This window comes from uncultured Polaribacter sp. (genome assembly GCF_947497695.1).
In the GTDB taxonomy this organism is placed as follows: domain Bacteria; phylum Bacteroidota; class Bacteroidia; order Flavobacteriales; family Flavobacteriaceae; genus Polaribacter.
Genome location: NZ_CANMHM010000015.1, coordinates 1 through 57,671, shown reverse-complemented (window position 1 = coordinate 57,671; position 57,671 = coordinate 1). Strand labels below are relative to the sequence as shown.

Annotated in this window: 48 protein-coding genes, 1 tRNA gene and 1 pseudogene (1 of these 50 running past the window's edge); 35 read left to right on the top strand and 15 right to left on the bottom strand. The window is 29.5% G+C overall.

Features of this window, described 5'->3' with window-relative positions; translation table 11 throughout:
- Together Q0731_RS11885 and Q0731_RS11880 are read right to left on the bottom strand one after the other, a co-directional pair.
- Nucleotides 1-595: the 5' portion of a 2-isopropylmalate synthase gene (locus tag Q0731_RS11885; protein ID WP_299064375.1), read on the bottom strand. 581 nt of this gene lie to the left of the window's left edge; 595 of the gene's 1,176 nt are visible here — the first part of the coding sequence; its start codon is at nucleotides 593-595; the stop codon falls past the left edge of the window.
- A 255-nt stretch (nucleotides 596-850) separates the two neighbouring features.
- Entirely contained in the window at nucleotides 851-2,077 is a 1,227-nt protein-coding gene (locus Q0731_RS11880; protein ID WP_299064373.1) for a hypothetical protein, read from the bottom strand.
- A gap of 153 nt (nucleotides 2,078-2,230) precedes the next feature.
- On the opposite strand from Q0731_RS11880, the gene Q0731_RS11875 reads away from it, so the two are divergent.
- The 5 genes from Q0731_RS11875 to Q0731_RS11855 all read left to right on the top strand — a co-directional run bounded on the left by Q0731_RS11875 (nucleotide 2,231) and on the right by Q0731_RS11855 (nucleotide 10,061).
- Entirely contained in the window at nucleotides 2,231-3,775 is a 1,545-nt protein-coding gene (locus tag Q0731_RS11875) for a hypothetical protein (RefSeq protein WP_299064371.1), read from the top strand.
- A gap of 319 nt (nucleotides 3,776-4,094) precedes the next feature.
- A complete protein-coding gene (gene thrA / locus Q0731_RS11870) occupies nucleotides 4,095-6,536 on the top strand; it encodes a bifunctional aspartate kinase/homoserine dehydrogenase I (RefSeq protein ID WP_299064369.1) in 2,442 nt (813 codons plus the stop codon).
- 143 nt (nucleotides 6,537-6,679) lie between these two features.
- Nucleotides 6,680-7,609, top strand: coding sequence for a homoserine kinase (locus tag Q0731_RS11865; RefSeq protein ID WP_299064346.1), 930 nt, complete (start codon nucleotides 6,680-6,682; stop codon nucleotides 7,607-7,609).
- Between the two features lie 83 nt (nucleotides 7,610-7,692).
- Complete coding sequence (gene thrC / locus Q0731_RS11860) at nucleotides 7,693-8,976, top strand: threonine synthase (protein ID WP_299064344.1); 1,284 nt, start codon at nucleotides 7,693-7,695, stop codon at nucleotides 8,974-8,976.
- A gap of 5 nt (nucleotides 8,977-8,981) precedes the next feature.
- Nucleotides 8,982-10,061, top strand: coding sequence for an SGNH/GDSL hydrolase family protein (locus Q0731_RS11855; RefSeq protein WP_299064342.1), 1,080 nt, complete (start codon nucleotides 8,982-8,984; stop codon nucleotides 10,059-10,061).
- A gap of 3 nt (nucleotides 10,062-10,064) precedes the next feature.
- Here the strand turns inward: Q0731_RS11855 and pdeM are convergent, their stop codons facing one another.
- The 10 genes from pdeM to Q0731_RS11805 all read right to left on the bottom strand — a co-directional run bounded on the left by pdeM (nucleotide 10,065) and on the right by Q0731_RS11805 (nucleotide 22,666).
- The gene (pdeM, locus tag Q0731_RS11850) at nucleotides 10,065-10,727 is read right to left on the bottom strand and encodes a ligase-associated DNA damage response endonuclease PdeM (protein WP_299064340.1); all 663 of its coding nucleotides are present in this window, start codon (nucleotides 10,725-10,727) and stop codon (nucleotides 10,065-10,067) included.
- A 6-nt stretch (nucleotides 10,728-10,733) separates the two neighbouring features.
- The gene (locus Q0731_RS11845) at nucleotides 10,734-13,187 is read right to left on the bottom strand and encodes a ligase-associated DNA damage response DEXH box helicase (protein WP_299064338.1); all 2,454 of its coding nucleotides are present in this window, start codon (nucleotides 13,185-13,187) and stop codon (nucleotides 10,734-10,736) included.
- Nucleotides 13,188-13,343: 156 nt separating this feature from the next.
- A complete protein-coding gene (locus Q0731_RS11840) occupies nucleotides 13,344-14,930 on the bottom strand; it encodes an ATP-dependent DNA ligase (RefSeq protein WP_299064336.1) in 1,587 nt (528 codons plus the stop codon).
- Between the two features lie 2 nt (nucleotides 14,931-14,932).
- Nucleotides 14,933-15,952, bottom strand: coding sequence for a ligase-associated DNA damage response exonuclease (locus Q0731_RS11835; protein ID WP_299064334.1), 1,020 nt, complete (start codon nucleotides 15,950-15,952; stop codon nucleotides 14,933-14,935).
- A gap of 384 nt (nucleotides 15,953-16,336) precedes the next feature.
- Nucleotides 16,337-17,641, bottom strand: coding sequence for a TRAP transporter large permease subunit (locus tag Q0731_RS11830; protein ID WP_299064332.1), 1,305 nt, complete (start codon nucleotides 17,639-17,641; stop codon nucleotides 16,337-16,339).
- Between the two features lie 2 nt (nucleotides 17,642-17,643).
- A complete protein-coding gene (locus Q0731_RS11825; protein WP_299064330.1) occupies nucleotides 17,644-18,135 on the bottom strand; it encodes a TRAP transporter small permease in 492 nt (163 codons plus the stop codon).
- Between the two features lie 2 nt (nucleotides 18,136-18,137).
- The gene (locus Q0731_RS11820; protein ID WP_299064328.1) at nucleotides 18,138-19,112 is read right to left on the bottom strand and encodes a TRAP transporter substrate-binding protein; all 975 of its coding nucleotides are present in this window, start codon (nucleotides 19,110-19,112) and stop codon (nucleotides 18,138-18,140) included.
- 11 nt (nucleotides 19,113-19,123) lie between these two features.
- A complete protein-coding gene (uxaC, locus tag Q0731_RS11815) occupies nucleotides 19,124-20,530 on the bottom strand; it encodes a glucuronate isomerase (protein WP_299064325.1) in 1,407 nt (468 codons plus the stop codon).
- A gap of 24 nt (nucleotides 20,531-20,554) precedes the next feature.
- Nucleotides 20,555-21,742, bottom strand: coding sequence for a mannonate dehydratase (gene uxuA / locus Q0731_RS11810; RefSeq protein ID WP_299064323.1), 1,188 nt, complete (start codon nucleotides 21,740-21,742; stop codon nucleotides 20,555-20,557).
- A 96-nt stretch (nucleotides 21,743-21,838) separates the two neighbouring features.
- A complete protein-coding gene (locus Q0731_RS11805; RefSeq protein WP_299064321.1) occupies nucleotides 21,839-22,666 on the bottom strand; it encodes an SDR family oxidoreductase in 828 nt (275 codons plus the stop codon).
- A 401-nt stretch (nucleotides 22,667-23,067) separates the two neighbouring features.
- Between Q0731_RS11805 and Q0731_RS11800 the strand changes: the two genes are divergently transcribed.
- From Q0731_RS11800 to Q0731_RS11790, 3 genes and pseudogenes are all read left to right on the top strand, one after another.
- A complete protein-coding gene (locus Q0731_RS11800; RefSeq protein ID WP_299064319.1) occupies nucleotides 23,068-24,246 on the top strand; it encodes a glycoside hydrolase family 88 protein in 1,179 nt (392 codons plus the stop codon).
- A gap of 156 nt (nucleotides 24,247-24,402) precedes the next feature.
- Nucleotides 24,403-26,775, top strand: a complete 2,373-nt coding sequence (locus Q0731_RS11795; RefSeq protein ID WP_299064317.1) for a glycoside hydrolase family 2 TIM barrel-domain containing protein — start codon at nucleotides 24,403-24,405, stop codon at nucleotides 26,773-26,775.
- A 204-nt stretch (nucleotides 26,776-26,979) separates the two neighbouring features.
- A pseudogene (locus Q0731_RS11790) lies at nucleotides 26,980-28,047 on the top strand (alginate lyase family protein).
- Nucleotides 28,048-28,223: 176 nt separating this feature from the next.
- Here the strand turns inward: Q0731_RS11790 and Q0731_RS11785 are convergent.
- Nucleotides 28,224-28,295: transfer RNA gene (locus Q0731_RS11785), tRNA-Gln, on the bottom strand.
- A gap of 169 nt (nucleotides 28,296-28,464) precedes the next feature.
- Between Q0731_RS11785 and Q0731_RS11780 the strand changes: the two genes are divergently transcribed.
- Both Q0731_RS11780 and Q0731_RS11775 read left to right on the top strand, forming a co-directional pair.
- Complete coding sequence (locus tag Q0731_RS11780) at nucleotides 28,465-31,545, top strand: DUF2723 domain-containing protein (protein WP_299064315.1); 3,081 nt, start codon at nucleotides 28,465-28,467, stop codon at nucleotides 31,543-31,545.
- A 43-nt stretch (nucleotides 31,546-31,588) separates the two neighbouring features.
- Nucleotides 31,589-32,194, top strand: a complete 606-nt coding sequence (locus Q0731_RS11775) for a polysaccharide deacetylase family protein (protein ID WP_299064313.1) — start codon at nucleotides 31,589-31,591, stop codon at nucleotides 32,192-32,194.
- 257 nt (nucleotides 32,195-32,451) lie between these two features.
- Here the strand turns inward: Q0731_RS11775 and Q0731_RS11770 are convergent, their stop codons facing one another.
- Complete coding sequence (locus Q0731_RS11770; protein WP_299064311.1) at nucleotides 32,452-32,745, bottom strand: thioredoxin family protein; 294 nt, start codon at nucleotides 32,743-32,745, stop codon at nucleotides 32,452-32,454.
- A 90-nt stretch (nucleotides 32,746-32,835) separates the two neighbouring features.
- A complete protein-coding gene (locus tag Q0731_RS11765; RefSeq protein WP_299064309.1) occupies nucleotides 32,836-34,059 on the bottom strand; it encodes a metallophosphoesterase in 1,224 nt (407 codons plus the stop codon).
- 266 nt (nucleotides 34,060-34,325) lie between these two features.
- Here Q0731_RS11765 and polA point away from each other — a divergent pair, with 266 nt between their 5' ends.
- The 25 genes from polA (at nucleotide 34,326) to Q0731_RS11640 (ending at nucleotide 57,460) form a co-directional block, all read left to right on the top strand.
- Nucleotides 34,326-37,178: a DNA polymerase I gene (gene polA, locus Q0731_RS11760; RefSeq protein ID WP_299064307.1), complete on the top strand. Its 2,853-nt coding sequence runs from the start codon at nucleotides 34,326-34,328 to the stop codon at nucleotides 37,176-37,178.
- Between the two features lie 60 nt (nucleotides 37,179-37,238).
- Nucleotides 37,239-37,625 (top strand): hypothetical protein, encoded by a 387-nt coding sequence (locus Q0731_RS11755; RefSeq protein ID WP_299064306.1) that lies wholly within the window; start codon nucleotides 37,239-37,241, stop codon nucleotides 37,623-37,625.
- A gap of 101 nt (nucleotides 37,626-37,726) precedes the next feature.
- Nucleotides 37,727-38,884 carry a site-specific integrase gene (locus Q0731_RS11750; protein WP_299064305.1) on the top strand — a complete coding sequence of 386 codons (1,158 nt, stop codon included), beginning with the start codon at nucleotides 37,727-37,729 and terminating at the stop codon, nucleotides 38,882-38,884.
- A gap of 73 nt (nucleotides 38,885-38,957) precedes the next feature.
- A complete protein-coding gene (locus Q0731_RS11745) occupies nucleotides 38,958-40,046 on the top strand; it encodes a hypothetical protein (protein WP_299064304.1) in 1,089 nt (362 codons plus the stop codon).
- A 169-nt stretch (nucleotides 40,047-40,215) separates the two neighbouring features.
- Nucleotides 40,216-40,419 (top strand): hypothetical protein, encoded by a 204-nt coding sequence (locus Q0731_RS11740; protein ID WP_299064303.1) that lies wholly within the window; start codon nucleotides 40,216-40,218, stop codon nucleotides 40,417-40,419.
- Nucleotides 40,420-40,432: 13 nt separating this feature from the next.
- On the top strand, nucleotides 40,433-40,765 hold the full coding sequence (locus Q0731_RS11735; protein WP_299064302.1) for a hypothetical protein: 333 nt from the start codon (nucleotides 40,433-40,435) through the stop codon (nucleotides 40,763-40,765).
- A 221-nt stretch (nucleotides 40,766-40,986) separates the two neighbouring features.
- Nucleotides 40,987-41,358: an SHOCT domain-containing protein gene (locus Q0731_RS11730; protein WP_299064301.1), complete on the top strand. Its 372-nt coding sequence runs from the start codon at nucleotides 40,987-40,989 to the stop codon at nucleotides 41,356-41,358.
- Nucleotides 41,355-41,924 (top strand): hypothetical protein, encoded by a 570-nt coding sequence (locus Q0731_RS11725; RefSeq protein ID WP_299064299.1) that lies wholly within the window; start codon nucleotides 41,355-41,357, stop codon nucleotides 41,922-41,924. Before Q0731_RS11730 ends, Q0731_RS11725 begins: the two co-directional genes overlap by 4 nt.
- A 190-nt stretch (nucleotides 41,925-42,114) precedes the next feature.
- The gene (locus Q0731_RS11720; protein ID WP_299064297.1) at nucleotides 42,115-42,918 is read left to right on the top strand and encodes a cell division protein; all 804 of its coding nucleotides are present in this window, start codon (nucleotides 42,115-42,117) and stop codon (nucleotides 42,916-42,918) included.
- Between the two features lie 312 nt (nucleotides 42,919-43,230).
- Complete coding sequence (locus Q0731_RS11715; protein ID WP_299064295.1) at nucleotides 43,231-43,677, top strand: hypothetical protein; 447 nt, start codon at nucleotides 43,231-43,233, stop codon at nucleotides 43,675-43,677.
- Nucleotides 43,678-44,169: 492 nt separating this feature from the next.
- On the top strand, nucleotides 44,170-44,847 hold the full coding sequence (locus tag Q0731_RS11710; RefSeq protein ID WP_299064293.1) for a hypothetical protein: 678 nt from the start codon (nucleotides 44,170-44,172) through the stop codon (nucleotides 44,845-44,847).
- A 200-nt stretch (nucleotides 44,848-45,047) separates the two neighbouring features.
- Entirely contained in the window at nucleotides 45,048-45,503 is a 456-nt protein-coding gene (locus Q0731_RS11705; RefSeq protein WP_299064292.1) for a GyrI-like domain-containing protein, read from the top strand.
- 5 nt (nucleotides 45,504-45,508) lie between these two features.
- The gene (locus Q0731_RS11700) at nucleotides 45,509-46,003 is read left to right on the top strand and encodes a MepB family protein (protein ID WP_299064290.1); all 495 of its coding nucleotides are present in this window, start codon (nucleotides 45,509-45,511) and stop codon (nucleotides 46,001-46,003) included.
- A 169-nt stretch (nucleotides 46,004-46,172) separates the two neighbouring features.
- A complete protein-coding gene (locus Q0731_RS11695; protein ID WP_299064288.1) occupies nucleotides 46,173-46,805 on the top strand; it encodes a hypothetical protein in 633 nt (210 codons plus the stop codon).
- A gap of 10 nt (nucleotides 46,806-46,815) precedes the next feature.
- Complete coding sequence (locus Q0731_RS11690; RefSeq protein ID WP_299064286.1) at nucleotides 46,816-47,598, top strand: hypothetical protein; 783 nt, start codon at nucleotides 46,816-46,818, stop codon at nucleotides 47,596-47,598.
- A 96-nt stretch (nucleotides 47,599-47,694) separates the two neighbouring features.
- Nucleotides 47,695-49,017, top strand: a complete 1,323-nt coding sequence (locus tag Q0731_RS11685; protein ID WP_299064284.1) for a T9SS type A sorting domain-containing protein — start codon at nucleotides 47,695-47,697, stop codon at nucleotides 49,015-49,017.
- 239 nt (nucleotides 49,018-49,256) lie between these two features.
- Nucleotides 49,257-49,694: a hypothetical protein gene (locus tag Q0731_RS11680; protein ID WP_299064282.1), complete on the top strand. Its 438-nt coding sequence runs from the start codon at nucleotides 49,257-49,259 to the stop codon at nucleotides 49,692-49,694.
- Between the two features lie 153 nt (nucleotides 49,695-49,847).
- Entirely contained in the window at nucleotides 49,848-50,429 is a 582-nt protein-coding gene (locus tag Q0731_RS11675) for a Crp/Fnr family transcriptional regulator (RefSeq protein WP_299051774.1), read from the top strand.
- A gap of 73 nt (nucleotides 50,430-50,502) precedes the next feature.
- Nucleotides 50,503-51,210, top strand: coding sequence for a CPBP family intramembrane glutamic endopeptidase (locus Q0731_RS11670; RefSeq protein ID WP_299051775.1), 708 nt, complete (start codon nucleotides 50,503-50,505; stop codon nucleotides 51,208-51,210).
- Nucleotides 51,211-51,386: 176 nt separating this feature from the next.
- Nucleotides 51,387-51,980 (top strand): hypothetical protein, encoded by a 594-nt coding sequence (locus tag Q0731_RS11665; RefSeq protein ID WP_299064280.1) that lies wholly within the window; start codon nucleotides 51,387-51,389, stop codon nucleotides 51,978-51,980.
- 149 nt (nucleotides 51,981-52,129) lie between these two features.
- Nucleotides 52,130-52,765: a hypothetical protein gene (locus Q0731_RS11660; protein ID WP_299064277.1), complete on the top strand. Its 636-nt coding sequence runs from the start codon at nucleotides 52,130-52,132 to the stop codon at nucleotides 52,763-52,765.
- 168 nt (nucleotides 52,766-52,933) lie between these two features.
- Complete coding sequence (locus Q0731_RS11655) at nucleotides 52,934-53,365, top strand: hypothetical protein (protein ID WP_299064276.1); 432 nt, start codon at nucleotides 52,934-52,936, stop codon at nucleotides 53,363-53,365.
- A 379-nt stretch (nucleotides 53,366-53,744) separates the two neighbouring features.
- Nucleotides 53,745-55,256 carry a UvrD-helicase domain-containing protein gene (locus Q0731_RS11650; protein WP_299064274.1) on the top strand — a complete coding sequence of 504 codons (1,512 nt, stop codon included), beginning with the start codon at nucleotides 53,745-53,747 and terminating at the stop codon, nucleotides 55,254-55,256.
- Nucleotides 55,257-55,265: 9 nt separating this feature from the next.
- On the top strand, nucleotides 55,266-55,928 hold the full coding sequence (locus Q0731_RS11645) for a DarT ssDNA thymidine ADP-ribosyltransferase family protein (protein ID WP_299064272.1): 663 nt from the start codon (nucleotides 55,266-55,268) through the stop codon (nucleotides 55,926-55,928).
- A complete protein-coding gene (locus Q0731_RS11640) occupies nucleotides 55,925-57,460 on the top strand; it encodes an ADP-ribosylglycohydrolase family protein (protein WP_299064270.1) in 1,536 nt (511 codons plus the stop codon). Before Q0731_RS11645 ends, Q0731_RS11640 begins: the two co-directional genes overlap by 4 nt.
- Nucleotides 57,461-57,671 lie beyond the last annotated feature (211 nt).

The window sequence follows — 57,671 nt, the reverse complement described above, 5'->3', positions numbered from 1 at the left end:
TTGCTTTTTCTATTCCTTTTACGTTTTCTCTTAGGTATTTTATTTTTGCTCCATATTCTTCTGGTAAACAATACCCAGTTGTATCAGGTATATTTAACACTGTTGCACCTGCTTTTATAACTGCTTCACAAACTCTTGCCAAATATTCATTATCTGTTCTACCTGCATCTTCTGCATAAAACTCTACATCTTCTACAAAAGATTTTGCATAAGCAACTGCTTTTACAGCACGCTCTATTACTTTTTCTCTAGTTGAATTAAACTTGAATTGTATATGAGAATCACTGGTACCAATACCAGTATGAATTCTAGGATGTTTTGCAAACTTTAATGCTTCTGCTGCAACTTTTATATCATTTTCTACAGCTCTTGTTAAACCACAAACTGAAGCATTTTTTACAATTTTAGATATTTGAGTAACTGAATTAAAATCTCCTGGACTTGAAACAGGAAAACCTGCTTCAATTACATTTACACCCAACAAATCTAACCTTTCTGCAATGATTAATTTCTGAGTTGTATCTAACTTACACCCAGGAACTTGTTCTCCATCTCTTAATGTTGTATCAAAAATTTGAACCTTATTATCTTGCATAATTTCTATAAAGATTATCTTGTTATATATCAAATGTAGATATCTTTAAAAACTGAAATAAAAATTTAAGCCCTACTAATACGATACCTAATTATTTTACAATGAATCTAAATAACTAAATAACAGTTGTTTACAATAAATATTAATACATTGGTCAATTAAAAAAGTAAGTGTGTTTTATTTATTTTTAATAAAAAAACGATCTATAAATAGTACTTTATAAATCGTTTTAAATTTTATTGATGTCCAAAAAGATTATTCTACTTTTTCTGGATAAGCAAATGTGTAATTAATTTCTGTATACTTTAACTCTTTAAATAACTTTTCGAAAAATCTTTTATTTTTATCTTTTAATAAGTATTTTTTTAGATTTTTTGAATCATTGGTTTCATTCGTTTTTACAAATATCGCTTCAATTTCTGTATCTTTCTTTAAAAATTTTAACTCAATAAAAAAATCTTCATCATAATTTGAAAAAATTCCGAAAGATCGTTTTACTCGGTTTACAAAATTTTTGTTAATAATTTCTTTTAATAAGGTGTTCTTTTTAACAGTATATGAACTAAAATCGGGTGTTTCTTCAACCTTTATCAATGCCTCAAAATAACCAGCATTTAAATCATTATGCCAATTGAACTTGTAGGCTTCGTTTACATATTTTTGAATTTCTGGTTCACTTTTAGAATTCCCATTTTCTAATGGTAATGCACCTTCATAAATTAAATATTTTACAACATCTAAATCATTTGTGCCCATTGCCCAAGTTAAAGGGTAATGAGTATTACTAAAATTTTTTGGTTGCTCACCATAAACTGTTTTATTCCAAGGTAATGAGTATGTTGTATTTAATACATCTTTTGATGCTTTTTTATATATTTTTTCTATAAACTTTGTGTCTTTTGTTTTAATTGCATAAAATAGTTCTACATGAGTCATTTCTAGAACACTCATAAAAGTACTTAAAGCTAAGGTAACAGAATCTTTATTACCTAATTTTAGATTTGAAATAAAACGTGCTTTTTTAATTTCAAACTTTCTTCTAGGGATGATTGAGTCGTCTATTTCAAAACCTTTCTCTATCAAATAATTTAGATATTTAGTTGAGAAAGCATTTTGATTGTCTACACTTACAGTATTAATTTTTATATTTTTTGCAAGTAAATAATCAATAACATTTTTAGTTTTATTTTGTACTATTTTTTGATATGTAATAGCATTATCAAGTACTAAACCCGATTTAAAAAGGATGCCTAAAACTTCTATAATTTTATCTTCATCATTAGAGCTATCTACAACATAATCAACTATAGGCTGTTTTTCTATAATTGTTGTATTAGGGTCTATCCCTAAATCAACTGCTTCTTGAAGTCTAAAAATATTTCCTTCTTCGTAGTATTTTTTAAAGTAACCTTCTAAATCTTGCGAAAATGTAGTCTGAATCAATGTTAAGAAAGAAAATATTGTAAGTAAAAAAACCTTCATTTTTAGTAATTAGGGGTTCAAAATTGAAACAAATATATAAGTTTCAAATAAAAAACTACCTTATACTAACAATAAATATGCTGAAAAATTAAAAAGGTTTCCTACTTTTGTATTTGTACGCTTTTAATAAGATTGCTAAAATAACTTAACCATATGTCTGCTAGTCAACAAAATGACTCCCTTTTTACACTTATTAAGTCCTTAACTAAATCAGAAAAGAGACAATTTAATTTATATGTTGGAAGATTGGGTGGTAATATTGATGCTAAATTTTTTTCGCTATTTAAATTTTTAGAGAAGTTGAAAGCCTATGATGAAAAAGTAATTATTGGAAGTGGAATTGTTTCTAAACAACAACTATCTAACTTAAAAGCACATTTATACAAACAAATTTTAATTAGTTTACGATTAAATCCTGCACATAAAAATGTACGAATTCAAATTAGAGAACAACTAGATTTTGCAACGGTTTTATATCAAAAAGGACTGTACAAACAAAGTCTAAAACTCTTAGAAAAAGCCAAAAATATGGCTTTAGATAATGAGGAAAAAAATATTGCTTATGAAATTGTAGAACTAGAAAAAGTAATTGAAACCCAATACATTACCAGAAGTTTAAGCACAAGAGCCAATGAACTTTCTGTACAAGCAAAAGAACTTAGTCAGCACAATGTTACTGCTAGTAAATTATCTAATTTATCATTGCAATTATACAGCCATTTAATACAAAATGGTTATGTAAAAAATGAAAAAGAACTAAAATTTGTAGATAAATATTTTAGTGATCGAATGCCAAAATACGACTTTCAGAAATTAGGTTTTCGTGAAAAACTATGGTTATATAAAGCTCATTTATGGTATAGTTTTTTAGTGCAAGATTTTTTGCAGAGTTATAAATACGCACGTAAATGTGTCGATTTATTTAACAGTCAAAAATTAATAAATACACACCCTGTTTTCTATTTAAAATCTAAAAACTACTTATTAGAAGCTTCCTTTTTAGTTAAAAAAACATCTACTTTTAAAAAGGAATTGACTTTTTTTGAATCTGAAATAGATCAAAAAGAAATACCTTTAAATACCAATACAGAATTACTCATTTTCTTGTATTTGTATTCCAATAAATTACACCTTCACTTTTTAGAAGGTTCTTTTGAAAAAGGAGAATATTTGGTGGATGTAATTAATAATAAAATTGATAAATACAAGAATAGATTAGACAATCATTATATTATTTTACTGTACTACAAAATTGCTTGTTTGTATTTTGGCATGGGCAAAAACAAGTTATGCATTGCCTATTTGCAAAAAATTATTCGTTCTAAAAACGTAAGTGCTGCAGAAGATTTACAGTGTTTTGCACGTATTTTAAACCTAATTGCACATTATGAATGTGGCTTAGATTACGACTTAGAAAGACAATTTGTAGATACTTATAAGTTCTTATTAAAAATGGAAAACTTACAAGAAGTGCAAAAAGTTTTCTTAACTTCTATTAGAGATTTGAGTGATGTTTTTCCACATGAAATTAGAAATGAATTCAAAAAAATTCATGCAAAATTAAAGGTGTTTGAGAATCATCCTTATGAAAAAAGAGCTTTCTTGTATTTAGATATTTTGTCTTGGTTAGAGAGCAAAATTCAAAACAAACCCATTGCTATTATTATTCAAGAAAAGACAAAACTTCTTGCTAAATAGTAATATTAAAACTTTAAAATACCTTTATTTTTAATAATACTGTATTAATTTACAATATTTACAAAATAACTTGTTCTTAAAGTTGAAAAATAAAAATAATACAACTATTTTTGCCTTGTGAATTTAACAAATACAAATATTAACTCTTCAATAACTACAAATGTAGTTTGTATTTCTATGCACACAACTATCTGCACAACTGCAACAATTACCCTTTAGGGGTTTTAGCTATATTCATATCACTTAAGGTTAACTATTGTTTCGAACAACATCGAAACTACTCAATAAAATATTAAATTACTTAAACTATTCATTGAAAATGAAAGTATTAAAATTTGGCGGTTCATCTGTCGCAAGTTCAGAAAACATACAAAAAGTCTTAGCAATTGTTAAGAAAGCTTCTAAAAACGAAAAAATTGCGGTAGTAGTTTCTGCTTTTGGTAAAACTACAAACGCTTTAATTGAAGGTGCAAACTTGGCAGCCAATAAAAACGAAAATTATAAAGAGGTTTTAAATAAAATTGAAGAACATCATTTAGCTGTTATTAATGATTTAATTTCATCAGCAAACCAAAAAGAAGTTATTACCTACGTTCAGCAACTTTTAAACTCTTTAAATACAATATACGATGGTGTTTTTTTATTGCAGGAATTATCAGACAAAACACTAGCAAAAGTTTCTAGTTTTGGAGAGCGATTGTCTTCTTACATTATTGCAAATGCTGCAAAAGAATTATTTGATGCTACTCACAAAGAAAGTAGAGAGCTAGTAATTACAAACAATGAGTTTTTAAATGCTCAGGTTAATTTTAAAACTACCAATGAAAATATTGTTTCCTTTTTTAAAGAAAACAACCATCAAGTTACTGTTTTAGGTGGTTTTATTTCTTCAAATATTTTTGAAGAAACAACTACTTTAGGTAGAGGAGGCTCAGATTTTACTGCTTCTATTTATGCTGCTGCTTTAAATGCAAATGAATTACAAATCTGGACAGATGTTGCTGGTATGTATACTGCAAATCCTAGAGTGGTAAAAGAAGCCTATCCTATTTCAGAAATTTCTTATGAAGAAGCCATGGAATTATCGCATTTTGGAGCCAAAGTATTGTATCCACCAACAATTCAGCCTTCTTTAAGAAAACAAATACCTATTAGAATTAAAAATACTTTTGAACCAGAAAGTGCTGGTACTTTAATTTGTAATAATCCACAAAATGGTAATGAAGTTAAAGGAATATCTCACATAGAAGATATTAGTTTAATTACTTTAGAAGGTGGAGGGATGATCGGAATTCCTGGTTTTTCTAAACGTTTGTTTGAAACGCTTTCTATTGCTAAAATTAATGTTGTTTTTATTACTCAAGCTTCCTCAGAACACTCTATTTGTGTAGGTGTTTATGAAGATGATGCAACTAAAGCAAAAGAACTTTTAAACGAAACTTTTAACATTGAAATTGGTAAGAAAAAAATAAAACCTGTTATTGTTGAAAGCGATCTGGCAATTATTGCTGTGGTTGGTGAAAGCATGAAAAACTACCAAGGTTTAAGCGGACAAATGTTTAGTGCTTTGGGCAGAAACAATGTAAATGTAAGAGCAATTGCTCAAGGTTCATCAGAAAAAAATATCTCTGCAGTAATTAATAAAAGTGATGCTACAAAGGCTTTAAATACATTACATCAGCAGTTTTTTGAAGAAAAGACAAAACAGTTAAACTTATTTGTAACAGGTGTAGGTAATGTTGGTGAACGCTTTTTGGCACAAATACATCAACAAAAGAAATTTTTAAAAGAAAACTTAAAACTAAACATTAACGTTATTGGTGTTGCCAATTCTAGAAAAATGGCTTTTAATAATGAAGGTCTAGACTTAGAAAACTGGAAAGAAGCTTTAGAAAACGGAGAACCAACAACTTTAGATAGTTTTCATAAAAAAGTAAAAGAAGCTAATTTAATAAATAGTGTTTTTATAGACAATACTGCAAATCAGCAAGTATCTGAAGTTTATGAAAGCTATTTAAGAGAGAGTATTTCTGTGGTTACTTGTAACAAAATTGCTTGTGCTTCTAGCTTTGAGAATTACAAAACACTAAAACAAGTGTCTAGAAAATACAACGCTTCTTTCTTATTTGAAACAAACGTTGGTGCAGGTTTACCAATTATAGATACACTTAAAAACTTAATCAATTCTGGTGATAGAATACATAAAATTCAAGCTGTTTTATCTGGTAGTTTAAATTTTGTATTCAATAATTTTAATGCAAATGCTACGTTTCATGATGTTGTAGAAGCAGCTCAAAAAGAAGGGTACACAGAACCAGACCCAAAAATTGATTTAAGTGGAGTTGATGTGGCTCGTAAAATTTTAATTTTAGCTAGAGAAAGTGGTTTTCAATTAGAATTAGAAGACATTACCAACAATGCCTTTTTACCTGAAGACAGTTTAAAAACAACTAATAATGATGCTTTTTATAATTCATTAACAAAAAACGAAGCACATTTTCAAAATATATTTAAAGAGGCAAATGACAAAGATTGTCGTTTAAAATATGTTGCCGAATTTGTAGATGGAAAAGCAAATGTTGGTTTGCAACACATTGCGTCAAATCATCCTTTTTATAATTTAGAAGGAAGTGACAATATTGTATTATTCTTTACTGACAGATATCCAGAAAATCCTTTAATTATAAAAGGTGCTGGAGCTGGAGCAGATGTTACTGCTTCTGGTATTTTTGCAGATGTAATTAGAATCTCAAATAAGTAGGCAGTTTTTAGTAGGCAGTAAGCAGTCAAAAATCTGGCTGTAATCTGCTTCTGAAAATAAAAATAATTAAATAGTATTCAATAAGTAGTTTTAGATATCAAACTGACTGCAAACTGAAGACTGCAAACTGAAGACTTAAAAAAATGGATTATTTAAAAATTTTTGCTCCTGCTACTGTTGCTAATGTTTCTTGTGGATTTGATTCTCTAGGTTTTGCTGTGGATGCAATTGGAGATGAAATGACCTTTACAAAAACAACTGAAAAAGGGGTTAAAATAACCAATATTACAGGTGCAGACTTAACCTATAATGTTGATGAAAATGCTGCAAGTGCAGTGGTTAAAAAAGTTTTAAATGATGCAAATGCAGAATTCGGAATTGAACTAACCATTCACAAAGGGTTTTCTCCTGGAAGTGGTTTAGGAAGTTCTGCTGCTAGTGCTGCAGGTGCTGCTTTTGGTGCAAATCAACTTTTAGGCAATATTTATTCTGATTTAGAATTGACAAAATTTGCCATGTTTGGCGAAGAAGTTGCTTGTGGAACTCCAATTGCAGACAATGTTTCTGCTGCAGTTTATGGAGGTTTTGTTTTAGTTAGAAGCTATCATCCTTTAGAAATTATAAAATTACCAGTACCCAGTGAACTAAGAGTTGTGGCAATTCATCCACAAGTAGAAGTAAAAACAAAAGATGCAAGAGAAGTTTTACCTACACAAATTGCATTAAAAAATGCAGTTACTCAATGGGCAAATGTTGGTGGTTTAATTAGTGGTTTATATTCAAATAATTACGAGTTAATCAGCAATTCTTTAGTAGATATTATTGTAGAACCTCATCGTAAAAAATTAATTCCTCATTTTGATGATGTTAAAAATGCAGCCATAAAAGCAGGTGCTTTAGGAGCAGGAATTAGTGGTTCTGGCCCAACAATTTTTGCACTTTGTAAGGGCGATGAAGTTGCTGAAAAAGTTTACAAAAACATCGAAGAAAGTTATAAAAATACAGGTATTGAGTTTACAATGTTTATTTCTAAAGTGAATCACGAAGGAATGAAAATAATAAAATCGCTTTAAGCCCTAGGCTATAAGCTTTATGTAAAAAATAAAATAACACATCCGCTTAAAGCATGCAGCTTAAAGCGTAAAGCAAAAAAAAAATGAACTACTACAGTTTACACCATAAATCGCCAAAATCAACCTTTAAAAACGCGGTTGTACAAGGTTTGGCAAAAGACAGAGGAATTTATTTTCCAGATAATATTCAGCCATTATCAAAAGATTTTATTGAAAATATTTCTGAGTATACAAACCACGAAATTGCGTATGAAGTTATTAAGCAGTTTGTAGGTGATGAAATTCCTACTGAAAAATTAAAAGAAATTGTTGCAAAAACAGTCTCTTTCGATTTTCCTTTGGTAAAAGTAGACGATAATATTGCTTCTTTAGAGTTGTTTCATGGACCAACCATGGCTTTTAAAGATGTTGGTGCTAAATTTATGGCACAATGTTTAGAATATTTCAATAAAGATAATGATGATGAAGTAACTGTTTTAGTAGCTACATCAGGAGATACAGGAGGTGCAGTTGCCAATGGGTTTTTAGGTGCAAAAGGCATCAATGTTGTTATTTTATATCCTTCAGGAAAAGTAAGCGATATTCAAGAAAAACAATTAACAACTCTGGGTCAGAATATTACTGCTCTAGAAGTTGATGGTGTTTTTGATGATTGCCAAGAAATGGTAAAAACTGCTTTTTTAGACGAAGAAATTAGCAAAACATTAACCTCTGCAAATTCAATTAACGTTGCACGTTGGTTGCCACAAATGTTCTATTTTTTCTTTGCTTACAAAGAATTACACAAAAAACATAAAGACATTATTTTTTCTGTACCAAGTGGAAATTTTGGGAATATTTGTGCTGGTGTGATGGCACAAAAACTAGGTTTACCAATTAAACATTTTGTAGCTTCTACCAATATTAATGATACTGTACCCAATTACTTACTAGAAGGTATTTACAAACCAAAACCATCTAAAGCAACAATTTCTAATGCAATGGATGTTGGTAACCCAAGTAATTTTATCAGAATACAAGAGTTGTTTAACAATGATTTTGAAACTTTAAAAAATGCTTTTTCATCTTATAGTTTTACGGATGATGAAACACGTGAAACCATGAAAAAAATCTACGGGAATTCTGGTTATGTTGCAGATCCTCATGGAGCAGTAGGTTATTTAGGATTGAAAAAATACGGATTAAAAGAAAACGAATTTGGTGTATTTTTAGAAACTGCACATCCTGTTAAATTTTTAGATGTTGTAGAAGAAACATTGCCTGTTCAAGTAGAAATTCCTGCACAAATACAGAAAGTAATCAATAATAAAAAAGTAGCTATTAAAGCAAGTTCTTATGAAGATTTGAAGGCTTTTTTGATGGAATAAAACTTATGTTTAAACATCTTATTTTAATTATTTGTTTACCTCTTTTTATTAATTGTAATAATAAAACTACCATTGTTTTACACAATAACAATCAACTTGAATATCAAGGAAGGGTAGCTGTAAATAAAAGCAAAAAAGCAACTGAACTATTTTGGTCTGGTACTGCAGTAAAAATTAATTTTAAGGGCACAAGTGCAAAAATTACCTTAGAAGATGAGAAAGGAGAAAATTATTTTAATGTTTTTATTGATGGAATATTTATTAAATATTTCCGAATTGAAAAAGGTTTAAAATCATACAATTTAGCTGAAAAATTAGACGATAAAAAACATACTATAGAAATTACAAAGCGTAATGAATTTAGTGCTGGGAAAACACTTTTTTATAATTTTATAATACAAGGAAAAGTATTACAAAAAGACCCTAATAAAGAATTATTTATAGAATTTTATGGAGATTCTATTACAACAGGACATGGAAATGAAGATACATCTGGCAAAGACAAATCTAATGGAATTGTAACCAATAATTACAATAGTTATGCTGCTATGACTGCCAGAAACTTAAATGCAGATTATACTTGCATTGCAAAAGAAGGTATTGGCATTATGCTAAGTTGGCACGATTTAGTTATGCAAGAAATATACTACAGAAAAAATCCTGCAGATGAAAAAAGTAAATGGAATTTTTCTAAAAAACAACCCGATATTGTTGTTATAAACTTACTACAAAATGATTCTTGGCTAGTAAATAAACCAAATCACAAAGAATATAAAAGACGATTAGGAAATAAAAAACCAAATCCAGAAACAATAGAAAATGCATACGCTGAATTTGTAAAAGTTATTCGAGAAAAATACAAATTAGCAACTATAATATGCATGTTAGGAAATATGGATATCACTAAAGAAAATTCTCCTTGGAAAAATTATGTAAGCAATGCCGTAAAAAGTATAAACGACAGAAAAATTTACACTTGTTTTGTTCCTTTTAAAAATACAACCGGACATCCTAAAGTTACAGAACATAAAATTATTGCAGACCAACTTACAACCTTTATCCAAAATAACATCTTGAATAATTAGTTTTTACATTTCAAAAATACCATCCTCAGTAAAACAATAGTTTTTACAATTTTTAGGCGGATTTTGGGTATTTAAACCTGTAAATAAGCTAAATGCTGGTAATATCAACTGATTTTCGGTTACTTGAAAACAAGGCAATTTAATACGTTGTTTGCCTTTTCCTATGATAAAAACTCCTGGATGAATATGTCCTGAAATGGTAAAAACATCATTACCTGGAGTTACAGCATCGTGTACAAATTTTAAAGAATTGATTTGTAACTCCGTTTTAAAAACTTCTATATGAAATTGCGCGTAAATTTGGTTAGATAATTTATCGTGGTTTCCTTTTATCAATTGCAAACTTAATTTTTTAAATTGCAAAAGCCAGTCTTTAAATTCATCTAGATCTTTGTTGTAAGCTGCGTGAAACAAATCGCCTACAATTATTAAATTTTCTGCTTTAAAATGGATGATTAACTGTTTTAAACGTTCTAAATCTGTAGTTAAAACATCTTTAGGAATTGGAATACCACTTTTTTGAAAATGGGCAGATTTGCCAATATGTACATCGCTTAAAATTAAACTTTTTTGGGTTTCCCAAAACAAAACACGCTGATTTGTAATTGCTAAAACCTCTCCTTTTAATTCGATTTTTTTAGAAACAATAACCAAAGGTTTTATCATTTTATTTTAAGCTTTTAAGGCTTGTTTTTGAATGCGTTCTATACGTTTACTCAAATCTTCGTTAGACATGGTTCCTCTTAAACTATCTACTTTTAAAGGAAAACTCAAAGGTGTAAAATTATTGGCTTTTTTCAAAATTATTTTACTGTTAGCAATTCTCTCAAATGCTTTTTGTAGACGTACTTTCTCTAATTCATAATCAAAAACTTCATTATAGGCCTGTTTTAATAATAAATTATTGGGTTCATAATCGCTTAAAACCCTAAAAATTAAACCAGAAGAAGATTGTAAACTTTTGTTTGTTTTTCTGTTTCCTGGTTGTGTTTGTATTACCAAACCTGCAACCACTGCAATGTCTCTAAATTTTCTAGAAGCCATTTCACTAGCATTTATACTTGCTGTTACATCTTTTATTAAGTTCTCTTTAGAGAATATTGCTACAATATTTTCTTCATTTAAAGGAATTTCTTGATCGCTTAACAACTCGAAACCATAATCGTTCATTGCAATTGTAAAAGTTAACTTTTTGATCTGACTAATTCTATAAGCTATTAAAGATGCCATAATTTCGTGCACCAATCTGCCTTCAAAAGGATATGCAAATAGATGGAAACCTTCTTTAGTTTCTATCATTTCTACCAGAAATTCGTCATGTTTTGGAATGTGCGAATTTTTTGCTTGTCTTTTTAATAATGGATGTAAAAATTTGAGTTCTTTTTCTCTATTATTTGGGGTTAAAGCATCACTTAATTTCAACCTTAAAAAATGCGTTAAATAAGACGTTAAAGGCAATCTACCACCCAACCAACTTGGAGTTATTGCTTTTTTCTTTTTGCTTCGTTTAACCAAAACAGTCATGTCTTTTATTTGTTTTACTTCTAAAACTCTACCACCTAAAATAAATGCGTCTCCTTTTTTTAATTTCGATATAAAAAACTCTTCAATCATGCCAATATATCCACCAGAAAAGAATTTTACATACAACATGACTTCACTTACAATTACGCCAATATTCATTCTGTGATTCATGGCAATTCGTCTACTTTTTACCTTGTAAAGTCCATCTTCTTCATCTAAAATTACCTTATGAAATTCTTCATAGGCTTTTAACGTGTTTCCACCTTTGGTGATAAAATGAATACACCAATCAAATTCTTCTTTGGTAAGATAATGAAAAGCGTGAATTTCTTTGACCAACTCAAAAGTTTCATCTGCTTTAAAACCTTCTCCAACAGCTAATGTTACTAAAAATTGCACCAAAACATCATAGGTTAAAACCATGGGATATCTTGCTTCAATTTCGTTTTGTTTTACGGCTTCTTTTACAGCTGCAACTTCTATTAATTGCAAAGAATGCGTGGGAACTGCATACATTTTAGAGGTTTCAAAAGGCGAATGCCCACTTCTACCTGCTCTTTGCATAAAACGTGCAATTCCTTTTGCAGATCCAATTTGTATGACACAATCTACAGGTTTAAAATCTACACCTAAATCTAAAGAAGAAGTACAAACTACCGCTTTTAACAACCCATTTGAAATGGCATCTTCTATAAAATTACGTTGTACTTTGTCTATAGAGCCATGATGTATGGCAATTTGCCCAATTAAATCTGGTGCTGACTCAATGAGAATTTGATACCATAATTCGCTCTGATTTCTAGTGTTTGTAAAAATTAAAGTCGTTGTATTTTCATAAATAATCGGAATTATTTTAGAGCTCATTTGTTTTCCTAAATGACCTGCCCAAGACAATTCTTCTACTTCATCTGGCAATAAAGAAGTAATGGTTATTTTCTTTTTTTCTTTGGCGCGAATCATAGTGGTTTTTAAATCCTGATAAGGAATTAAAACATTTTTAGCTTCTTCTAAATTACCAATCGTTGCAGAAATGCCCCAAATACTGGTTTTTTGTGATAAATTTCTAATTCTTGCAATTGCCAATTCTGTGAGTACACCTCTTTTAGAACCTAGCAATTCGTGCCATTCATCTACAGCAATACAGTTTACATTTTTAAACCAACGCGAATTTCTTTTTTGAGAAAACAACAAATGCAATGTTTCTGGTGTGGTTAACAAAACATCTGGCATTGAGCGTTCTTGTTTTCTGCGAATATTAGTGGGTGTATCTCCATTTCTAACAGCAATTTCCCAATCTAAACCAATTTCTTCTGCAGCAATTTCCATTGCTTTTGCTAAATCTTTTGCCAACGAACGTAAAGGAGAAATCCAAATAATTTTTAAGCCTTTTTTGTATTTTTCTGGCTGATTTAAATAATCGATAACCACTGCTAAAAAAACAGAAAATGTTTTACCAAAACCTGTTGGAGCCACTACCATTCCACTAAAATTATTGTGGTAACGTTCCCAAGTTTGCGCTTGAAAACTAAAAGGGGTATGCCCTTTTTCTTGCATCCAATTTTGGATGATTTTGTACCCTTGGGTTTGTTTAAAGTTGCTCAAAAAATCGTTATTAGTTGTTGGTTTTTAGGTGTTAGTTTCGATTTCGAATGTCATTTCGACTTTAGGAGAAATCTCATAATTTTGGATTATTCTTGTGAGATTTCTCAATCGCCTAAAAAGGCTCATTTCGAAATGACAAAACTACACGTTAAAATTTTAATTCGCTTCAATAAGCGCTTTAACGGAATCAATAGTATCAATATCTTTTACGGTTTTGTCTTTTCGCCAACGTTTTATTCTTGGAAAACGCAAGGCAACTCCGCTTTTGTGTCTTTTACTGTAGGCAATTCCTTCAAAAGCAATTTCAAAAACGAGTTCTGCTTTTACAGTCCTTACAGGTCCAAATTTTTCGATGGCGTTTTTGTTTACCCATTTAGAAATTTCTGTAATTTCCATGTCTGTTAAGCCAGAATATGCTTTAGCAACGGTTACTAATTTGTCTTCATTTTTTACAGCAAACGTGTAATCTGTATATTTAGAACTTCTTCTTCCACTTCCTTTTTGGGCGTAAATCATAACTGCATCAATAGTTAATGGATCTACTTTCCATTTCCACCAATCTCCTTTTTTTCTTCCAACGTGATAATTAGATGTTTTTTTCTTCAACATTAAACCTTCAGAATTAAAACTTCTAGCAGCATTTCTTAACGTGTCTAACTCGTTCCAATTTTTGAAGTCGATAACTTCTGATAAATATAAAATATCACTTGTATTTTTATTGAATAATTGTTCTAATCTCATTCGTCTTTCTTCCATAGAAAAAGTACGTAAATCTACAGCATCTAACTCTAAAAGATCATAAACATACAAACCAACAGGCACTTCTTCTAATAGTTTTTTAGTTACATTTTTACGATTTAATCTTTTTTGTAAATCATTAAAAAGTAAGACTGCACTGTCTTTTATGGCTAAAATTTCGCCATCAATTACAAAACTACCTTCTAATTGAGAAACTGCTGCTACCAATTCTGGAAACTGCTGTGTAACCAATTCTTCTCCTCTAGACCAAATAAAAACTTCTTCTTTTCTTTTGATGATTTGTCCACGAATTCCATCCCATTTATACTCTAGTTGCCAATCTTTTTCGTCTCCTAAATCTTGCAATTCTTTTTCTAAAGAATAAGCCAAACAAAAGGGATAGGGTTTGGAATTATCATAATTAATATGTTCGCCATTCAATAAATCATCAAAAGAAATAGAATCTGGACTCCAATTTCCAATAATACTGTGCATTAATTGGTTGGCATCTATTCCAGATAATTTAGCCAACGCATTTACCAAGGTTTTTTTAGAAACCCCAATTCTGAAACTACCACCAATTAATTTATTAAAAATTAAACGTTCTTGGGCTTGCAAACCATTCCAAGCTTTTAAAACATAAGCTTTCTTTTCTTCATCTGTTTTTGGTTTTAGGTTGATGAGTTCTTCGATCCAAATATGCAATGGTTTTTCGATTTCATCTTCAGGATTTGGCAATAAAAGTGCAATGGTTTCTCCTAAATCTCCTACTGAAGCATAACTTTCTAAAAACAACCATTCTGGAAGTTTCGTAATTTCTAAAACCCAACTTTTCATTAAGTTAGTTTTTACAGGTCTGCTTGGTCTTTTACCTGTAAATAAAGCAATTAACCAAAGTTTATCTTTGTCTGGTACAACTTTAAAATAATTTACCAAAGCATCAATTTTTGCATTGGTTTTATTAGTGATTTCAATCGCGCTAATTAAGTTAGAAAAATCTTTCATATTTAGGCGTTCTCTGTTTTAGTTTCTTCGTCTTTTGCAAATTCATCTTCGCCAAACTCCGTTTTTAATTCGTGTGCTTCTATGCCTATTTCATTTAAATATTTAGAGAAAACTGCTTGCGATCCATGGGTAACGTGTACTTTTTCTGCTTCTGTAGCTTTTACAGCTGCTAACAAACCATCCCAATCTGCATGGTCGCTAATGGAAAAACCTGCATCTACTCCTTTCCATCTTCTGTTTCCACGAATGTGCATCCATCCAGAACAAATTGCGGTTGCTGCATTGGGTATTTTCTTTAACATTCTAGAACCTAACAAAGCTGGAGGTAAAATGACTATTTTATTTTGAATAGCTGCTTTCTTAAAATCGTAGTTTAATAAAGTTGTTTTTGGTAGTTCAATTCCAGCTCCAGAAATTGCATTGTTTAAATTGTTAATTGCTGAATGCACATAAATATCATCTACACCTTCAATTAATTTCATAATACGTTGTGCTTTTCCTAAACTATATCCTAAAAAAACACTAGTTCTGTTATTTTGCTGATTTTGTAGCACCCAATTGGTCAATTCAGCTTGTAATTCTTCTTCTTTTTTCCATTTGTAAATTGGCAAACCAAAGGTGCTTTCTGTAATAAATTCGTGGCATTTTACAGGTTCATAAGGTGTAGAAATAAAATCTGGTTGCGTTTTATAATCTCCAGAAAAAACAACTACATACCCTTTATATTCTAAACGAATTTGAGCAGAACCAATTACATGACCTGCAGGAAAAAAGGAAACTTGCACTCGATTAATGTTTTTAGGTTGATTATACCCCAAACTTTCAATAGAAATATCTTTGCCTAATCTGTGTTTTATAATCGCTTTAGAATCGTTCTGACATAAATAATGTTTGTTGCCATATCTAGAATGATCTGCATGTCCATGAGAAATTACAGCATAATCTACAGGATACCATGGGTCTAAATAGAATTTCCCAGGAATGCAGTAAATGCCTTTTTTTGTAAATTTTACGAGTTTCAAAATAAATGCAACGCTTTTAAACAAGTTTCTATAAAAATAACGGATTCCATTTTAATGCAGTCTATTATTTTTAACTTTAGTATTTATTTATGAATTAAACTTCTGCATTTATCATTGAATAAAACTCTTAATTTAGTACTATTTTACCACCAATACACGAATTAAAATTACAGGGCAAACTCATACTTTTACATTGCCACGAATTCACAAATTTTTAATCCTCAATGATATTGAATATTTATTTTCATCTTTAATTTTAGAGTTTATCTCTTTTTAAAAATTGGGAGTTTAACCAGTATTTAACATCCAATTTATTGGAAAAAATAAAAAGCCTTAACAAATAATTTGTCAAGGCTTTTTACTATATATTTTTAAAACTAAATCTTATAAACCAAATAAACCTGGCAAAAACATTGAGATTGCAGGTACATAAGTAATTAGTAGTAATACTATAACCATAATTAGTAAAAAGGGCAACAAAGGTTTTACAACTTGCGAAACAGATACATTGGCAACACCACTACCTACAAAGAGTATGGTTCCAACAGGTGGTGTACATAAACCGATACAAAGGTTTAAAACCAATACGATTCCAAAATGAACAGGATGCATCCCTAACTCAGTAACTACTGGTAAAAAAATAGGTGTAAAAATTAGAACAGCAGGTGTCATGTCCATAAAAGTTCCAATAATTAACAATACTAAGTTTATTAATAAAAAGATGATAATTTTATTGCTAAATTGTTCTAATAAAAAACTACTTATCAACTCAGGAATTCCTTCAAAAGAAAACAACCAAGACATTGCCATAGAAGTACAAATTAAAAACATAACTACAGCAGTTGTTTTTGAACTTGCTAATAAAATAGCAGGAAAATCTTTTACACTTACATCGCCATAAATTAATGCAAGAACTCCAGCATATAAAACAGCTATTGCAGAGGCTTCTGTGGCAGTAAATATACCTGCAACAATACCTCCCACAACAATAACAAGTAATAATAAACTAAAAAATGCTTTTCTAAAGTATTTAAAAATTAATGGAAGTGGTACACGTTCTCCTTTGGTAAAATTTCTAGTTATTGCAATAAATGCAACATACCCCATAATAGCAAGACCTAACAAAATTCCAGGTAAATAACCTGCAATAAATAAAGCTGCTACAGATGCTGTACCTCCACTTGCCAAAGCATATACAATTAAAATATTACTAGGTGGAATTAACAGACCCGTTGTTGCTGAAGTTATATTTACTGAAGCACTAAGTTCTCTTGGATATCCTTCTTCTTCCATTCTATCTGTCATGATACTTCCAATAGCAGAAGTTGCTGCAATTGCAGACCCAGAAATTGCTCCAAAAAGCATAGATGCTAATACATTTACATAGGCTAAACCACCAGGTAAACTTGCTACTAAAGACTTTGCAAAATTGATCAATCTGTTTGCAATTCCTCCACGTTTCATAATTTCACCAGCCAATACAAAAAAGGGAATTGCCAATAAAGCAAAACTATCAATTCCTGTGGTCATTCTTTGTGCAATAGTTGTTATTCCTGGTAATTTGTCAATATTTAGCAACAAACTAATGGTTGTAGAAATACCTATACTATAAGCTACAGGTACTTTTAACATTAATAAAATGAAAAAACTTAAAAATAGGACGATAATACTTATTATTTCAATACTCATAATTAATCGGTTATTTTATTAGTACTTATTTTAACCACATGATATATTGAAAAACACATCACAAACAAACCACTTACAGGTAAAATTGCATAAATATATCCTAGAGGAATTCTTAAAGTACCTGATAGTTGCCCTAAGTGTAATGTTGTATACACTAAATTAAAACCACCTATTACCATTACTACTAAAGCGAATAAAAAGATGCATATTTCTATAAAATAGAGTACTTTTTTTCGAAATTTTTCTGGAAACTTCTGATATAAAAAATCCATTGATAAATGCTCTCTTTTTGCATTTAAATACGCTGCACCAAGAATTGATAACCATATCAAAGAAAAACGTGCTAATTCTTCTGTAAATGTAAAAGATGTGTTTAAAATATAGCGAGAAAAAACTTGCAATAACACATCAACTACTAACAATCCAAAAATAGAAACCAAAATAATTTCTAAAATTTTGCAAACTTTATTAAAAAGTATATCTGCTGATTTCATAGTTATTGATTTTTTATTTTATTAATAATAGAACTCATTTCAGGATGCTCTTTTTCAAAGGATTCTAAAACCGATTTTGATTTTTCTTGAAACAATGCTTTTTCTGGAATGATGATTTCTACTCCTGCTTTTTTGACTATTTCCATAGATTCGTTTACAGATTCATTCCAAAAAACTTTTTGTGCTTTTGATGATTCATCTGCTGCTTCTTGCACCCAAACTTTTTCTTGATCAGATAAAGTATCCCAATATTTTGTTCCAATTAATAATACATCTGGTACAGAAGAGTGCTGGTCTAACGTATAATATTTACTAATTTCATAGTGATTAGAAGAAACAAATGAAGGAGGATTGTTTTCTGCACCATCAACAACACCTTGTTGAATGGCTGTATACAATTCTCCAAAAGACATTGGTGTTGCAGAACCTCCTAAACTATTTACCATATTAATAGCCATTTGGTTGTTCATAACACGTATTTTAAGTCCTTTTAAATCTTCTGGAGTTCTAATGGCTTTGTTTGAAGTATAAAAGCTTCTACTACCAGCATCATAATAACACAAGCCTCGCAACCAAAATTTAGAACCTTTTTCTAGAATAGACTTACCTACCTCACCTTCTAAAACATCAAATTGATGTTGTTTGCTTTTAAATAAATAAGGAATTCCTAATAGATGATATTCAGGCACAAAATTAGACAACGTTGCAGCACTTACTTTGGTAACAGCAACACTACCAATTTGTAATAATTCTAGCGTTTCTCTTTCAGATCCTAACTGTCCATCAGGAAATATTTTAACATCTATTTTACCACCAGATTTTAGTTTTACTGCTTTTTTAAATTCTAAAATACCTTTATGTACTGGATGTGTTTGAGGTAAAGTATGTGCCAAATACATCATCTTTACACCATCTTCTTTTTGGCAACCTTGTAAAAATAGTAAAAGAAACAAGGCACAAAACACTTTATGTATCATAATAAATTAGTTTAGTTTTTAAAATTGAAATAATTAACAGCATTGTTATAACAAATATCTTGAATCATTTTTCCTAAAAATTCAATATCATTTGGTACCAATCCTTGTTTTACATCTTCTGCAATTAGGTTGCACAATATACGTCTAAAATATTCGTGTCTAGGAAAAGACAAAAAACTTCGACTATCTGTTAACATTCCTACAAATCTGCTTAATAAACCCATATTAGACAATGTATTTAGTTGTTTTTCCATGCCATCTTTTTGGTCTAAAAACCACCAACCAGAACCCCATTGCATTTTACCAGGAACATCACCATTCTGAAAATTACCCATCATTGTTGCAAATACTTCATTTTGCGAAGGATTTAAATTATAGGTAATTGTTTTTGCCAAAGCATTTGCTGCTTCTAAATTATTAAATAATTTAGACATTGGTTGTGCTTGGGTAAAATCGCCAATAGAATCTACACCAGCATCTAAACCTATTTGATCTAATAATCTACTATTATTATTTCTTAATGCTCCTAAATGAAACTGCTGTGCCCAACCTTTGGCATGGTACATTTTACATAATTTAAACAAAATACAAGACGCAAACATTTTTGCTTCTTCCTTAGTTACTAATGCATTAGACAAACGTTTTTGTAAAACTACATCAGCTTCTTTATCTGTAAAATCTGAAGCATAAATTTGCTCTAAACCATAATCTGAAAGTTTACAGCCTAAATCATTAAAAAATTCGATCCTGTTTTCAATAGCAGCTAATAACTCCGTTAAATTCGAAATTTTAAATCCAACTTTAGTTGCTAATTCTTTAATATACGTTTGATAATTGTTTCCTTCAATTAAAAGTAAATTATCAGGTCTAAAGGTGGGTAAAACCTTTGTGAAAATATTCATTTGAGCAATTGCTTGATGATGCTCTAAACTATCTGTAGGATCATCTGTAGTACAAATAACCTCAACATTCATATGTTTTAGTAAATCTGCTGGAGTTTTATTTTCTAAAATTGCATTTGCTTTTTCATAAATGGCTTCTGCAGTTGATGGTTGTAAAATTTCATCAATATTAAAATAACGCTTCAACTCTAAATGTGTCCAATGAAATAAAGGGTTTCTTAGAGTATAGGGTACTGTTTCTGCCCACTTTAAAAACTTTTCTTTCTGATTAGTTGTATCACTAGTAATAAAAGCCTCATCAACACCATTAGCTCTCATGCCTCGCCATTTATAATGATCGCCATTTAACCAAGCATCTGTTATATTATTAATGGGTAAATTTTCTGCTATTTGCTTTGGCGATAAGTGATTGTGATAATCTATAATTGGTAAATCTTTAGCATACTGACGGTATAATGTTTCAGCTACATCAGTTTGTAACAAAAAATTATCTGTAATAAAAGTACTATTGTTCATTGATAGGTTTTCTTCTTTACTGTTCTATAATGAACGTCTAATTCCTAATTCTAAACCACGTAATTCTGCCAAGCCACGTAAGCGTCCAATTCCTGAATATCCAGGGTTGGTTTTTTTCTTTAAATCATCTAACATTTTATGTCCATGATCTGGTCTAAAAGGCATTCTTACGTCTTGTCTGCCTGCTGCAATACGTTTTTGTTGTTCTAAAACCAATGCTTTCATTACTGCATACATATCAACATCGCCTTCTAAATGATCTGCCTCGTGGAAATTACCTTCTGCATCTCTTTTAGTTGCGCGTAAGTGTATGAAATGAATTCTATCTCCAAGTCTTTCAACCATTCCTGCTAAATCATTGTCTGCTCTTACACCAAATGAACCAGTACAAAATGTTAATCCGTTGTTTTGAGAAGGAACAGCTTCATATAAATCTACAATATCTTGTTCTGTTGATACAACTCTTGGCAAACCTAAAATAGGAAAAGGTGGATCATCTGGATGAATACACATTAAAACACCTGCTTGTTCTGCAGCAGGAATAATTTCTGCTAAAAACGAAAATAAATTCGCTTTTAATTCTGCTGGACCTACATCTTTGTAAGTAGCCAAAATTGCATTGAATTCTTCTAAAGAATAGCCTTCTTCTGCACCTGGCAAACCTGCAATAATATTTCTGATTAATCTTTTTTGATCTTCTTCTGTGGCATTTTTAAGAAAGTCTGCTGCTTGTTGTTTTTGAGCATCAGAATATTCATTTTCTGCTCCTGGTCTTTTTAACAAATACAATTCAAAAGCGGCAAAAGCTGCTGCTTCAAAACGCAATGCTGTAGATTGATCTGAAACTTCATAATCTAAGTTTGTACGTGTCCAATCTAAAACTGGCATAAAATTGTAACACACAATATCAATTCCACATTTGCCTAAATTTAAAAGCGTTTGCTTATAATTTTCTATGTACGTTTTGTAATCGCCAGATTTTGTTTTAATGTTTTCATGAATTGGTACAGATTCTACAACCGACCAAGTTAAACCAACACTTTCAATACTATCTTTTCTTTTTTGAATCTCTTCAACAGTCCAAGTTACACCATTTTTAATATGATGTAATGCAGATACAACACCTGTTGCACCACTTTGTTTTATATCTGATAATGATACTGGATCATTAGGACCATACCAACGCCAAGTTTGCTCTAAATTTTGTTTCATTTTATTTTTTTCTATTCAAGTATTAGCAATAAATTCACTAATAAAAGATTAACTATTTGTATTATTTTTTCTTTTTAAGAAGATTAAAAAAGGCTTTTAGACTCCACTATAAGCTGCAAAACCTCCATCAATAGGAATTACAATTCCTGTAACAAAAGAAGAAGCATCATCACATAAATATAACGTTGTACTAATTAAATCTTCTGGTTTACCATAACGCTCCATCGGCGTTTGATCTATAATTTGCTGACCTCTTTTTGTTAAACTTCCATCTGTTTCAGTTAACAAACTTCTGTTTTGATCTGTTAAGAAAAACCCAGGTGCCAAAGCATTTACACGAATCCCTACTTTAGAAAAATGCACAGCTAACCATTGAGTAAAGTTAGAAACTGCAGCTTTTGCGCCACTATAAGCTGGTATTTTTGTTAAAGGCGTAAAGGCGTTCATAGAAGAAATATTTAATACAGAACATCCTTTTCTACCTACCATATCTTCTGCAAAAACTTGTGTAGGAATTAAAGTTCCTAAAAAGTTTAAATTGAATGTAAATTCGATTCCTTTTGGATCTAAATCAAAAAAAGTTTTAAAACCTTCTGTTGTATTCTTTAAATCTTCCATCGCAAAAAACGGGTTAGAAGTGGTTCCTAAAGGATGATTTCCTCCTGCTCCATTCACTAAAATATCAACTTTGCCAAATTTAGCATTTACTACTTTTTTTGCTTCAATTAAAGAATCTTTTTCTAAAACATTTGCTGCAACTCCTATTGCTTTTCCTCCTTCTGCATTAATTTCTGCGGCTACTTTATCTGCTGCTTCTTTTCTTAAGTCTAATACTGCAATGTTATTTCCTTGTTTTGCAAGTGCCATAGCTAATGTGCTACAAAGAACTCCTCCTGCTCCTGTTAATACAACTGTTTTGCTCATCTGTAATAAAATATTGTTTGTGTTATTTTTTAATTAATTGAAACGTAAAAATACACATTAATTTAATTACGAATACCCTGCACTATCCTGAACTGTTCTGCTCCGTTATTTAATTCTTTATATTTTAACTTATTATTGATTTGTTAAATAACCTGTTATGCATTTTAAATAATGTTAATTATAAAATTAAGATTAAGTCTAAATTTGTTTATACATTGAATCATTGTTAATGTTGTTCATTTTATGTTTTTCTTAAAACATCCAATATTCTTTTGTAATTTGGCTTCAAGTTTCTTACCAGAAACGCCTTATAATTAAATTAATTAACTCATTACTAAATAGTTAAGAATATCTTTATTTTTAAATCAAAATTTATAACGAATTTTATATAATTATGTACCATGAAAAAAATTAAAAACACCCTCTTAATTGTCATTTCTTTTTCACTGATAACATCTTGTAATTCTAACATAAGTAAAGAAGAAACTTCTAAAGAATCAATACAAAATAGATTTGTAAAATTCTTGGAATATAAACCAGATTCTTTAGCATTTCCAAGAAGTTATTCTATAGTTAAAAACGAAATTAAAAAAGTACCTTCTAAAGATTGGACGAGTGGTTTTTATGCAGGAAATTTATGGCAAATTCATGAACTTACTGGTGAATCTGAATACAAAGATTTAGCAAAAAAATGGACTGCTTTTATAGAAAAAGAAAAGTATAATGATAGAACTCACGACATGGGTTTTAAAGTTTTTTGCAGTTTTGGACAAGGTTTAAAACACATAGAAAGCGACCATTACAAATCTGTTATTGTAAAAAGTTCTCAAACTTTAAGAACTCGATTTAATAACACAGTTGGCAGTATCAGATCTTGGGATTTCAATAAAAAAACGTGGAATTTTCCTGTGATTATTGACAATATGATGAATTTAGAAATGCTTTTCGAAGCAACAAAAATCAGTAACGATTCTTCTTTTCATAAATTGGCTGTTATCCATGCAAATACTACTTTAAAAAATCATTTTAGACCAGATAATAGTAGTTATCATGTAGTAGATTACAACCCAGAAAATGGAAACATTAGAATGAAAGTAACTCACCAAGGTTTTAATGATGCATCTGTTTGGGCAAGAGGACAAGGTTGGGCAATTTATGGTTATACAATGGCATATAGATATACAAAAGATAAAAAATATTTAGACCAAGCAGAAGCTACTACAAATTTTTATTTGAGTCATAAAAACTTACCAAAAGATGGCATTCCTTATTGGGATTTTAAAGATCCATCAATTCCAAATGCTCCAAGAGATGTTTCTGCAGCTACTGTTATTTCTTCTGCTTTGGTAGAATTGTATCAATATACAAACAAGCCAAAATATTTAGACTATAGTAAAAAAGTGATAAAAAGTTTAAAAACAGAAGAATATCTTTTAAAACCAACAATTAATGCTCCTTTTATTTTAAAACACAGTACAGGTAATTGGCCTAAAAAAGACGAAATAGACGAACCTATTGTGTATGCAGATTATTACTTTTTAGAAACTTTATTACGTTTAAAGGAAATGGATAAACAATAGATTTACCAAACAAAAAAAATTATACTACAAAGATTCAAGACTTCTTGCAAGGTTTTTGAAACCTTACAAGAGTTTATAAATAAACTAATAATACACATGAAAGTAAACCTGTCAATTCAAACAAAATCATCAAACTTTCTACTTTTTTTTAGTTTGATGTTTCTCTCTTTTTCTTGTAGTTCAGATGGAAATACAAATGGAATATCAGAAAGAACAAAAACCAACATTAACCAAAATTGGCAGTATTTAGAAAAAGATATAGAAACTATTTCTGATGCTTTGGCTATGAAAAACTGGCAAGCTATAAATCTACCTCATTCTTGGAATAGTTTAGATGCCACAGATTTAAAACCTGGTTATAGAAGAACAGGTAGCTGGTATAAAAAAGAAATTGATATTTCTAAAAACTCAAAAGTTATTTATGAGCTGTATTTTGAAGGTGTAAACATTACATCAGAAATTTTTGTGAACGGAGATAAAGTTGGAAGTCATATTGGTGGTTATATTGGTTTTACAATTGATGTTTCATCAGCATTAAAAAACGGAACAAATGAAATTGTTGTAAGAGCAGATAATAGCTATGATCCAGAGATTATTCCTTCTCAAAAATCTGACTTCTTTATTTTTGGCGGAATTACAAGAGATGTTTTTTTACAAACAAAACCAAAAACGCATTTGGCAAATTTAAAATATACAACACCTAAAGTTTCTAATGAAAAGGCTACTTTAACAGGAACAGTTGCTGTAGTAAATGCTAATAAATCATCAAAAGTAAAAGCAGTTTTAATAGATAATGAGGGGAAAAAAGTGGTAGAAAAAGAGTTTTCTGTGGATGATCATCTGGCTAAAATAAATTTTGACAATATCAATAATCCTAAACTTTGGGATACTGACAATCCTAATTTATATACCATTGAAGTTTCCCTTTTATCCGAAGAAAAAACAATTGATCAAATTTCTGACAAAGTTGGTTTTAGATGGTTTGAGTTTAAAGAATATGGAGCTTTCTTTTTAAATGGCAAACGTTTGTTATTAAGAGGAACGCACAGACATGAAGAACATGCAGGTGTTGGTGCTGCAATGAGCAATGAGCAACACAGAGCAGATATAGAACTCATTAAAGAAATGGGAACCAATTTTGTACGTTTGGCACATTACCCTCAAGATCCAGAAGTTTACAAAGCTTGTGACGAATTAGGACTTTTAGTTTGGGACGAATTACCTTGGTGTAGAGGTGGTGTTGGTAATGATAATTGGAAAGAAAATACCAAGAATATGCTAACTGAAATTATTGAACAAAATTACAATCATCCAAGTATTGTAATTTGGTCTTTAGGAAACGAAATGTATTGGTTGCCAGATTTTGAAAATGGAGGAAAAGAAGAAAACATGAAGCCATTTTTATCAGAAATTAACGATTTAGCACACAAATTAGATCCAACAAGAAAAACTGCAATCCGTAAATATTATGAAGGTGCAGCTATTGTTGATGTTTTTTCTCCTTCAATTTGGTCTGGTTGGTATTCTGGCTCTTATAAAAGTTATCAAAAAGCCATCGATCAATATAAAAAACAATACAAATCTTTTTTACATGCAGAATATGGAGGCTCAAGTCACGTTGGTCGTCATACAGAAAACCCAATTACTGGCGAAGGTAAAATACAAGTAGATGGTTGGGAAGAAGCCATTGTACAAACCGATGTTGCAAATATTGCACAAATTGGCGATTGGTCTGAAAACTATATTGTAGATTTATTTGATTGGCATTTAAGAATCTCTGAAAATGATGATACTTTTGTAGGAAATATTCAATGGGCATTTAAAGATTTTGGTACTCCTTTAAGACCAGAAAATGCGATTCCTTATATGAACCAGAAAGGTTTGGTAGACAGAGCTGGTCATAAAAAAGATGCATTTTACGTTTTTAAAAGTTACTGGAGCAAAGACCCTTTTACTTATATAGAGTCTCATACTTGGACAGATAGACAAGGTCCAAAAGGTTTGGCAAGAGATATTAGTGTCTATTCTAACTGCCAAGAAGTAGAATTATTTTTAAACGGAAAAAGCGTAGGCACAAAAACAAGAAACATCAAAGAATTTCCTGCTGCAGGTTTAAATTGGAACTTGCAATTTAAAGAAGGAGAAAACACCTTAGTTTCTAAAGGAAAAACTGCCAATGGTAAAACGGTTTCTGATGAATTAAAAATCAATTATAGATTTACCAAAAACGGAAAAGCCAAAGGTTTAAAACTAACTTATGAAAAATTAGAAAACGGAAACTATTTAATAACTGCAATTGCAAAAGATGCTAATGGTTTACGTTGTTTAGATTATGAAGATAGGGTGTATTTTCAATGTATGTCTGGTGGAGAAACTTTTAAACGTTTAGGAACACCAACAGGAAGTGAGTCTATTGAAATGGCAAATGGTAAAGCTTCTATTGAAGTGAAAAGAAACTCAATAGATACCCCTTTAGTAATGATGGTTTTAAACCAAAGTTTTAAAGGTACTTATTTAACGATTGAGTAAGAGAACAACAGATATATAAGAGTGCCAATTTTTTTAAGGATAAATTAAAAATCATACAACACAAACCCTATACAGTTTTGTCATTCTGAAAGAATCTTTTGCGGGTTGCCTAATCTGATGTGAGACCCTTTCAGGGTGACAAACTGAGTGGGAAATGAGTTTAAATTTGAAAATAATAACGTTTCCTTCAAAAAAATCATCAAAATGAAAAAACAAATCCTATTTATTAGTTTTATGCTGATAATTTTCAGTTGCAACCAAACTCCAGAATTCAATTTAATAGAATTAGAAAGCGAAAAAGTTCTTAAAAATGCCAATCGTTTTATTACTGAAAAACCCATTACAGTAACTGCAAATATTGCTAAAAGAAGTACTGGGAATAAGCACGATTTTTATTCTGAAGGCGATTATTGGTGGCAAAACCCAAACGATTTAGAAGGCCCATATATCAGAAAAGACGGTTTGTCAAATCCTGATAATTTTATAGCTCATAGAAAATCAATGATTCGACTTTGTAATATTGCAGGCAGTTTAGCTTCTGCTTATAAAATTACTAAAGATGAAACATATGTAGCAGCATTAATTCCGCATTTAAAAGCTTGGTTTGTAAATGAGGATACCAAAATGAATCCTAATTTATTATATGCTTAAGCCATAAAAGGCAAAGTTACAGGACGTGGAATTGGAATTATTGACACCCTTCATTTCATAGAAGTTGTTTTGGCAATTAAAACAATAGAAAATTCTTCATCTATAAATACTGATGATTTATTAGCTATTAAAAACTGGTTTTCTAACTATTTAAATTGGTTGACAACTCATAAATTCGGAGAAAAAGAACGCGATAATGGCAATAATCATAGTACTTGTTGGGCGTTACAAGTTGCTGCATTTGCTCTTTTGGTTGATGATAAAACCCAACTTGAATATTGTAGAAACTTCTACAAAAATACTTTGTTACCAAATCAAATGGCTTTAGATGGTAGTTTTCCAAAAGAAATAGCAAGAACAAAACCTTATGGATATTCGTTATTTAACTTAGACGCTATGGTTAGTTTGGTACAACTTTTATCAACCAAAAAAGAAAACCTCTACTACTACAAAACAAAAGACGGAAAAAGCATACAATTAGGAATGGAATTTTTATATCCATTCATCAAATATAAAGAAAATTGGCCTTTTCAAAAAGATGTAATGTATTGGAATCATTGGCCTATAAAACAGGTTTCTCTACTATTTGTTGGTTTAAATACTAAAAAAAAAAGTATTTAAAATTATGGACAGCCTTAAAAATGGATGAAAACACCCCAGAAATTGTTAGAAATACAATTGTTAAACATCCTATTTTATGGGATATTTATAAATTTTAAATAGCAGTATTTTGAATTATACAGTAAAAAATAAAAAACCCTTTAAACAATTGTTTAAAGGGTTTTTTTAAATAGTAGTTGGCCTACAAGGACTCGAACCTTGAATGTCGGTACCAAAAACCGGTGTGTTACCAATTACACCATAGGCCAATACTTTAATTCGGGTGCAAATTTAACCCAAAGTTTTAATTTGACAAACATTTTTCAATAATTTTTACTGTTATAAAATATTTAAGAGGATTTTAGCAGTTTTAAAAGCAAATACCAAGGAATTTTATTGATATTTATTAGTAAATTCGCCACACATTATTACAAAACTATGACAGCAACAAACTTTAAAAAATGGAACATCATCTTAGGATGGGCTACATTTGCTATTGCTTTAATTACTTATGCTCTAACGCTAGAGCCAACTGTGAGTGCTTGGGATTGTGGAGAATACATTGCTACATCCGTTAAATTAGAAGTTGGTCATCCTCCAGGAGCTCCTTTATTTCAAATGTTAGGTGCATTTTTTGCCATGTTTACGTCTAGTTTAGATCAAATTGCAAAAATGGTCAACTTTATGTCTGCTTTAGCAAGTGCATTCACCATTTTATTTATGTTTTGGACCATTACCAATTTGGCAAAAAAATTAGCATTAAAAACAGATGCAATTTCCGACGGAAAATACATTGCAATTTTAGGAAGTTCTCTTGTAGGTTCATTAGCTTATACGTTTTCAGATAGTTTTTGGTTTAGTGCTGTAGAAGGAGAAGTATATGCTATGTCATCATTTTTAATGGCATTATTATTTTGGCTGGCGTTAAAATGGGAAAGTGAAATACATACTGCAAGAGGTAACAAATGGTTAATCTTAATAAGTTTTGTAGTAGGTTTATCATTTGGTGTACACATCCTTTCATTATTGGTAATTCCTGCCATTGTAATGTTGTACTTCTTTAAAACCTACCAAAACATCAACCTTAAAACTACGGCAATTGCTACCATAGTTTCTGTAGTTGTATTAATGTTTGTTTTTAAATTTTTATTTCCTTTTACATTAAAATTCTTTAGTGCATCAGAATTATTTTTTATCAACTCTATTGGGTTGCCCTATAATTCTGGTTCTATCATTGCAGCTATAATTTTAATTGGTTTATTTTACTTTGGATTAAATTTTACACGTAAAAAAAACAAAGTACAAGCAAACACATTAATACTTGCCATACTATTCATTATGATTGGTTTTTCTTCTTGGATGATGTTACCAATTAGAGCCAATGCCAACACCACAATTAATGAAAACAACCCTTCTAGTGCTCGTGAATTATTAGCTTATTATGAGCGTGAACAATATGGCGATGCCAATGTTTTTTATGACACCTACTACTCTAACTCATATCAAAGAACACAAGATACCAAGAATCCTTATAAAGATGACAAACCTAAGTATGAGAAAAGAAATGGCAAGTACGAAATTGTAAATAATTATAAAGATGTAGTGCCAAATTGGTCTGATAAGCACAAGGGTTTTATACCAAGAATGGTAAATCCTGCTTCAGAAAAAATGTACAAACAAATTGCTGGCATTCCACAAAACAGCAAACGCAGACCTACATTTGCAGAGAACATAAAATTTATGATGAGCTACCAATTTGGTTACATGTATGGACGATATTTTATGTGGAATTTTGTTGGTAGACAAAATGACATTCAAGGAAACTTAGATATTTTTAACGGTAATTGGATTAGTGGAATTACTTTTTTAGATGAAATAAGATTAGGCTCTCAAAAAGATTTACCTAGTCAAGTATTAGAAAACAAAGGAAGAAACAAATACTACTTTTTACCCTTAATTTTAGGAATTATTGGTTTGTTATATCAAATAAAATGGGACAAAGAAAACTTTTTTACCCTATTTTTATTCTTTGCTTTTACCGGTTTTGCTATTATATTTTACACAAACCCAAAACCTTTTGAACCCAGAGAACGTGATTATGCAATTGTAGGTAGTTTTTACATTTTTGCCATTTGGATTGGTTTTGGTGTACTTGCTTTGTATGAGTATTTAAAAAATTATGCCAATAAAAAAACAGTAGCCATTGCTGTTTCTATAGTTTCACTTTTGGCTGTACCTACTTTAATGGCTTCTCAAAATTGGGATGATCATGACAGATCTAACAGATACACAACCCATTTAAATGCACAAGCTTATTTAGAAAGTTGCGACCCAAATGCAATTATGTTTACCATTGGAGATAATGACACGTTCCCACTTTGGTACATGCAAGAAGTAGAAGGCATTAGAACCGATGTAAAATTAGTAAATACATCGCTTTTTGCAACAGATTGGTACATCGATCAAATGAAACGTGCAACTTATGATGCTCCTCCTATTCCATCGCAATTAAAACACGATCAATATAAATATGGCACCTTAGATGTTGCCTATTCTATGGATCATCCTCGTTATAAAGACTCTGTAATAGATATCAAAGACTTTATGCGTTGGATTGCTTCTGATAATGATGGAACTTATGTGGAAACAGAAAACGGACAAAAAGAAAAATTTTATCCTACCAATAGAATTAGAATTCCGGTAAACAAAGAAAAAGTTTTAGCAAACGGTATTGTGGCTCAAAAAGATGCCGACAAAATTGTGCCTTATATTGATATTACTATTGATAATAGAGCCTTATTTAAAAACCGAATTTTAATGCTAGATATTTTAGCAAATAACGATTGGGAAAGACCTATCTATTTTACTGGTGGTGCAAATGCAGATGAAGAATATATTTGGTTAAAAGATTATTTACAGTTAGATGGTTTGGCATACAAATTAGTACCAATTAAAACACCAATTGCTAAAAAGAGTTTGTTTGATATGGGTAGAATTGACCCTGAAAAAATGTATGCTAATATTCAGAAATGGAATTGGAGAAACATTAATGATGGTAAAATTTATTTAGACGAACAAACCAAAAGAAACTCTATTTCTATGCGTAATGGTTTGTTACGCTTATCTGAAGCTTTTGCTAAAGAAGGAGATACTGTTAAAGCATTAGAAATTTTAGATATATCTTTAGATAAAATGCCAATTAAAGACTTTGACCATTATAGTTTATCTATGGGCTATCCAGAAATGTATTACAAACTAAAAGATTCTAAAAAAGCAAGAGAAACTTCTAGAACACTTATCAACTTATTTAAAGAAAAATTAGTTTGGTTAGCTACATTTCCTAAAAATGAATCAGAATTAATTTTTGATGATATTGATACCACTTTATATATGTATAGAAATATTATCAATCAAGCTGAACAAGGTGAGGTTGATAAAGACTACATAGATGCTTTACAAGATGAGTTTATAGATATTGTAAAACTATTTGAACACCTTGTTCCTGATGAAGAATCATAAACTCTAAATGAAAGCTTATTTACCTAAAACGCCACGTATAATTATGAGAATTTTCTCTAAATATACGTGGCGTTTTTCTACGGATAAAAAAGAAATTTTCTTAACTTTTGATGATGGACCTACTCCAGAAATCACACAATTTGTTTTATCTGAATTAAAAAAATACAACGCAAAAGCTACTTTTTTTTGTATCGGGAAAAACATACAAAATCATCCTGAAATTTTTAATACTATTATTATTGATGGCCATACAATTGGCAATCACACCCAAAACCATTTAAAAGGGTGGAAAACTGATAATAGTAGATATCTTGATGATTTTTTAGCGTGTGAAAAAACAATTACACAATTCAACAAATCAACAATTACTCAGAAAATTTTTAGACCTCCTTATGGAAAAATAAAAAAAAAACAAGCTAAAGAAATCTTTAAAAAAGGCTATAAAATAATTATGTGGAATGTTTTATCTGCAGATTTTGACACTACAATTTCTAAAGAAAAATGTTTAGAAAATGTTTTAAAAAATACCGAAAAAGGAAGCATTATTGTTTTTCATGATAGTATTAAAGCTGCTGAAAGAATGCAATATGCATTGCCAAAAGTTTTGAAACATTTTTCTGAAAAAGGCTTTGTTTTTAGGGCGATTTAAGAAATCTGTCATTCCTGCGAAAGCAGGAATCTAAACTTAAATAGCTTAAAAAAAAGAATATTTTCCCATAAACAAATAGCCAACTTTAAATATATCGAGTCTCAATTCACTTTTTATGGATTCCTGCCTACGCAAAAATGACAAGTAGTTTTTTATTCTCACAGGTTTTTAAAAAACTATAAGATCTATCAACTTATTTTAAATACAAAAGTTCATAAAAAAGCAGTAGTAAAAGCAGCAAATAGCTTCTAAAAAACTTAAAGATATTCTTGTACCAAACCAATTAAAGTATTTGCGTCTTGAAAACCTGTCTGACGCCATTGCATTTCGCCATTATTATAAATCATAAAAGTGGGGTTTCCTTTAACACGTAAAACGTCTGCAAGTGCTTCGTTTTTTTTGACATCTATCTTAATTACCTTAGCTCTGTCTCCTAATGCCGCAGCAACATCTCTTAAAATATTTAGAGTTTGTTCAGAATCATTCAAATCTGAGTAAAAATCGATTAAGACAGGCTTTTTAATATTAATTAATTCACCAAATTTTGCCATACTATAAAATATTAAAAAAGGGGGAAAACGTGTAAAATAATTACTATTTAGTAAACAAATATAAAAAAAAGTTTTTAAATAGTCTGATTATCAGGCTTTTTTCAATTCTATAACCGTTATTTCTGGCCAAATACCAACTCTACCAGGAAATGCATGATACCCAAAACCTCTGTTTACGTTAATATATCTACCAGCTTCCTCATACAAACCTGCCCATTGTTTGTATACAAATTGCGATGGACTAAATTTAAACCAACCAGGTATTTCAATCCCCATTTGCAAACCATGTGTATGACCACTTAAAGTTAAGTGATAATTAAAATCGTCTTTTTTTACTTTCTCTTGCCAATGACTTGGGTCGTGTGTCATTAATATTTTAAAGTCTTCTTTTTTTATGCTTGCTGATGCTTTTTCTAGATCGCCAGCTTGATTAAATCCTTTTCCCCAGTTCTCTACTCCTAAAAGAGCAATTTTTTGTCCGTTTTTTTCTAAATATCTGTGTTCATCTAACAGTAAATCAAAACCAATTTTTTGATGAATCTCTTTTACTTTTTGAAAATTATCTATTTTATCTTGCGGATTTTTCCAATCCATATAATCACCATAATCATGATTTCCTAAAATTGAATATTTACCTTCTTTGGCTTGTAATTTATCAAAAACATCAATCCAATTATCCATTTCATCTGCTTTATTATTTACAATATCTCCTGTAAATAACATGATATCAGATTTTTGCTGGTTAATTAAATCAACTCCATATTGTATTTTTTCTTTATTGGTAAAACTCCCAGAATGAATGTCAGAAATTTGAGTGATGGTAAATCCGTCAAAAGCATCAGGTAAATCTTTAAAAGATAATTGATATTTTAAAACTTTGTAATTGTATTTGCCTTGTATAATTCCGTAAATAAAAGACGCAAAAGGTATTGCTGCCAACCCTAAAGCCATTTGAGAAATAAACTTTCTTCTACCTGCTAAAGACTTGGTTTCTCCGTCTGAAATTGCAGAAATTAATTTTAAAATCCACCTATAAACATCTTCTCCAAAAAGGATAAAAATAACGACTAATTTTGGGATGGAAACTGTTAACAACAAACCCATTGCCATTTGAAATTGTGGTGTTTGTCCGTTGCTTCTATCATACGTAATTAGTGTGATAAAAAAATTAATATACGCTGCAAAACTTATCAATAAAAAAGAATAGCGAACAAATTTATTTTTAGAAACTGTTTTAAATGCTTGAAACGTATAGATTTCTACAAGTACAATTACAATTGTTAAAATAATTAGAGGAAAAAACCAACGTGGCATAAAAAATATTTAAAATTTTAGTAAAGATAACTGTTATAATGCCAATGAAATTTTAATAGGATGTTAAAGTTTTGTAGTTTTACTGCAATACGAATTCGTTAAAAAAATGGAATTAAAATCTAAGTAAGAATATAGAATTGTATTGCAAAGTTTAGAAGAAATTTCTGATGCTAAAATAAATTTTAAAGAATTAGATGATGCAGAAATTTTATCTGAAGCAATAGAAAATTACGAAAATATACACTACCCCATTTAAAAAATACAAAATGTCAGATCAAAAAAGAGTTTTTTTAGTAGATGCTTATGCATTGATATTTAGAGGCTATTATGCTTTTATAAAAAACCCAAGAATTAATAGTAAAGGTTTAGACACCTCTGCAATAATGGGGTTTATGAACTCACTTTTAGATGTTATTAAACGTGAAAGACCCGATAAATTAGCTGTTTGTTTTGATAAAGGTGGTAGTGTAGATCGAGTAGAAATGTTTGAAGCCTACAAAGCCAATAGAGATGAAACGCCAGAAGCTATAAAATTAGCGGTTCCTTACATTTATCAGATTTTAGAAGCAATGCACATTCCTATTATGGTAAAAGCAGGTTTTGAGGCTGATGATGTTATTGGCACCCTTTCTAAACAAGCAGAAAAAGAAGGGTACAAAACGTATATGGTAACTCCTGATAAAGATTTTGCTCAGTTGGTTTCTGATAATATTTTTATGTACAAACCTCGTTTTGGTGGTGGTTATGATATTTGGGGAGTACCAGAAGTTAAAGAGAAATTTGGCGTAGAAACCCCAGAACAAGTGATTGATTTTTTAGGAATGATGGGGGATTCTGCAGATAATATCCCAGGTTTACCTGGTGTTGGAGAAAAAACCGCTAAAAAGTTTTTAGCTGCTTATGGTTCTATGGAAAATTTATTAGCAAATACGCATGAGCTAAAAGGAAAAATGAAGGAAAAAATAGAAGCAAATGGCAAATTAGGTTTGCTTTCTAAACAATTAGCAACCATTATGCTAGATGTGCCTGTTACTTTTAACGCACAAGATTTTGAGCTAGACCAACCAGACACAGAAAAAGTGACTGAACTTTTTAACGAATTAGAATTTAGAAATTTATTGACTAATTTCTTAAAAACATTTGCTGTAGAAAATGCAGCAAGAGTAAATTCTGTAGAAGGCTCATCAGACACAACAACAAGTGACTTAAAAAATGGGAAGAAAAAAGCAACGCCAGAAGGACAATTCGATTTATTTGCTGCTCCAGGTTCTGGGTCTGTATCTGAAGCTGATATTGCATCAGGATTTAAAACCATTAAAAATACCGATCATTTTTATCAACATATAGACTCCCCGCTTTCTAGAAAATTATTTATTAAAAAGTTAATGCAACAAACATCGGTTTGTTTTGATACTGAAACTACAGGCTTAAAAGCTTTAGAAGTTGAGTTGATAGGAATTGCTTTTTCTTTTGAAGCAGGGAAAGGATATTATGTGTCTTTTCCAGAAAATCAAGAAGAAACAACAGCTATTTTAGAAGAATTTAGACCCTTTTTTACATCCGAAGAAATAGAAAAAATTGGGCATAATTTAAAGTATGATATTAAAGTATTATCAAACTATAATATGTCTGTAAAAGGGAAATTGTTTGATACCATGATTGCCCATTATTTGATCAACCCAGATATGCGTCATAATATGGATATCTTGGCAGAAACGTATTTGAATTATCAACCTGTTTCTATTACAGAATTAATTGGTAAAAAAGGAAAAAACCAACTTTCTATGCGTGTTGTTCCTATTGCAGATCAAACAGAATATGCAGTTGAAGATGCAGATATTACCTTTCAGTTAAAACAACTTTTTACAAGCGAATTAGAGGCTGGTAATGTAACAGCTTTATTTAATGATATTGAATTGCCTTTGGTATCTGTTTTAACTTCAATGGAAATTGAGGGAATAAATATCAATACTGATTTCTTAAAAGATTTGTCTGTTGCCTTAACGGATGATATTAACCGTCTAGAAAAAAGTATTTACGAGCAAGCAGGAGAAGAATTTAATATTGCATCGCCTAAACAATTAGGGATTGTTTTGTTTGAGAAAATGGAATTGGTTGCAAAACCTAAAAAAACAAAAACGGGTCAGTATAAAACTGGCGAAGATATTTTATCGTTTTTAGCAAAAGATCATCAAATTATTAGAGATATTCAAGAATATCGTCAGTATAAAAAATTACAAAGTACGTATGTTGATGCTTTGCCAAATGAAATCAACCCAAAAACAGGAAGAATTCATACACAATACATGCAAGCTGTTGCTGCTACTGGAAGATTGAGCTCTAACAACCCTAATTTGCAAAATATACCTATTAGAACAGAACGTGGTAGAGAGGTTCGTAAATCTTTTATTCCTAGAGATGAAAATCACATTTTATTAGCAGCAGATTATAGTCAAATAGAATTGCGAATTATTGCTGCTTTAAGCGAAGAAGAAAATATGATTGAAGCGTTTAAAAATGGCGAAGATATTCATGCTTCTACCGCTGCAAAAGTTTTTAATGTTTCTTTGGATGAAGTTACTAGAGAACAAAGAAGCAACGCAAAAACAGTTAATTTTGGAATTGTATATGGAGTTTCTGCCTTTGGATTAAGTAACCAGACAGATTTATCTAGAGGAGAAGCAAAAGAATTAATTGATACGTATTATGAAACATATCCAAAATTAAAAGCATACATGTCTGCCCAAGTAGATTTTGCTAGAGAACATGGATATGTAGAAACTATTTTAAAGAGACGTAGATATTTAAAAGATATCAATTCTAGAAATGGAATGGTAAGATCTGGTGCAGAAAGAAATGCAGTAAATGCTCCAATACAGGGTTCTGCTGCAGATATTATAAAAATAGCTATGATAAATATTCATAAACGATTACAGAACGAAGGTTTCAAATCGAAAATGCTATTACAAGTACATGATGAATTGGTTTTTGATGTTTTAAAAGATGAATTAGAGGCTATTAAACCAATTATAAAACACGAAATGGAAAATGCATTTAAAATGACTGTTCCGTTAAATATTGAAATGGATATTGGAGAAAACTGGTTAGAAGCTCATTAATCGTAAACAAATTTAGGCTGTTAATTGACTAAAAAGATACTGAAAAAAGTTCAGCATAGAATGGAATTAGATTATATAGAAAATTATAACGGACTTGAAGAGAATATTGTGCGTTTGTATAATTTTAACAAAGCAGAAGCTATTTTATTTAGAGATTTGTTAGTTGATACGATCATCATCAAAAAGCAAAAATTAGATTTAGCAGCAGTAGATTTTATTATCCCTAGAAATTGCAATTTAATTTTTGGTTTGTTTAGATCTGATGAAGGAATATTAACAAAAGATAACGAAACTTTTTTTTGTATTTTAACTTTAGAGGGGTTTAAAAAGATGGCAAAACTCTTAGAACCTTTTTGCAAAAAGGAAACTAGAGGTTATCAATATTTATATGAAATAGATAATCCTACAGATTTATTATTTTCTCCCTCTGCTGGTTTGGTTGATTGAAATAGTTGATTGTATTTTACTAAAATTATAACTAACTTAAAACAAACTAGTTAAATTCAATTTTTTTCACTACATTTATTGTGCTATAAAATTGAAAAGAATTGGATAAATTACCTACTATTTATTTAGAACAAAAGAAACATCGGAATGATGAGCAACTTTTGGTTCGTTTTACTTACAACAGTAAATTGGTTGCTCTTTTAAAAACTGTAAAGGGTACTTATTGGAGTAAAAGTTTAACTTCTTGGTATTTAAAAAACACTCCTGAAAATTTAAAAGCAATTACAACACTTTTTAATGGAGTAACTGATGTAGATTCGTCAAAAATAACTAAAAACCAACTTTTTAAAAGAGATTTAACGGAACCTCAAAAAACACTTTTAAATAATTTTTATTTATTTTTAAAAGGAAAAAGATATAGTAAAAGTACCATACAAACGTATACTTTTTTTGTTGCAGATTTTGTCAATTTTCATACTAAAACTCCTTTAGAAGAATTAACCAATAGAGATGTTGAACTTTTTATAGAAACCGTCTTTATAGAAAGAGATTATTCTATTAGTTCGCAAAGGCAATTTATTAGTGCTTTAAAAGTTTTTATTATTTTTTGCCCTCATACAAAAATTAATGATTTGGTTTTAGAAAGACCCAAAAAGTCTAGAAAACTGCCCAGTGTTTTATCTCAGGAAGAAGTTTTAAAAATTATTAGATGTACACAAAACTTAAAACATAGAGCAATTTTAGCATTAATTTACTCATGTGGATTAAGAATAAGTGAACTAATTAATTTAGAATTATCAAATTTTCATATTGAAAGAAAACAATTAATTGTAAAAAACGGAAAAGGTAGAAAAGACAGATATGTAAGTTTAGCTGAAAGTTTTTTACCTCTTTTATCTAATTATTATTACTCTTACAATCCCAAGGTTTATTTTGTAGAAGGACAAAATGGTGGTAAATATAGTACAGAAAGTATTAGACAATTTCTAAAGAGAAGTTGTTTAAGAGCTGGGATAAGAAGAACGGTTACACCTCATACTTTAAGGCATAGTTATGCTACTCATTTATTAGAAAACGGAGTAGATATAAGGTATATACAATCGTTACTAGGACATACAAGACCAGAAACGACTATGATATATACACATGTAAGAAGAAAGGATTTGATGGAGATTCAAAACCCGTTAGACATTGCTTTACAAAAATTAAATAATGTAGATAAAAACAAGGAAAATGTTTTATTATCCCGTAATATTTAACCAAAAAGCAATACATTTGATTTGATATAACCAGTTACCTGCAATCTGAAAAAACCAATCGAAATTTAAAAGAATGAATGTAGAAAGATTACACAGAATATTAATTGACCTTGACGAAGACATTGAATTAAGTAAAATAGCAACATTACTTACACAAGTTCAAACGCATTTACAAAATCAAATAAGTCAACCTAACCAACCAGCTCATCAAACGAATTTGGTAGCTTCTCTTGAGAAACTTTATAAAGCTTTAGAACAATCTAAATACAATAATTATTCGCCAAGTTGGAAAGAAGTTATTTCGGAAATTAGTGGCGATAATATTATTGGTATTGATTTAAAAAACAAAATAACTGAAATTTTAGCTTCTAATTCAATAACACCTGCAAAAGCATTAGAAGATATAAAAAAAATCACAACTGATTTTAAGGAATTTCAAACTGCAATTCAAAATACTTTAACAGGTCTTGGTGCTTTAGGAGTTGAACAGGAAATATTAGAACCTGGAGAATGTGAATTAGGTTATACAATTCCGAGAGATTTTGTAGAAAACAAATTATCGGAGCTGAAAAATGAAATTGCCGAATTAAATTTTATTCTTAATAATATTTCGGAAGCAGTAACTGGAGAAAAACAAGAATTTGAAGTTAAAACAATCTCTTCAAGTGAATTTTTACTTTATGTTGTCATTGGGCTTCAAGTTGCAAATGTTTTATCAAAAGCTACTGAAAGAATATTAAACCATTACAAGCAAATTTTAGAAATAAAGAATTTAAGAAATCAATTAAAAGCTACAGGAGTTCCAGATTCAAAAACTAAAGGAATTGAAACTCACGCAAATGGATTAATGGAGTCCGAAGTTAAAAAGATTGCTAAAGAAGTTATTAAAGAACATTACGAAGGAGATAATGGAAGAAAAAATGAATTAGAAAACGGATTAGTAATTTCACTTAATAAGTTAGCAAATCGAATAGACAAAGGTTTTAACGTAGAAATCAGAATTGAACCTTTACCTGAACCTGAAGAAGACGAGGAATTAAGTGAGAAAGAACAACAGAAAGCTGATTTAATACAATCAATAAGTGAAAGTGCACAAAATATTGAATATATCGAAACTCAAGGAAAATCAATTTTAGAACTTCCAGAGAAACAGGAGGAATAAAGCCTGCAGGTAACACCGTATATAATTTATTGCTGGCTTATTGCTTACTTACGAAAGTCCTCGCGGACTTTCTTGGTCGGTAATTATTAACTAAATTAGTTGCTTGAAACACGCAACAAACCATATACAAAAACGTTGGCAAACATTGAAAAAAAAATTCCGCTAAAAAATGAAATACAAATATTTAATTATTATAATTATTCTGAATTTTACACAAGCATCTTGTTCTAATGAAGAAAACGATTGCTTGACAGAAAAAAATGAAATTATTGAGAGATTTAATAAATTAATTGAATTAGCTGAAGGAGATGTATCAAAAACGAAAGCATTGATAAAACAAAGAGATGACAAAATAAAAATATTAGGTTGCTAAAAAGTTGAAAATTATGACAAAGCTGAAAGTTAGTTCTTGGAATGACGGAAAACATAACCAAAATGGAAATGGTTATGGAATTAGAGTTGGTAAAAAAGGGAGAGAATTTTTTAATAAAAATATATCTGAAATTAAACTATCAATCGAAAAAACTGAATTTATTAAAGTTAGATTAAGTTCAGGATTTTGGAGGAATTGCCCTGAATTTAGAGATAAACGAATTGGAGAATGGCTAATTTCTAATAATTTTGCACCTTGGAAAAAAGGGAAAACACCGAAATTTAATCTTACAATTTTAGATAATAATGAATTCCATTTAGAAAGAATAAATCCAAATAACTTTTAAGAAAAATTCTTAATTAATAAAAAAGTTAAGTTGAAAATTAAATTGTGAATAAAAACAACGATTTGCCAACACCATATATAATTTATTGCTGGCTTCTTGCTTACTTGCGAAAATCCTCGCGGATTTTCTTTGTCAGTAATTATTTACTAAATTAGTTGCTTAATTCACGCAACAAACCATATATAAACACGTTGTAATAAATTATTAAAAAATTGCTTCAAATGAAATTAGTATTTTCTTTAAATATATTTTCTGACATAATCCTCGCAATTATATCAATTTTAGTTTTCCTAATTATACTTGGAGGAATCCCATTACTTATTTCCAAAATATTTAATATAAATGTTATCAACAGGTCAGGAGAGATTATAGCAAAACCTCATTATCTAAAAGATATATCATCTAATTTAGCGGAAAAATATAGTTTAATTTTAAAAAAAATCAAATTAAATAGTAAGAAAGACTTTAGTTTAATTTTTAATTCAATGTCCAATAAATTAGTAAAACTTGAAAAATTAAATGAATTAAAAGAAAAAAAAGTCATAACCCAGAATGAATTTGAAATTCTTAAAAAAGAGATTTTAAAGAAATGAAAGAATTTTTATCAAAAATAATTTTATTAATAATTGGAATTTTATTCTTCATTATTTTCGATTGCAGTGGTGAAAGAAAAAGAGAGAATAAATTAACAGAATTTTGGGGTCAAAAAACATCAGAATTTTTTAAAAACATTGACTGTAATAAATTAACCTATAATCCGAAAAAAATTGAATTTGATAAAATTTTTATTTTAGGTAATAGCTGTAAACTAATCCAAGAAAGTTATTATAACTTGAATGTTAAACAGTTTTCAGTTACAGAAGGAATAGGCAATTCTATTACGAAAAACATCGAAGAAGCTGAAGTTATTATTTGGATAAAACGACTAGAAAATGGAAAGAAATACGGAAATTATACAAATGGAGCTTCTGCAATTAGATTAAATTATGAAGTTAATTTAATTAATAAAAAAACAAAAAATATTTTTAAAAAATCAACTTTTGAAGGTTTAGGAACACCTCCAAAAGAAATCAAGAGGAAATTAGGAAATAATAGTCCTCAATATTTTGGTAGCATACCTTATCAACAAATTACTGATTTCATATTCTTTGATTTTTAATAATTATAAACCATAACTTATTACAACACCGTGTATAATTAATTGCTTGGTTTTAGACAATTTACGAAAGTCCTCGCGGACTTTCTATCTGTGATTTAATTACTAACTTTAGTGCTTAAAACACGCAACTAATCATACACAACAACGTTAGCAACAAGCAGGAACTAGTATAAATAACAAAAGTCTAATTATGAATAATGAATCTAAAAATAGTCGAAATATACCATTAGCTATTCAGCGTGAAGTTAGACAAAGATGTGGTTTCGGTTGTGTTATTTGTGGGTTACCATTATATGAATATGAACATATGGAAGGTTGGGCTAAAGTAAAAAGACATAATGCTAATGAAATTACATTATTATGTGACCAACACCATAGAGAAAAAACTGGAGGTCTATTACCTATAGAAAAAGTGAAAAATGCTAATAATAATCCTTTTAATTTAAAAAATAATCAATCAAAACCATATACTCTTCATTACAGTGGTAAAAAACCAAAAGCTAAACTTGGAACTTTAACAATAGAAACAAATGATAATGGTTACGGAACTCAGTTTATTCCTTTATTGATAGATTTAATTCCTATTATAGGTTTCGTCTTAACAGATGGACATTTCTTACTTAATCTTAAAATATTCAATGAATATAATCACCTTGTATTAAATGTCGTAAATAACCAATTAGTTTATAAAGCCGACCTTTATGACATACAACTTGTTGGGCGAAAATTAACAATAAGAAAAGGATTTAGACAAATTTTACTAGAAATTATTTTTAATACCCCTGACATTATAGAAATAGTTAAAGCAGACCTATATGTTAATGGACTTCATTTAACTATAGTAGGAGAAAAAATCACTATAAATAATGTAAATGCTGAAATTAATTTCAAAAATTCAACTATGACTGCTCCAGTGGGTATTTCAATAGGAGAATATAGAGGTCAAAGTGCTGCTTATGGAATTGAAAAAATTAATAGATATAAAATTGAATAAAGCCAGTTGCTAACACCGTGTAAAAAAAATTGCTTGTTTCTGTAATTATCATTTGTTCTGTTTTTCTTTATTTACTATCTTTAAATTCGGAAAGTTTAAGCGTTTTTAAACGCAACTTTCCTTACACATAAACGTTAGCAAATATAGTTCTCAATAATAATCTTGAAAAAATCACGAATGAAAAATACTTTACTAATTTTGACCATATTTTTATCTACATTATCATTTTCACAAGTTTCAATAAATGAAGGGATTTATTTCGCAAGAGAATATAGTAAAGATGTTTCACTATACCGAGCAAAAAGCTTTGTCATGTCAAAAATTATTGGAACCGAAGAAAAAGTAACTAAATTTGAAATAGACCCTTTAGTTGCTGCGAAATCTGGTGAATTAACTACTTTAGTTTATAAATGTGAAGAAAAGAAATTAAGTGGTTTAGTTTTAGCTTTTTACGGAGATAGATGGAATGAATCTGGAATTTCTTATCAGGCATACGCTTTTAAAAACTTACCAATAAATAACGCCTTGGAAGTTTTATCAAAACTTGAAAAAATTATTGAAGATGAATCAAAATTTCTATCTCAAGATTACGACAATAACAATATGTTTTTTAAATATGATGATTTAACTTTTTTGATTTATAAAATTGGTGGTGGAGGTGGTTCGAAAATTAGAGTATTTTGGAATGGTTTTAATTCAGATTGGGAAACAACTGCCCTTAAGAGAACAAAAAGGAGGTTTGAAGAAAATATAAAATAGCAATTCTATACTTTTTTATTGAAAAAAGAAATTATAAAACGTTTGAAACTGACTCGCTCGTGAAATTTTATTTAAGAATCTCGGAAAATGAAGAAATCTAAATTGCGGAAATTTACTCAAAAATAGGAAACCAAAATTGCGGAATTTCGAATCAAACGTGAAATTGAGCAAAACTGCGGAATTAAGCACGAAACGTAAAACCAAAATTGCGGAATTTAAAACTGAACATAAAATTGCGAAATTAAGAAAAGAATGAAAAACCAAAATTTCGGAATTGCCAATCAGACGCTGAATTTGGAAATTAATAACAAACAGTCGAAAAATAAAAAAAACTACATTAGCTAACACTATGTATAATTTATTGCTTTTTTTGTTTTTCGGGCGAAAAACCTCGCAAACTTGAATTTCTGGTATTTTTGCTTACTTTTTTGCTATATTTACGCAACAAATCATACATAAATACGTTGGCAATAATTAAAAAAAAACACGAATATGAAAGAAAAATTTATTGTAATTATAATATTAGGAATTATTTTCCAAAGTTGCATAACTAACAAATATTTGAGTTCAGCAACGCCTACAAATGAAATTACGAATATAGAATACTTTGAACCCTATTCTTATATTCAATTAATAAAAAAAGGGAATAAATCTGAATTGAATGATAGTTTATCTTTGGAATCTAAAAGAATAATTGACTCTGTAATTTATTCTAATAAAAATTTGTATAAAATCAAAAACAAAATTATCATTGAGAATAGTTCCATTAATGAAAAAGTTGAAAACGAATTATCTTTCTTAATTCAATCAGCTATGCAAAAAAGGAAATTAGAAGGAATTAAAATAACTCCTGTAATTGATTCAATCCTTGATTCTAGAAACCAAAGATTTGCTCTTGGAATCGTTGGTGTCGGATTTGGAAGAAAAAAAGGAAATTATGGCGGACAAGTAGCTAAAGGTGTTGCTGTAGGAGTTTTAACATTGGGACTTTTTGCTCCAGTTCCAATAAAATCAAATCTTTCACTATATTCTGTAATTATTGATTCTCAAAAAAATGAAATTGCTTTTTATAAAAAGACATTACCAATTGAAAAATCTCCAACTGACCCGATTATAATAAAAAGGCAATTAGATAAAATTTATGAAAATTATTTATTTAAAAAGAAATAACTATTGCCAACACCGTGTATAAAAAATTGCTATTTTAGTACTTAACCAAAGGCAGTTGCGTTTTTATGCACTTTGATTTACCGTTGGAAAATCCTCGCACACAAAACCGCAACTTTTCATACACATAACCGTTGTGTGTAATGCGAAAAAAATCCTGAATCGAATTGAAATATAGTAATCTGAAATTAGTAAAGTCATAAATGGAACAAATAGAAGAATTTAAAATAATCGGAATAGAAACGAGAACATCCAATGAAAATGGAAAAGCATCAGAGGATTTAGGCAAACTTTGGGAACAATTTTTTACTACAAATGTTCCAAACAAAATTGTAAATAAAGAAAGTGATGAAATCTTTGCTATTTACACAGATTACGAATCAGACTATAAAGGAGAATATACTTGTGTTCTTGGAATGAAAGTTAATTCCCTTGAGCAAATACCCAATAACTTAATAGGACGTGAATTTCAAAATGGAAAATACCAAAAATTCATTGCTAAAGGAGAAATGCCAAATGCAGTTGTAAAAACTTGGAAAGAAATTTGGTCAAAAGACAAGGAATTAAATAGAAAATACACAGCAGATTTAGAAGTTTATGGGAAAAACTCACAAAACGGAGAAAATTCGGAAGTAGATATTTATATCGCAATGCAATAATCGGAATGAACAGTAATCTAAATAAAATTAAAACGGAAATTTATAACAATTGTTCGCTTGAAATTTCTGACTTCATAAAGGAACTTGAAGGAAAAGAATATGACGCTTGTCAATTCGAATTAAACGGAATGAAAATTATTTGCAGAAGTTCTAAAATCACACCTAAAAAAATCGGCCAATTTGTAACATTCTGGAGACGTAATAAAGAAGGAATAACAGAACCTTTTAACGAAAATGATAAAATTGATTTTTATGTTATAAATGTAAGTTCAGAAAATAATTTTGGCCAATTTGTATTCCCAAAATCTGAATTAATTAATAAAGGAATAATATCAACAAAAATAAAAGACGGAAAAAGAGGATTTAGAGTTTATCCAAAATGGGACAGAGCAGAAAATAAACAAGCAAAAAAAACTCAAAAGTGGCAATTGAATTATTTTTATGAAATAAATAAATTGACAGACTTAATAAAAGTATCTGAATTATACGAAAAAAGTTAGTTATGAAAAAAGCACTACACACAACACCGTATATAATTTATTGCTGGCTTATAGCCTACTTGCGAAAGTCCTCGCGGACTTTCTTTGTCCGTAATTATTTACTAAATTAGTTGCTTAAAACACGCAACAAACCATATACATCAACGTTGTACACCATTAAAGAAAAAAATTGAAGAAAGAAGAAAATAATAAGGAATTATCGAATTCATTAGTAGAAACAATATCCAATTCAGACCTAACCATCATTGGAAAAGATATAATAGAAATTGGAGTTGATAAAATTTTATCAGAAGGTCTTTTAAAAGAAATCCCTGTAATTAATATAGCAACTGGATTTTGGAAAACTGGTATTGCTATTCGTGATTTTAGATTTGTCTCAAAACTTCTTTATTTTTTAAATGAATCCTCAAATTTATCTCTTAAACAAAGAGCAAAACTAATAGAAAAACTTGAAGACAATAATTATCAAGCTGAAGCTGGAGAAAAATTGATTTCTATAATTGACAATTTAGAAACAAAGTCAAAAGCTAAAATTCTTGGTAAAACCATTTGTCTTTTCGGAAATGAAGTAATAACAAAAGAAGAGTTTTGGAGAATAACATTTGTAATTGAAAAATTACCTTTGGTAGACTTCTATGCAATAAAGAATTGGAAAGATACTGACTTAAATAAAGTTGAACACGTTAGAAAACATCTTTATATGTCAGTCGGAATTGGCTGGTTTGTTCTCAACACTTCCTCAACTGGATTTTTATGGTCAGAAAGACTTTGTGAAATAATATCAGAAAATTTAATTAAATAAAAATTAAAATATGAAAAAAAGAAAATTTATCATTTTAGGAATTTTAGTATCATTAATTGGATGTTCAAATCCAAATCAAGAATATTTGGAGAAAATAAAAAACCAAGTTAAAGAAGATGCTTTGGGTGTTGAAATGAACTATAAAAACATTTCTTTTCAATGGGTTGACACATTGTTTGTAAAAGAAAAACTGAATTTACTTAAAACAAATTACAAAGAAAGTTTAAATACAATTTTAGATATTGAATATTTCGCTCAAGATAATTTTAAAAAAGGTAAATTATTTTCATTAAAGTATTTAACTAAAGATAGATTAGAAGAACTCCGTAATTGGGAGAAAAACGAAAGAGGAATACCATTTAACAAGGAATTTAAAGATTATTACGAATTCGCTTTTGCAAACAGAAATGCATCAAAATGGACTACTGAATTATGTAATCAAATTGAGAAAACTGACAATTTACTAACTCGTTTTGAAAGTTTAAAAGAGGGAAATCTTGAATTGATTAGTAATACACTCTGGTACTACAAAAGAATGGATGATTTTAATTCAAATAATTCTCCGAACGCAATATGGGAAAGAGTAAATAACAAACTTATAGAATTAAAAAAACTTGAAAAGGAAATTGACACGTTATCAAAACTAAATCCTGAAAATGTTTTAAGTTATAAATCATTGAACCATTATAAAATCAACAATCCTATATTGAATAATGCAGAACAAGAGCTGAAAAAATATTTTTTATTTGACAGTAAATTTAATATAATTGGAAAAGAAGAATTTAGAAAATAACGGTGTACAACACCGTATAAAAAAAATTGCTGGTAAAAGCCTACTTACGAAAATCCTCGCGGATTTTCTTGGTTCGTGTTTTATTTATTAACTTTATTGCTTAAACCACGCAACTTTTCTTATACAACAACGTTACAAAACATTAAAAACGAACCTATGAAAATCAAATTACTTTATTTAATAATATTTTTTACAACAAATTCTTTCTTTTTGTTTTCTCAAACAAATGTAAGTGGAGGACTCTTTAACGACACCACTTGGAGTATTAGTGGAAGTCCATATATAGTAACTGCTGATGTAGCACTATTTCCAGGAAATACATTAACTATCGAGCAAGGAGTTACTATAAAATTTAATTCAGGAACAAAATTAATATTAAGAGGAACACTTATTTCTTCAGCTGCTACTGGAAATGAAATAATTTTCACATCTAATTTAAGTAATCCAACCAAAGGAAGTTGGACAGGAATAGAAGTAGAAAATAATCAAGGGGGTAAAATTATTGCTTCGAATATCAAAGGTGAATATGCTGATAATTTTATTCGAATAATGAATTCTTCGACTGGAGAAGTTTTGAATATAAATAATTCAGAAATTAAAAATTGTAATCGTGCTTTTTATGGTTATGACGGTCATTCTAATCATACAGTTATTCTTGATAACTTAAATGTCAATAATAATAATTACGGATATATATATGCACAGAATGTAACCCTTACAAATAGTGTTTTCTCAGATGGCGAAAAAGGAATACATTGTTGGGAAAACATACCAAATATGTCTATTTCTGATTCTGAATTTTATAACTTTTCGATATGGCCTTTTAATATGGAAGGAGAAATTGACAACTGTCATATTCACGATAATGCTGTTGGAATTAGAATGAAACCAAACCTAATAGTAAAAAATTCTACTATTGAATTTAACGTTATTGGTATTGAAGCTAATTATCCAAATCAAATTTCTGGCGCAAATATTTTTGATAATAAAATTTGTGATAATTCTCAACACAATTTCAAACACCTTTATAGTTACCCAATTACAATTTCTAATAATTGTTGGTGTTCCAATGTTGAAAGCAAAATTTCACAAAGCATCTTTGACGCATATGATGATGTTTCATTGGGTATTGTAACCTTTACACCATTTAAGAATAACTGTTCAAGCACATTAAATACTGAAACTTTTAACATTAAAAATGACTTAAGTTTCTATCCTAATCCAGCAAGAGACAAAATTACTTTATCAGAAAACGTACAAGGAAATTATAAGATTTACTCAATAAATGGAGTCCTTGTAAAAAAAGGAATAGTAACTAAAAAAATGAATATTTCTGAACTTAGTAAAGGTCTCTATCTAATAAAAGTCACTAATTTAGACCAAACCGAATTTTCAATAAAAAAACTCATCAAAAAATAACGTTTTGTAACACCGTGTAAAATTAATTGCTGGTTTTAGCCAATTTACGAAAGTCCTCGCGGACTTTCTATCTATGATTTATTTACTAGCTTTAGTGCTTAAAACACGCAACTAATCTTACACAAACACGTTGTACACCATTTGAGAAACACCATTTGAAAAAACTGAAATACATATTAATAATTATATTTTTTGCCTTGACAAATATTGTATTTAGTCAAGTTAGCGGAACTATATTAATGGATTCTTTATCATTACCCGGAGCTGAAATTAAATTTAAACAATCTGACAAAATTGTTTCAGCAGACTTTGATGGAAATTTCTCTTTGCCTATTGAATCTAAAACTGGAAATGACAATTTAATAATATTATATGCTGGGTTATCAATAGAAATTAAAAATATTGAATTGAGTAACGGAAAATTAAATATTGGAGAATTTGAAATGCCATATTTTAAAGATATTTCTATAACGGAATTTGAGCAACTTTCGGAATTGGAAAAGAAAAACTGTCTGCCAACTTACTGTTGGGGACAACTACTAGGATATTTGCGGACTGACAAACTTGGAAATGAGTATCTGACTTTAAATTGTAAAGAAAAAATCACGGAATTTGAATTCGATCCGACTACTAAAACCATAGTCGTTGATTGGAATTTAATAAAGGATTGTAAATAAAAAAAACGGTGTACAACACCGGCTATAGTTCATTGCTGCGGATTTTCCTATCGGAAAATCCTTTCACTTTTACTATCTTTGGTTTACGGCGGAAAATCCTCGCGGATTTTCACGCAACGAAACCATAGCCAAACACGTTACCCACAATTAAAAATGATTGAAACAGGAATAATAATTAAGAAAATTTTTGACCCCTATTTTGAAGCACCGCTTGAAATATGGGAATCATTTGCTACTTTTTTAAAACGAAATTCCTATAAGAAAAATGAAATCATAAAGGAAGTCAATAAAAAAGAAAATAATCTTAGCATAATAGTTAATGGTTCAGCAGGGATATTTTTATGGAGAGAAAATTCAACAATTTGTCTTGATCTGTGCTATGAAAACGAATTTTTTGGAGACTATATGTCATTCTTAACTCAAGAGTCAACCGAATTATTCACTCAAGCAATTGAGCCAACCGAAATACTATCTATTTCATACTCTGACCTAAATGAATTGTATAAAAACTCAACAATAGGAGTAAATATTGGTCGGATAGCATCTGAATCACTTTTTATTCACAAGCAAACACAACAAATTGATTTATTAATGCTCACTGCTGAAAAAAGATATTTGAAACTTTTAGAACGACAACCAAAAATTGTTCAACGAACACCTCAAAAACATATAGCATCATACTTAGGGATTACCCCCGAAAGTTTTAGTCGGATTAGAAAAAAAATCACCCTTTAGTTTTCTTACCATATATCAAGTTTTTTTAGATAAAGGAAATTGACCTTTGCATTATTAATCAAATCGAATAATTATGCAAAATATAAAAATCTCAATACCTATACTTTTAGTCGTAGCATTCACTATTGGCATTTTATTACTATCAGGACAAACTAATAGAATTGGTATTGAGGTAAATAAAAATAGTTATATAAATTTTCAAATAAACTACCAATTGTTATTGTTGGGAATTGCCTTTATATCAATGATTAGTTCATTCATTCTTAATCCAGAAAGTTTCAAATCTATACTATCAATCGGAAATTTATCAGCAGTAGGTGAAGAACTAAAAATATTTGGAATAAAAAAAGGAGATAGTTGGCTCAAAACAGGTGTTTCTTTATCCATTTTTATCAGCCTAGCAACAGGAATTTTTATGTATTTCCAACTTAAAGGACAAACTATTGATTACAGTTTGTTAAAAACAGGCTTTCTTTGGATTGTCTTATTCTCGTTAACCAATTCATTTGCAGAAGAAATGATTTTCAGGGTTGGAATTAATGGCCCATTAGCAAATTTACTCTCTCCAAATAAAATATTTCTCATTTCTGCTGTGATTTTTGGGGTAGCACATTTTCAGGGTATGCCAAGTGGAATTCTTGGAATTATCTTAGCAGGATTGTTAGGTTATGTTTTAAGTAAATCTATTCAAGAAACAAATGGAATATTTTGGGCTTGGTTTATTCATTTTCTACAGGATGTTATTATAATTGGCTCAATATATCTTATTAAAAGTTCATAGAAGAGTAAAAAAGTGGGTAACACTGTATAAAAATAATAGCGGTTTTTGTGCTAAAGTCTAAGGTAGTACATTTGTACAAAGTTCAGTGATAAATTAAATGGTAAGTGTCTTCAAATCCGCTACTATTCTTATACTAACCGTTGGCTGTAATTAAAAACCGAAATCAAAATTAACATATGAAATTAAAAAGAAATTTATTTACAATTCTATTTTTGACAATTAGTGCAATAGGAATTGCGCAAGATTATAAAAACGAACTGAAAAAGGAGTTTAATGATTATTTGAGTACAATTGTAAATATGGAATTTGAAAAATCTATGGAATATATTGTTCCTGAATTTTTTGAAATTATTCCAAAATCGCAAATGATTAAGTTTATGAAAATGACTTTTAACAATCCAGATATGGAATTTGAAATAAGAAACCCGAAAATCTTGAAAGTTAATGACAAGAAGGAAATTGAAAAGAAATATTATTCACTTCTTACTTATTCAAATCAAATGAATATGAAAATAAAAGGAGAAGAAGGAGAAACAAAAGATGAAAAAACAACGAGAATAAACTTGACTAAATTGTCATTGGAAAGCACTTTTGGTTCTGAAAATGTTGTATATAATGAAAAAACTGATTTTTTTGAAATTCAATCTCAAAAAGACGTTTATGGAATTTCTGAAAGCGGAGAAACAAACTGGAAATTTTTAGTAATTGAAAAGAAACAGAAAATGATATTGGAAAAATTACTACCAAAAGAATTGAGTGAAAAAATATAAAAAACTACAGCCAACACCATATATAATTTATTACTTGTTTCTTGCCTACTTGCGAAAATCCTCGCGGATTTTCTATTCGGTTTTTATTTACTAAATTTAGTGCTTAAAACACGCAACAAATCATATATAAAAACGTTGGCAAACATTAAATGAAAAAAATTATAAATCGTTTTGGAATTATATTAATTACTGTAATAGTTTTAATTTCTATTTTTCTTTTTGTGATTAAAAGCTTTTTCAGCTCCATTGAAACTTCATTTGGTCCTACTTTTAGAACTATAGAAATAGAGAACCCACTAGGAAAGATTATTTGTATTGAAGAATATAATGCAGATTTGGCTGATGTCTTTTATGATATTGAGTTTAATTTAGAGACTAGTGATAACAATATTATTAATTTAGGAAAATTATATTTTCAAGGAGAAGAAAACTGGCAAAATGAATTTGAACTTAAAGAAAGTGAAAATTGGTATTATTTAAGTTCTAACGAATCCAACATTTATGATTTGATTTTGATAAATAAAGCATCGAAAGAAAATTTTAGCCTTAATCTGAAAAGAAGTCAACCTAAAAACAATGAATTATGGAAAAATAGAAAATATAGTGTTGAACTTCCATATTTAACCACTTTTACGATTGATTCTATAATAGAAAAAACCTTATACATAAAATATGAATATCAAAATAGAGAAAATACTGAATTGACTAAAGAGCAAACAGTCGAATTTAAATTTCACGACCTAAATAAAAACTTGGAAATTATAAATAAATCTGAATTAGAATAAAAACGATTTGCCAACAAGGTATAAATTTTATTGCTAAGTAATAGCTTACTTGCGAAAGTCCTCGCGGACTTTCTAATCAGTAATTTTTTGCTTACTTTTAGCTTGAAAACAACGCAACAAACTTTATACAGAGCCGTTGGCAACCATTACCAATCACACTCAAAAGGAATGAGAAAAGAAATAACCGAAAACGAATCTATTGCAATTGACTTTGCTTTAAAAAAATACTTAGATTTATACCAAGAAGGTGAAAAAGTGTTTAAAAAAGCATTACCCTTTTTTATGAAGGAATTTGTTACAGAAGGAAAAAGAATAAAATTCATAATTTCAGAATTAAGAGCTTTAAACCTTCTTACATATAAAAATGAAAGAGGAATTGAAACATTAGGACATAAATTTAATCGTAAAGAAATAAGTGAATTTCTAAAAAATGGAGGAATGACTAAATTATGGCTTGAAAAAGAAAGTAAACGTTTAAACATAAAGCTAATTAATAAAACATTAGAAGATTATAAAACAACAAAATATATTTCTTGGATAAGTTTAGCTATTGCATTAATTCTTTTATTTCTAAAACTAACAGGATTAGATAACAAATAAATGTTCCTATTGCCACGAATAACATTTCTTGACCTTCATTTTTAAAAATTTTGAATTTAAATATACTTTTGGCGGATTGAAAAAAACGGTTGCCAACACCGTGTAAAAAAAATTGCTTATTTCTGTTTTCTCTTTTATTTTCCATTATTTCCAATTATCTTTAGTTTTTAATCGGAAAGTAAACGCTCATTTAAAACGCAACTTTCCTTACACAATCACGTTGTGCTTAATGCGAAAATCGTGCTGAAATTTGAACATTTGAACTAAAAAAGCCAGCCGCTCAAACAGCACATTTGGTTTTTTTGCCGACACATAAGCCAACGCTAAAAAAACCAAAAGAGCTGTTTCTTGCCAACGCTCACCACCAAACTGAATTGAAATGCTGAAAAAAATCGAACTAAAAGGAGAGCAAAAAAAAGTACTATTCTTACCACCAACTAATCCAATTCAAATAAAAGGAGTTGCAGGAAGCGGAAAAACAACAGTTGCACTTTACAGAGCGAAACATTTACTTGAGACACAGGCGAATCTTTTCCAAGAAACGAAGATTGTAATATTTACATACAATAAAACTCTTGCTGCATATATAAAAGCTATCAAGCCCTATATAAATGGAGGTTATCAAAAAGATAGTGACGAAATCAAACCTAAAACAGAAGATGGACTAAATGTTCAAATAATAAACTTTCATAGTTGGGCATATCGCTTTGTAGGAATGGAATATAACCAAACTATAATGCAATGGACTCAAATTGAAATTATAGAAGACATAATAAGTAGATTAACTTCAAATAGTTCAAAGATTTTAGAAAAGAGCGCTGAATTTTTTCAGGAAGAAATATCTTGGATGAAAGGTAAAATATTTAAGAATAAAACAGAATATCTTGAAGCTGCAAGAACAGGAAGAGGAACTTCCGACCGTGTTACTAAAACAGACAAAGAAGTTATTTGGGTTGTTTACGAAAAGTATAATAATGAGTTAAAATCTAGAGGAAAAGTTGATTTTGATGATTACGCACTACTTGCGTTAAATAAAATTCAAAATGATGCTAATTTTATTCCGCCATATACACACATAATAATTGATGAAGCCCAAGACTTAAACAAAGCCCAAATTCTAACTATTTCAAGTTTAGTAGATACTGAAACAAATAGTTTATCAATAATTGCAGATGCAGCTCAAAGAATTTTTAAGAGCGGTTTTGTTTGGAGTGAGGTCGGTATTAATGTTAGAGGTGGTAGAACTATAGAGTTTAAAAATAATTATCGAAACACTATACCTATTGCAAATGCAGCATTATCTCTTTTAGATAAAGAGAATGACAAATCCGAATTTACAACAGTAAAAGCAGCTAGAAAAGGAACAGAGAAACCAAAGGTTGCCTATTATTCAGATTTTGATGAGCAATTGCATCATCTTGATGACCAACTAACTATTTTAAAGAATAACAAAAACCTTAAAAGTACAGTTGTCCTTCATAGGTCAACAAATGGTGTGAAACAAATAAAAGATTTTTTAGATGCTAATGGATTTTCGACTGAATTAGTAAAGTCAAATCTACCTGTAAACTATGGAAGTGATAGTATAAAAATTTGCACAATGTCTTCAGTTAAAGGGCTTGAATTTAATACTGTCATAATTCTTGACCTTAATGACGATATTATACCTTTTCCGGCAGGATTTATTGAAGCAGATGATGAATTCCATATTTCCACTGAAAGAAGATTACTTTATACTTGTATGACAAGAGCAAGAAACAATCTTTATCTTTTTTCAAGTGATAAAGATAATCCCTCAAGATATTTAAAAGAAATAAAGGCAGATTTATTGAATGATATAAGTCCTAAGAGTTCTGCGAAAAAGTCATATGATGATGACTTACCTTTTTAAAAAGAAACAATGAGTTTAAAACCTAATTATACGGAATTTCAGGAAGAAATAGACAAAAGAAAGATTGACTGTTTAATTCATTTTACACCAACGAGAAATTTATTCAGCATTCTAGAAAATAACGAGTTAATGAGTAGAGCCAAATTAGAAAATTTGGATATTGAACAATTTGACATATTAGATTATGCACAATTTACAGATGATGTACGTTATGATGATAAAAATTATATTAATCTTTCCGTTTCTGGTCCAAACACCTTTTTGTTTTCAAAATTTCGACAAAAGACTAAAGAAGATTTTACAATAAATTGGTGTGTTTTAAAAATAAATCCAAAACACATCTATGACGAAAATACATTGTTTTCAGTAACTAATGCAGCTTCTAATGTTGCAAAAGGCATTGGAATTACAGGAGATATTGAGAAGTTTAAAATGTTATTTGCTCAAAGTATACCTATTCCATATGGAACAAGAAGTAATATTGCTAACAAATACCCAACAAATGTTCAAGCTGAAATATTAGTCCGAGATATTATTTCGTCAGACAGTATTATAGCAGTTTGTTTTGAAAATGAAGAAAGTCTAGCAGCAGCTAAAGGAGCAATGTACTCTTTTGATACAAGTAAATTCATTGTTAATAAAGAAATATTTTCACCAAATCGTACAGTATGAAAGCAGAAACAAAATACAAAGGCAGTTTAAAACTTGCAGCAATTGGAGATGCTTTAGGTTGGATGACTGAATTTGAAAAAAATGAAAATTCTTTAAAGAAAAAGTTTGGTACTGATTACATCAATTCGTTTCACGATTGGGAAAAAAATGTTGGCGGTAGATTTTACGGTTATGTAGATAAACTTAATTCAGGTTCGTATTCTGATGACACTCAACTCTTACTTTCAGTCGCTCGTTCAATCAACAAAGATGGTTTTGTCGACCAACAATATTTTGCAAAAAAAGAACTGCCAGATTGGTTACTTTATTCAAGAGGAGCAGGAAGAACTATAAAAAATGCAGCTCGAAAAATAGAAAGAAAATCTGCTAAATGGAATAATAACTTTTTCACATTTAAAGCAGGTAAAACAACAATAGACTATAGAGAAAGTGGTGCAAATGGTGCAGCAATGAGAATATTGCCAATTGCATTGGCAAATTTCGGAGAGCAAGAAAAAATCAAAGAAGAAATCTTTGGCAATAGTATAATAACTCACGGACATCCAAGAGCTATTTTAGGAGCAATGCTTTATGGATATTCCGTTGATACTATTTTGAGATTTAATCCCGATAATTTCAACTACAAAAACTTTCTTACCGAATTAGGAAAAGACATTCATCAAAAATTCTCTATTGACTTTTTAGATAATCCAAAATTAAAAAGTTGGGAAACCGAATGGAATAAAAACTCTAAAGAACCTTTTAGAATTTTATTCAAATCTATTGTTGATGAAACACAAGAGTATTTAAGAACAACCTATAAATTGATTACTAATAATTCATCTGATTTTGATGCGTTATCTAAACTTGGTTGTTATAAAAACGAGACGAAAGGTTCAGGCACTTCTACTGTAATTGCAGGTATTTATTTAGCTTGTAAGTATTCTAAAGAACCCTTAAAAGGAATTGAGCAAGCTGTAAATTCAATTGGAACTGACACAGACAGTATTGCTGCATTTGCAGGTGGTTTAATTGGTGCTTTACACGGACAATCTATTATTCCATCAAAATGGAAAAACGTTCAAGACCTTGATTATATTGATGCAATTTCAATTCGCTTACTTGAAATTTCCGAAAGTCGAGCAGATTTTAATAAGATAACAAACACAAAAAACACTAAATCTATTTCAGAGATTGAAAATGACAGTTTTGAAATTAACGAAAGTGTCTTTCTTGAAACTTTAGGAGATGGAAGAATTGAAGCAATTGACAGACAAAAAACGTTAACAAAAGGAAAATACAATCTGATTTTAGATGTTCAATTTGACAATGGACAGTTTTGTCGATTTGCGAAATTATTGAGTATCGTAAAAGAAAATAAATCTGAATTATTTACCGAGAGCTTGGAAAAGGAAGTTAACCTATGGAATGGACTTAATTTGGATTACAAATCAAAAGAACGAATTGAAAAGTTTATGGAATCTCTAAACGAAACGGATAAAAAGGAATTTAAGGAAATAATAAAGTTAATAGAAAAAAGAGTCCAACGCTAAAAGCCATACACATTTGCAATTCGCTTCTGCAACCACACAAGCCAAAAATTGCAAAAGAGTATGTCTTGCCAACGCTCAATTCTGAACTATAAGAAACATCGGAAAACCAAGCTGAACGTGAAAAGCACTATGCACAACAAAGAACTGAGTTAAAAAGCAAACAAATTCTTCATTAAATTTAGGCATTATTTATCTGGCATTGTTGAAGTAG

Excerpts from the sequence above, each read along its gene's own strand:
- Q0731_RS11880 (WP_299064373.1), bottom strand. The coding sequence starts at position 2,077 with ATGAAGGTTTTTTTACTTACAATATTTTCTTTCTTAACATTGATTCAG.
- Q0731_RS11875 (WP_299064371.1), top strand. The coding sequence starts at position 2,231 with ATGTCTGCTAGTCAACAAAATGACTCCCTTTTTACACTTATTAAGTCC.
- thrA (WP_299064369.1), top strand. The coding sequence starts at position 4,095 with ATGAAAGTATTAAAATTTGGCGGTTCATCTGTCGCAAGTTCAGAAAAC.
- Q0731_RS11865 (WP_299064346.1), top strand. The coding sequence starts at position 6,680 with ATGGATTATTTAAAAATTTTTGCTCCTGCTACTGTTGCTAATGTTTCT.
- thrC (WP_299064344.1), top strand. The coding sequence starts at position 7,693 with ATGAACTACTACAGTTTACACCATAAATCGCCAAAATCAACCTTTAAA.
- Q0731_RS11855 (WP_299064342.1), top strand. The coding sequence starts at position 8,982 with ATGTTTAAACATCTTATTTTAATTATTTGTTTACCTCTTTTTATTAAT.
- pdeM (WP_299064340.1), bottom strand. The coding sequence starts at position 10,727 with ATGATAAAACCTTTGGTTATTGTTTCTAAAAAAATCGAATTAAAAGGA.
- Q0731_RS11840 (WP_299064336.1), bottom strand. The coding sequence starts at position 14,930 with ATGAAAGATTTTTCTAACTTAATTAGCGCGATTGAAATCACTAATAAA.
- Q0731_RS11830 (WP_299064332.1), bottom strand. The coding sequence starts at position 17,641 with ATGAGTATTGAAATAATAAGTATTATCGTCCTATTTTTAAGTTTTTTC.
- Q0731_RS11825 (WP_299064330.1), bottom strand. The coding sequence starts at position 18,135 with ATGAAATCAGCAGATATACTTTTTAATAAAGTTTGCAAAATTTTAGAA.
- Q0731_RS11820 (WP_299064328.1), bottom strand. The coding sequence starts at position 19,112 with ATGATACATAAAGTGTTTTGTGCCTTGTTTCTTTTACTATTTTTACAA.
- uxaC (WP_299064325.1), bottom strand. The coding sequence starts at position 20,530 with ATGAACAATAGTACTTTTATTACAGATAATTTTTTGTTACAAACTGAT.
- uxuA (WP_299064323.1), bottom strand. The coding sequence starts at position 21,742 with ATGAAACAAAATTTAGAGCAAACTTGGCGTTGGTATGGTCCTAATGAT.
- Q0731_RS11805 (WP_299064321.1), bottom strand. The coding sequence starts at position 22,666 with ATGAGCAAAACAGTTGTATTAACAGGAGCAGGAGGAGTTCTTTGTAGC.
- Q0731_RS11800 (WP_299064319.1), top strand. The coding sequence starts at position 23,068 with ATGAAAAAAATTAAAAACACCCTCTTAATTGTCATTTCTTTTTCACTG.
- Q0731_RS11795 (WP_299064317.1), top strand. The coding sequence starts at position 24,403 with ATGTTTCTCTCTTTTTCTTGTAGTTCAGATGGAAATACAAATGGAATA.
- Q0731_RS11780 (WP_299064315.1), top strand. The coding sequence starts at position 28,465 with ATGACAGCAACAAACTTTAAAAAATGGAACATCATCTTAGGATGGGCT.
- Q0731_RS11775 (WP_299064313.1), top strand. The coding sequence starts at position 31,589 with ATGAGAATTTTCTCTAAATATACGTGGCGTTTTTCTACGGATAAAAAA.
- Q0731_RS11770 (WP_299064311.1), bottom strand. The coding sequence starts at position 32,745 with ATGGCAAAATTTGGTGAATTAATTAATATTAAAAAGCCTGTCTTAATC.
- Q0731_RS11765 (WP_299064309.1), bottom strand. The coding sequence starts at position 34,059 with ATGCCACGTTGGTTTTTTCCTCTAATTATTTTAACAATTGTAATTGTA.
- polA (WP_299064307.1), top strand. The coding sequence starts at position 34,326 with ATGTCAGATCAAAAAAGAGTTTTTTTAGTAGATGCTTATGCATTGATA.
- Q0731_RS11755 (WP_299064306.1), top strand. The coding sequence starts at position 37,239 with ATGGAATTAGATTATATAGAAAATTATAACGGACTTGAAGAGAATATT.
- Q0731_RS11745 (WP_299064304.1), top strand. The coding sequence starts at position 38,958 with ATGAATGTAGAAAGATTACACAGAATATTAATTGACCTTGACGAAGAC.
- Q0731_RS11740 (WP_299064303.1), top strand. The coding sequence starts at position 40,216 with ATGAAATACAAATATTTAATTATTATAATTATTCTGAATTTTACACAA.
- Q0731_RS11735 (WP_299064302.1), top strand. The coding sequence starts at position 40,433 with ATGACAAAGCTGAAAGTTAGTTCTTGGAATGACGGAAAACATAACCAA.
- Q0731_RS11730 (WP_299064301.1), top strand. The coding sequence starts at position 40,987 with ATGAAATTAGTATTTTCTTTAAATATATTTTCTGACATAATCCTCGCA.
- Q0731_RS11725 (WP_299064299.1), top strand. The coding sequence starts at position 41,355 with ATGAAAGAATTTTTATCAAAAATAATTTTATTAATAATTGGAATTTTA.
- Q0731_RS11720 (WP_299064297.1), top strand. The coding sequence starts at position 42,115 with ATGAATAATGAATCTAAAAATAGTCGAAATATACCATTAGCTATTCAG.
- Q0731_RS11715 (WP_299064295.1), top strand. The coding sequence starts at position 43,231 with ATGTCAAAAATTATTGGAACCGAAGAAAAAGTAACTAAATTTGAAATA.
- Q0731_RS11710 (WP_299064293.1), top strand. The coding sequence starts at position 44,170 with ATGAAAGAAAAATTTATTGTAATTATAATATTAGGAATTATTTTCCAA.
- Q0731_RS11705 (WP_299064292.1), top strand. The coding sequence starts at position 45,048 with ATGGAACAAATAGAAGAATTTAAAATAATCGGAATAGAAACGAGAACA.
- Q0731_RS11700 (WP_299064290.1), top strand. The coding sequence starts at position 45,509 with ATGAACAGTAATCTAAATAAAATTAAAACGGAAATTTATAACAATTGT.
- Q0731_RS11690 (WP_299064286.1), top strand. The coding sequence starts at position 46,816 with ATGAAAAAAAGAAAATTTATCATTTTAGGAATTTTAGTATCATTAATT.
- Q0731_RS11680 (WP_299064282.1), top strand. The coding sequence starts at position 49,257 with ATGGATTCTTTATCATTACCCGGAGCTGAAATTAAATTTAAACAATCT.
- Q0731_RS11675 (WP_299051774.1), top strand. The coding sequence starts at position 49,848 with ATGATTGAAACAGGAATAATAATTAAGAAAATTTTTGACCCCTATTTT.
- Q0731_RS11670 (WP_299051775.1), top strand. The coding sequence starts at position 50,503 with ATGCAAAATATAAAAATCTCAATACCTATACTTTTAGTCGTAGCATTC.
- Q0731_RS11665 (WP_299064280.1), top strand. The coding sequence starts at position 51,387 with ATGAAATTAAAAAGAAATTTATTTACAATTCTATTTTTGACAATTAGT.
- Q0731_RS11660 (WP_299064277.1), top strand. The coding sequence starts at position 52,130 with ATGAAAAAAATTATAAATCGTTTTGGAATTATATTAATTACTGTAATA.
- Q0731_RS11655 (WP_299064276.1), top strand. The coding sequence starts at position 52,934 with ATGAGAAAAGAAATAACCGAAAACGAATCTATTGCAATTGACTTTGCT.
- Q0731_RS11650 (WP_299064274.1), top strand. The coding sequence starts at position 53,745 with ATGCTGAAAAAAATCGAACTAAAAGGAGAGCAAAAAAAAGTACTATTC.
- Q0731_RS11645 (WP_299064272.1), top strand. The coding sequence starts at position 55,266 with ATGAGTTTAAAACCTAATTATACGGAATTTCAGGAAGAAATAGACAAA.
- Q0731_RS11640 (WP_299064270.1), top strand. The coding sequence starts at position 55,925 with ATGAAAGCAGAAACAAAATACAAAGGCAGTTTAAAACTTGCAGCAATT.